At 50.6% G+C, this 40,623-nt stretch carries 26 protein-coding genes and 2 tRNA genes; 18 read left to right on the forward strand and 10 right to left on the reverse strand.

The window, feature by feature from the left end; genetic code table 11:
* Positions 1-237 precede the first annotated feature (237 nt).
* The 4 genes from KKH67_08510 to KKH67_08525 are packed head-to-tail and all read left to right on the forward strand — an operon-like array spanning position 238 to position 4,849.
* Positions 238-1,740, forward strand: a complete 1,503-nt coding sequence (locus KKH67_08510) for a cytidylate kinase-like family protein (GenBank protein ID MBU1319226.1) — start codon at positions 238-240, stop codon at positions 1,738-1,740.
* 18 nt (positions 1,741-1,758) lie between these two features.
* Positions 1,759-2,829 carry a sulfite exporter TauE/SafE family protein gene (locus KKH67_08515; protein ID MBU1319227.1) on the forward strand — a complete coding sequence of 357 codons (1,071 nt, stop codon included), beginning with the start codon at positions 1,759-1,761 and terminating at the stop codon, positions 2,827-2,829.
* A gap of 24 nt (positions 2,830-2,853) precedes the next feature.
* Entirely contained in the window at positions 2,854-3,231 is a 378-nt protein-coding gene (locus tag KKH67_08520) for a response regulator (protein MBU1319228.1), read from the forward strand.
* Position 3,232: 1 nt separating this feature from the next.
* Complete coding sequence (locus tag KKH67_08525; GenBank protein ID MBU1319229.1) at positions 3,233-4,849, forward strand: HAMP domain-containing protein; 1,617 nt, start codon at positions 3,233-3,235, stop codon at positions 4,847-4,849.
* Here the strand turns inward: KKH67_08525 and KKH67_08530 are convergent.
* Both KKH67_08530 and KKH67_08535 read right to left on the reverse strand, forming a co-directional pair.
* Positions 4,846-5,679: a cytidylate kinase family protein gene (locus KKH67_08530; GenBank protein ID MBU1319230.1), complete on the reverse strand. Its 834-nt coding sequence runs from the start codon at positions 5,677-5,679 to the stop codon at positions 4,846-4,848. The two genes, KKH67_08525 and KKH67_08530, sit on opposite strands and share 4 nt — an antisense overlap.
* Before the next feature lie 1,415 nt (positions 5,680-7,094).
* A tRNA-Arg gene (locus tag KKH67_08535) sits at positions 7,095-7,168 on the reverse strand.
* A 210-nt stretch (positions 7,169-7,378) separates the two neighbouring features.
* On the opposite strand from KKH67_08535, the gene KKH67_08540 reads away from it, so the two are divergent.
* Together KKH67_08540 and KKH67_08545 are read left to right on the forward strand one after the other, a co-directional pair.
* Positions 7,379-7,467: transfer RNA gene (locus tag KKH67_08540), tRNA-Ser, on the forward strand.
* Positions 7,468-7,572: 105 nt separating this feature from the next.
* Positions 7,573-7,986, forward strand: a complete 414-nt coding sequence (locus KKH67_08545; GenBank protein MBU1319231.1) for an ATP-binding cassette domain-containing protein — start codon at positions 7,573-7,575, stop codon at positions 7,984-7,986.
* Positions 7,987-8,402: 416 nt separating this feature from the next.
* Here the strand turns inward: KKH67_08545 and KKH67_08550 are convergent, their stop codons facing one another.
* Positions 8,403-9,683, reverse strand: coding sequence for a metallophosphoesterase (locus tag KKH67_08550; protein MBU1319232.1), 1,281 nt, complete (start codon positions 9,681-9,683; stop codon positions 8,403-8,405).
* A 483-nt stretch (positions 9,684-10,166) separates the two neighbouring features.
* Between KKH67_08550 and KKH67_08555 the strand changes: the two genes are divergently transcribed.
* From KKH67_08555 to yedF, 3 genes are read left to right on the forward strand one after another with little or no spacing between them, the layout of a single operon-like run.
* Positions 10,167-11,453 (forward strand): 2-hydroxyacyl-CoA dehydratase family protein, encoded by a 1,287-nt coding sequence (locus tag KKH67_08555; protein MBU1319233.1) that lies wholly within the window; start codon positions 10,167-10,169, stop codon positions 11,451-11,453.
* Positions 11,450-12,217 carry a 3-hydroxyacyl-ACP dehydratase gene (locus tag KKH67_08560; GenBank protein MBU1319234.1) on the forward strand — a complete coding sequence of 256 codons (768 nt, stop codon included), beginning with the start codon at positions 11,450-11,452 and terminating at the stop codon, positions 12,215-12,217. Before KKH67_08555 ends, KKH67_08560 begins: the two co-directional genes overlap by 4 nt.
* Before the next feature lie 15 nt (positions 12,218-12,232).
* On the forward strand, positions 12,233-12,580 hold the full coding sequence (gene yedF, locus KKH67_08565) for a sulfurtransferase-like selenium metabolism protein YedF (GenBank protein ID MBU1319235.1): 348 nt from the start codon (positions 12,233-12,235) through the stop codon (positions 12,578-12,580).
* 141 nt (positions 12,581-12,721) lie between these two features.
* Here yedF and KKH67_08570 read toward each other — a convergent pair whose 3' ends face one another.
* Together KKH67_08570 and KKH67_08575 are read right to left on the reverse strand one after the other, a co-directional pair.
* Positions 12,722-15,487, reverse strand: a complete 2,766-nt coding sequence (locus KKH67_08570) for an insulinase family protein (protein MBU1319236.1) — start codon at positions 15,485-15,487, stop codon at positions 12,722-12,724.
* 542 nt (positions 15,488-16,029) lie between these two features.
* Positions 16,030-16,419: an Rrf2 family transcriptional regulator gene (locus tag KKH67_08575; GenBank protein ID MBU1319237.1), complete on the reverse strand. Its 390-nt coding sequence runs from the start codon at positions 16,417-16,419 to the stop codon at positions 16,030-16,032.
* Positions 16,420-16,908: 489 nt separating this feature from the next.
* Between KKH67_08575 and KKH67_08580 the strand changes: the two genes are divergently transcribed.
* A complete protein-coding gene (locus KKH67_08580; protein MBU1319238.1) occupies positions 16,909-19,758 on the forward strand; it encodes a choice-of-anchor D domain-containing protein in 2,850 nt (949 codons plus the stop codon).
* Between the two features lie 184 nt (positions 19,759-19,942).
* A complete protein-coding gene (locus tag KKH67_08585; protein MBU1319239.1) occupies positions 19,943-21,172 on the forward strand; it encodes a DUF1028 domain-containing protein in 1,230 nt (409 codons plus the stop codon).
* 9 nt (positions 21,173-21,181) lie between these two features.
* Here KKH67_08585 and KKH67_08590 read toward each other — a convergent pair whose 3' ends face one another.
* Both KKH67_08590 and KKH67_08595 read right to left on the reverse strand, forming a co-directional pair.
* On the reverse strand, positions 21,182-22,399 hold the full coding sequence (locus KKH67_08590) for a hypothetical protein (protein MBU1319240.1): 1,218 nt from the start codon (positions 22,397-22,399) through the stop codon (positions 21,182-21,184).
* On the reverse strand, positions 22,396-23,442 hold the full coding sequence (locus KKH67_08595) for a class I SAM-dependent methyltransferase (GenBank protein MBU1319241.1): 1,047 nt from the start codon (positions 23,440-23,442) through the stop codon (positions 22,396-22,398). The genes KKH67_08590 and KKH67_08595 overlap by 4 nt, the downstream gene beginning before the upstream one ends.
* A gap of 303 nt (positions 23,443-23,745) precedes the next feature.
* On the opposite strand from KKH67_08595, the gene KKH67_08600 reads away from it, so the two are divergent.
* A complete protein-coding gene (locus tag KKH67_08600) occupies positions 23,746-24,855 on the forward strand; it encodes a GNAT family N-acetyltransferase (protein ID MBU1319242.1) in 1,110 nt (369 codons plus the stop codon).
* A 77-nt stretch (positions 24,856-24,932) separates the two neighbouring features.
* Here the strand turns inward: KKH67_08600 and KKH67_08605 are convergent, their stop codons facing one another.
* The 3 genes from KKH67_08605 to KKH67_08615 form a co-directional block, all read right to left on the reverse strand.
* A complete protein-coding gene (locus tag KKH67_08605) occupies positions 24,933-29,807 on the reverse strand; it encodes a hypothetical protein (GenBank protein MBU1319243.1) in 4,875 nt (1,624 codons plus the stop codon).
* Between the two features lie 561 nt (positions 29,808-30,368).
* Positions 30,369-30,971, reverse strand: a complete 603-nt coding sequence (locus KKH67_08610; protein MBU1319244.1) for a hypothetical protein — start codon at positions 30,969-30,971, stop codon at positions 30,369-30,371.
* A 112-nt stretch (positions 30,972-31,083) separates the two neighbouring features.
* Positions 31,084-32,202 (reverse strand): pyridoxal phosphate-dependent aminotransferase, encoded by a 1,119-nt coding sequence (locus KKH67_08615; GenBank protein MBU1319245.1) that lies wholly within the window; start codon positions 32,200-32,202, stop codon positions 31,084-31,086.
* 240 nt (positions 32,203-32,442) lie between these two features.
* Here KKH67_08615 and KKH67_08620 point away from each other — a divergent pair, with 240 nt between their 5' ends.
* From KKH67_08620 to KKH67_08645, 6 genes are all read left to right on the forward strand, one after another.
* Positions 32,443-32,907, forward strand: a complete 465-nt coding sequence (locus KKH67_08620; protein MBU1319246.1) for a hypothetical protein — start codon at positions 32,443-32,445, stop codon at positions 32,905-32,907.
* A gap of 60 nt (positions 32,908-32,967) precedes the next feature.
* On the forward strand, positions 32,968-34,080 hold the full coding sequence (locus KKH67_08625) for a hypothetical protein (protein MBU1319247.1): 1,113 nt from the start codon (positions 32,968-32,970) through the stop codon (positions 34,078-34,080).
* A gap of 208 nt (positions 34,081-34,288) precedes the next feature.
* Positions 34,289-35,680 (forward strand): PKD domain-containing protein, encoded by a 1,392-nt coding sequence (locus KKH67_08630; GenBank protein ID MBU1319248.1) that lies wholly within the window; start codon positions 34,289-34,291, stop codon positions 35,678-35,680.
* A 146-nt stretch (positions 35,681-35,826) separates the two neighbouring features.
* Positions 35,827-37,503 (forward strand): PKD domain-containing protein, encoded by a 1,677-nt coding sequence (locus KKH67_08635; protein MBU1319249.1) that lies wholly within the window; start codon positions 35,827-35,829, stop codon positions 37,501-37,503.
* Positions 37,504-37,926: 423 nt separating this feature from the next.
* The gene (locus tag KKH67_08640) at positions 37,927-39,204 is read left to right on the forward strand and encodes a CoB--CoM heterodisulfide reductase iron-sulfur subunit A family protein (GenBank protein MBU1319250.1); all 1,278 of its coding nucleotides are present in this window, start codon (positions 37,927-37,929) and stop codon (positions 39,202-39,204) included.
* A 4-nt stretch (positions 39,205-39,208) separates the two neighbouring features.
* Positions 39,209-40,623, forward strand: a 1,415-nt coding sequence (locus tag KKH67_08645; protein MBU1319251.1) for an FAD-dependent oxidoreductase, incomplete at its 3' end; no start/stop codon positions are given.

A 40,623-nucleotide genomic window follows, 5' to 3' on the forward strand; every position in this document is an offset into this window, starting at 1 on the left:
CGCTACGCTCACTCCGACTTACCTGCTCTTGAACCATTCCTTTATCAACCTTTTTCCATTCTTCCCCCAGATCAGAAGGGGGGTACCTTTTACGTTCCGAGTCCCACACGACCATCAAAATCGGTGTTGACTAATGAGAGGATTTATTGCTTCTTGCGAATCAACAAAGCTTCGGGACTGCTCGGAAAATCAGATCCTTTCCGAGTACATTTAGAACGGAGACCTGAGTGAGGCAAAATGCAGATCATCAGTATATCGCGGGGTAGCCAGTCCGGGGGAACAGAATTCGCCACAGATCTTGCTAACAAGCTTGGATACGAATGCATAAGTAGGGAAGATCTTCTGGAGGAGGCGACTCGGCAAAAGATCCCGGTGGGCAAGCTCGAGACTTCCATCGTCAAACCACACATATTCTCAGAACGTCTGGCAATCGAGTTAGAGCACTACAAGGCTCTGGCCACGTCCATTTTGTGCGAAAAAGCCCTCGATCACGATATCATATATCACGGCCGCACCGGCCATCTGCTTCTACCGGGCGTAGACAATGTCCTTAGAATAAGAGTGGTCACAAGTGACGAACAACGGATAGCGTCGGTCATGAGCCGACTAAATCTTTCGCGAAATAGGGCTAAGCAGTATATCGAGGCGGTCGAAGAGGACAGGAGAAAGTGGGTCAGGAAGTGTTACAATGTGGAATGGGACGTGTTCACGCTGTACGATGTTGTATTGAATCTGAGTCAGGTGCACCCAGCCAATGCCGCAGCTGCAATCTGTTCCATGGCACAACTGCCGGAATTTCAGTCTACCCCGGCATCAAGAAGCGCTCTCCGGGATTTGCTGCTAGCAGCTAGGGCACGGTTGGCACTGCTCCGGGATGACAAGACGAGACCGATGAACCTGAAGTTAATGGCGAATAAGGGCGTCCTGCATGTAACTTACAGCTTTCAGCACGTTGATGATACGGATGCAATCACAGGTGCACTGCACTCATTGACCGGCGCCACAGAGATCGTCTGCACAGAAGCACAGAGTAATATTCTCTGGATTCAGGAGAGTTTCGATCCTGATGACAGCGCGTACGGAGACGTGCTATCGCTCGCCAATTCATGGGACGCCGCAGTAGAAGTCATCAAGATGACACCGGGAGAAGATTTTGCTCGATATCCAGTCAGGAAGGAGATCGCCAAAGAGGCCCTTGGATACTGGCTCGAGACGGGCATTATCGATGAAGTCGAAGAGTTGAACGATGGGGATCCGACCGACATCTCCAGAGTCTACGAAAAACTGATAACAGACGGCAGAGCAGGAGGGAAACGGATCATTGAGGGATCGCGAAAGACTCTGCTCAATGCCATTGATCGCTCCAGAGACTACCGGCTGATCGTGTTAGATAACATGTTTCTCTCAAAGACAACGGATACACGGAAGCATATGACCCAGGAATGGGTTAATGCGCTGTCCGAATCACTGAAAACTCCTGTGGTATCAATGAAGGAAATTCAGCAATTCTATCGCTTTGGAGCTAAACAGGTTTTCAGAATGGCTTTTTTTGCAATACTAAGTGCGTTGATTCTCGCTGCGATATTTCATTTTGACGATCAGATTATGGCGCTGTTGATGCGCGAAGGAACATCTTCAAGAATTCTGGCGACAACATGCATCGTTATCTTCATTCCGATCTTTGCATATGTATATAGCTCCGCCGTCGGATTGTTCCTGCGGATGATACAACTTGATTAGCTACGTGGTGGAGGAACGATGGAAGATCTGTTAATACATATTACGACCGGGTCAGCAATCCAGATTATTATTCTTGGATTCATCGGAGGTGTGCTGAGTGGTTTTATCGGAAGTGGCGGAGCCTTCTTCATGACACCAGGGATGATGAATCTGGGCGTTCAGGGCATCATGGCGGTCGGATCGAATATCACTCATAAATTCGGCAAGGCTCTTGTGGGGTCACGGAAGCATGGCGAGCTGGGACACGTCGACAAGAAGCTCGGTATCTTCATGTTGATTACCGCAGTGATTGGGATCAGACTGGCAGTATGGGTATCGAGCGCGCTTTTTGGCATCAGCGACACCCACGGCGAGAAAGGTGCTGCTGCAAACTTGTACATAAGCACCGTATTCGTGGTAATTCTGTCCGGCGTGGCAATCTCGATGGTCCTGGATGTCTTGAGGTCAAGGAAGGAGAGCGACACTGGTCCCTCCAAGAAGATAAGCGGCTTTCTTTCGAAGCTGCGACTCTTCCCTATGATCTATTTTCCAGTTGCTGATGTCAGAGTCTCTTTGTGGGCACTGCTTTTGGTTGGATTGTTCACCGGATATCTTGCCGGAACGATTGGAGTCGGCGGATTTGTCGGTGTGCCGGCCATGATATATGTCTTCGGCGTTCCAGCTGCTGTCGCGGCGGGCACGGAGCTGTTCCTGGCAATGTTCATGGGTGCATTCGGTGCAATAAACTACGCCTTTCTCGGATTTGTCGATATACGTCTTGTGGTGCTGCTGTACATCGGATCTTTACTCGGAATCTTCGTCGGGGCGTACGGAACCAAGGTGGTCAATGAAGTAGTCATCAGGCTCGTGACCGGTATCATCATTCTCCTGTGTGTTATCAGTCGTGTCATCGCTATTCCCATTTATCTGGCACAGTTGAATATGATTGGTTTTGTGGAACCATCGCAGTTCCCACTCCTCAACGATATCAGCAAGTATTTCCTTTACATCAGCGGGATCGGCGGCGTCACTGTGATCCTGATACAAGTAATACGGGCGTACATACGCAAGAGACGGGTTTACGCTACGATCGTTACAAGAACCGAATAATGTCATTGCAGGGAGGTATGGCTTATGAGCAGCCGTGGCCTTGATATTTGCATCATTGATGATGAGATTGTGGTTTGCAAGAGGCTCCAGCAGTATCTGAGTAAGATAGGTTACTCGGTGGAGACGTTTGTTGACAGTCAGACCGCCATTGGCCGTATAAACGAGAAGCGATTCGACATTGTCGTAACTGACATCCGCATGGACAACATTGATGGGATGCAGGTCTTGAACCACATCATGGAAAAAGGAGAAAGCACAAAGGTCATTCTCATAACTGGCTACGCAACGATCGAAATCGCCAGGGAAGCTCAGGCCAAGGGAGCCTTCGACTTCATTTCAAAACCGTTCAGACCCCAGGACCTGAAAGAGGTTATCGACCGGGCCGCACAACTAGCAGGATGAGATGAACAAGAACAGATCTGGAAAGAACTCCCTTTCCGAGATACTGCAGAACAATCTGACGTCTGCTTCTTCCGAGGCCAGCTCTGACTCAGAGGAGACCAGGATAAAGCAGTCGCTTCTTGAACGCCCTCGTTTTACTGTCAAAGCAAGACTCACACTCATTTTTGTTATCTTCTTTATCATCAGCGCCGCAGTTTCCGTGGCTGCGATGCTTATGCTATCGATGATCAATGATCGCGTGCAATTCGTGTCGCTGGCTGACAAGTTCGCCAACGAGATTCAATCTGCAAGACGCAGCGAGAAGAACTACTTTCTTTATGATTCCGACCTGGAGGAGGTGAGGCAACACGTCGACAGCGCCAACCACATATTGCGGCTTGCCGCGCTGGAATTGGGACACGTTGTCGGACGTCAGGAGATAGACAGCTTGCAGGAATACTTGACAAATTATGAGGTTCTCGTTGATACAATTCTCTCTCATGGGAACGATCCAGCATTCAAGGAATCGGAGAGCTTCAAGAGTGTATCGCAGTCTCTGAGAAGTTTCGGTTCCCAGATGCTTCAATTGTCCCTGGACGTCTCCCGCCAGGAACGACTTCTCATCTCCGGGACGATCGCCAATGCGAAGCGAGTTCACATTGCTCTGCTTGCTGTACTCCTGGGTTTCTCGGTTTTCATGGCGTCGTATATATCACGGCACATAATCTCGCGTCTAAGCAGGCTCATGACAGCTACACAGCGGTTTGCCAGCGGTGATTTTCTGCCGATTACACCGAAGCGCAAGTATCAAGACGAATTCTCGTATGTAGCAATCGCGCTGAACCATATGATGTACGAGTTGAATCGGAGGCAGAACATACTCGTCGAATCACACAAGCTCCGCGCGATCGGTAACCTTACAGCCGGGATAGCTCACGAGTTGAACAACCCTTTGAACAATATCATCTTGACATCAGAAATGCTCAAGGAAGGTATTAAGGACCTCTCTGACGAAGAACTTGCGGATATGATCAATGACCTGGTTACGCAGGGTAGGCGCGCAGAACAGGTCGTAAAGAACTTGCTTGACTTCGCTCGCGAGAGTGAAACTAGCTCGGAGCACCTGCACATTGAGACTCTGATAGAAGATACAGTCCGTCTCGCGAAAAACCAGATTAAATTGAGCGGAATTGAAATCAGCGAGGAGATTCCGGAGAATCTGCCCCCGATATACGGCGATAGAAAGCTTCTTGTCCAAGTTCTTCTCAACTTACTGCTGAACGCGATCGATGCGATGCCGGATGGCGGATCGCTCAAGGTCAGGGTGGCTCCGGAAGCCAAGACAGGATTTGTTTCTATTCATGTTTCCGACACTGGATGCGGTATTCCTGGTCACATTCTCGGATCAATCTTCACTCCGTTCTTCACGACCAAACCGACCGGCAAAGGTACCGGTTTAGGTCTTGCAGTGTCAAAGGGCATAATTGAGAAGCATGGCGGCAGCATTGAGGCGGATAGTAAATTAAACGAGGGGACCACGGTTACCGTGCACCTGCCGATTGTGCCAATCCCGGCGGACATCACCGATGGGCATAGTCAATCGAAGGAACACAATTCATCGAAAGGAAACGACAATTAGTCGTGACCGAAGGTGCCTTTGCTCAGCCGATCGGTTGTGAGGCTGATATTGACTTGGCATGCAGTAACACCTTTTACCTGAGAGGCAATCGCTACAAACGCATCCCGCACTTTGCTGTCTTTGACCGTGCCGCGCAAGGTAACAACGCCATTATTCGCTGCAACTGTTATCGGGATGTTCCACATCTTGTCATCTGAAGCTAATGCCGCCTTGACTTCACAAACCAGCGAAAGGTCTTCAAGCCCGCGAGCGGCTTCAGCGCTTGTTCTGAATTCCGGACGACCCACAGTCAGTGCAACAATCTCGCATATCGTATCTATCGTCATGTTCTCAGTGCTGAACGAAATATCATAGAGAGAGGGATCGCGCCAGTTCTCACCGCAGACATACTTGACCCAGAGCATTCTCTGCTCATCGATCTTGGCGACGTAATAGCTTGCCTCGTCGTAGTTCTTACCAGATTCCTCCATAACTGCCCTTACTCGTTCTTCCAGAGGTGCATAGAGATGCACTTTCAGAACATGCCTGATTCCTCTCAGAAAGAGCTGACCAGCGAACCCGTGGTATATGATGTTATCTTGTTTCACGGCATCGATTAGTGAACACTGAAGGAAAATCTGATTTCGCTCGTGTTCACGCGTCAACTTCTGCCATAATCCGGGAGATTTTTCAAGTTGTCGAAAGAGATCCTCTGCCATGATGTTGTACTTCTTTGCCCCTTCAAGAACCACTTCCCGATTCTTGCAGGTGTACTCCAACCTTTCCGACAATTGCTTCGCCAGCTCTGCCCCACGACTTTTTATGCCTCTGGAAATAGTAATGATTGCCATCCTGATCTCCTCTGTAGACTTGCAGGTCTAAGTTCCTTCAAGTCTGGCCTGTCAGCAAGTAGTCTCGCGCTTAAACAACATATTGATAATAGCAAAATCGACTCGCTGCGTCAAGGGATTGTGAATCAGGGTAGTGCGACTATTTGTAGTGCGAACTCTGAGTGGCGATGTGAGGTGACGACTACCGGAACTTGCATCTGATTCTGTCGGAAGCGTTCTTCAGACAGGTTGAGCCATCTTTTCAAGAAGCTCAGGCTCAGGTCGACATCTTAGACCCATCGAACGGTCTCGACCCTAGTGATCCACAAACGTGGAATGGCTACCCGTCCCACGCTGCCGCTCTCTTGAAGATCAGATTGGCGCCGATATGCTTCTTTAGACAGGAGCAAGATCATTTCGAACCATACTCTGGCTCGGTGCAGGATTCTGTCCAGGATAACGGTTGCAGTCGACACTGTTGATATATCAGACCTCGTGAGACGAAGATATTTGCCTACAGACATGCAGTATGCAGTACAGGATGGCATGGAGTGGAGTTCCCTGAGCACTCGAACAGTCAGGTGTTTTCCGCTCTTCTTTCTAACAATTTTCTAACAGCCAAGTCCTCTAAACTCAACTCAACTCGCTTGTACTTGCACCAACTTGCACGAACTTAACATATGAAAGGGCATCAAATTACGCGTAGTTTCATGTGTAATAAAAAGTTACGCGAAATCCCTAGCGTCGAATCCCTGCCTCTCCGCTTGATTTGTCGTGGCTCCTGTAAGATTATCCTAGACATAGACTTATGATCTCGCACATTGGGACTATGAAGTTCGTGTGCCCAGTTGTGAGTAATCAACAATCCGGAAATTCGTCACCGTTCGGATCGCAGGGAGCGTTGCCGCCAAGAAATACATGTCCTACCAAGCAGATGATATCATCAATATCTATATCTCAGTCACAGGCCTACGCTCATCATCGTGTCGGTGCGCGGCACAGTGGTAAGCGGGAGCGTGATGGTTGTGTCAGCCTCTCCGCTTGATTCATCAAGCTACCATTAAGATCATCCTGACACAAAGACAATCTCCTCCCGGTCATGCCAAACCTGCAGAATCACCGCCTAACCCAATGCTCCACCTATCGACTTTGCGCTGGCAGGAGGCAGTCAGCTGAAGTGCTGATGGCGGAGCTATCTCTACGAGCATAGTTCTGAAAAAAGTCTGAGTGGTGTGGAGTTGGAGTAAGACTTCAGAAGCAATACAGCCAAGCGGAGTAGATGGATAAATCAGGACGGTGGGGGTTCAGAGTTATCAGTCTGCATGACCCTTGAGGAACTGGATATCAGTTCGAGTACATTCCACGAGTTGCGTTGGGAGTATCACGAATCTCTGAGCAATCTGACACCGACTGATGCCTGTGTGGGAAAATCAAAATACGCCCAGGAGGAGTCGAACCCCCAACCTTCTGATCCGTAGTCAGACGCTCTATCCAATTGAGCTATGGGCGCATTGCAATCGATCAATTTACCGCAGGAGAGAGTTATGTCAAGTTTTTTTTCTGAATGCCGTTGCTCTCGAGTGAGTGGTCTTGTGCATTTGGACATTGCCGTCATTACGATATATCATCACCTGATCGGAGCAGCAGATTGTGGTTGAATGTCTTTGCTCTATGCATATATTGATAAAACTTTTCCTAAGAAGCGGAGAAGTTGCTCATCGGAGAGGTGTCCGAGTTGGTCGAAGGAGCGCGCCTGGAAAGTGCGTAGGCCCCAAAAGGGTCTCCAGGGTTCGAATCCCTGCCTCTCCGCTTGAATTCTTTCTAACAAATTATTACCCCCTATCTTACAGAAAGTTATTGACACAAAGTTCTCCGCTAGTTGGAGTTTCTAACAGAATTCTCACAGGAGAACACGTGGCAAGCATTCAATCCAAGCGCTCAAAGTCCGGGAAAAAGACATTCTACGTCGTAGTTTCCCTCGGCACAAAGCACAAATGGATCAAGGCCGGTTCACTCCAGGACGCCAAGATTCTCAAGAAGACTATCGAGGGAATGGCTGAGTCAGAGCGCCTGGACAAGCTCGGGATTTCTCCGAGAGAGAAGCGTATTGACGATGTCTTTCAAGAATATCGGGACAGTGAGCGAGGTCTTGCGCTGTCTGGAGGAGAGAAACAGAGAGTTTGTCTTGTGCGAGCAATACTGAAGGAACCTCCGATCTTCATTCTTGACGAAGCGACTTCGGCCCTGAACTCGAAGTCTGAGTATCTCATACAAGATTCTCTGACAAATATACTGAGTGACAAGACTGCTATAATCATCGCCCATTGACTGTCCACCGTTCAGCATGCAGATAGAATCATAGCGATCGACAAGGGCAAGATCATTGATGATGGCATGCACTCGGAGTTGCTTGAAGGATCTTCGTTTTATCGGGAATTGGCTATGAATCAACTGACGTTGCAGTTGCCCGAATCTAACTAATGAGTGGACATGAGTGGCGATACGCGTCGATGTACTTCCCGACAGTGTTGATCAGTGTGCACAATCCGATCGTCCAACCGTGCAACAGAGTGACTACCGCCGGTTGTAGCGAGATTACACCGATGCCAGACGATATTCTATTTCTAAGCTTTCGGATCAGATTCTCCGAAAGGTCCTAGCGACATACATATTTGACTGTCGGCCCATGAGAATGAGGCATTATTCGTTGCAACCGCCATCGCACCAGGTACTGTTCTAATGGCTCATTGTACAGCCACCGAAGTGATGCCTTTGCCTGTCTCGTACAGAAACACTTCGGCGCCTCCGAACACTTTCTGTCCCGCATCGTTTCTTCTCCAGAGCCATCCACCGGTGTTGAACAGGTCGAGTCTCTTGTTGTCAGTCAGTTGCTCGTGACTCGCGTGTGGGGGATCGACAGTGTCCCACGAAATGGGAACATGTGTGTGACCAAAGATCAACTTCAATGGTGCCGGAATGTTTAACTTGGAATCTCTTTCGATGCTTTCAAGCTCTCGCTTGCAGCTCGCATAATAGCGCCAGAATCTATCGCGCACTTCCGGGTTGTATATAAACTCATCATCATATCTGGTGTCGTTGTATTTCCCAAGTGACTCCATGAGGTCTTTCTTCAGATTGTTTGAAATGGCGTCCGTCAACCACTCTTTCGGATTGAAGGCCGAGTAATCGAAGAGGTCGTCGATCTTATTGTCAATCCTGTCCATGTACTTCTTCACATTTCCAAGGTTGTGGTCCTTGACATCGCGTTGGATTTTGCGAATCGTATCGGTGAGCGGTCCCGCCTGCCCGATTCCTGAACAGGAAGCCTGGCAGAGTGGAAAATTGATACTCACCAGTTGCTTTATAGTCGGGACATCATCGATCTTGAGACCCTCCTGCAGAATCCCGATCGTCCATTCGCCAAGCAGCGTCCAGAAATACTCCAGGTAGTGTCCGTGAGTCAGGAGTACGGATTCTCCTTCGTCGGTAACGAGATACAAGTTCGGATATACAAAGATGAAGTTTCCGGGATCTTGATCAGGCTCCGATATGTGATCCAGGAACAACCCGCCGTACGGGTCGGGTCCGGACCGTATCGTAACTCCGGGCAGCATAGCGCCTCTTGTGACCGCGTCAGGTCTGTCGTCTACTACACCCGGCACTGCCATCTTAAACTTGCGAGGGACTTTTCCCGCACCTATCTGGTGAATGATGTTGACTTCATATTCCACAGCAGTCCAGATGTCGAAATCGTGATTGCCGGGAACATAGATGAACGTGGTCGTAAGACCGTCCTCCTGCATCTTTGTGAAAAGGACTTTTGCAGCGGCAAATGCCTTTTCATATCCGACTATAGAGCAATCGAGGACGTCACCGAGCAGGACAAGATAATCGAGTTTTCCGCCGACAGCTTTAACCAGATCTGAGTACATTGAGCCGAGTACTGGATTGCCGGCAGGATCGAAGCCGACAAGGCTTCCCATTGGATCGCCACAGTGTAAATCCGAGATGGCAGCAAGTCGCATCTCACACCTCCATGCGCATTAGCCCCCGTTGATGTTTGTTTACGATGTCGAATTGTTCTAGATCAACCGACTAAGTATAGCTCGCGGACATGTGATTGTCAATGCTTTCGGTAGCAATGTCTGATGTGAGTTCCGCGTGGAATCGGACGTGGGGTGAATCGTGGCAATTACCTTTACGAGACACATTCTGCACTGCCCTGCATCGAAATCTCTTGCGTTTTGGCTATCTCCAGACTATAGTCAGGCATGTTTGAGTCAGTCAGCAAAGTAGAATTCCGGGAGCCTGATAGTCCGGTGCTCCCCAGTCATTGTCAAGCAAATCCCCCGTACACCTGACGTTAATCTCCCGTTGTCCGTGAGACAATAGAGTCTCTGCCTCTAATAGCCAATAGAAGCATCAACTGAAAATCTATCGCTATTTTGGGCGAACGGATGTCTTCTCACGGTTGGATTTTGGTCAACTCATGATGAAGGAGATTTACAGTGTCAGACGATTATTATCAGATGTGGACGGATTTGGGGTTAGATTTGGAATCCCATGATGCCCTCCTCGGCATTCTTGGTCAGGCCTATCAGGACGTATACTTGTCGCAGAAAAACCGGCCGCGTGGAATGCAATATTTCGATTTTGTGATGTCTGAGGTGCACGGATTACGCATAAAGGAACTCCTGGATGCCAAACGACAGGGCAGACCGGTCGTTGGAGCTTTCTGCACCTTTGTTCCCGAGGAAATGGTCCTGGCGATTGATGGCGTCTGCGTCGGTCTCTGCGCAGGCGCGGAATTCGGTTTTGACGAGGCCGAGAGATATGTACCACGCAATACCTGCTCGCTCATAAAATCTATATTCGGCTTCAAGCTTGGCAAAGTTTGTCCTTACATCGAATCAGTCGACCTGCTGGTTGGCGAAAACACATGTGACGGCAAGAAAAAGGCCTATGAAATACTTGGCACGCTGGTCGATTGCCTCTATGTGATGGACTTGCCCCAGATGAAAAGCGATGCCGGTCGCGCATTACTGAAGTCAGAATATACGAAGTTCATGGCGAAGATCGAGGAAATCTCCGGCAAAGAGATCAGTCTGCAGAACCTGCGAAGAGGTGTCCAAATCGCAAATAATAAACGAAAGGCCGCACACCGTCTCAACCGGCTGCGTGCTGCGAATCCAGCTCCTATCTCCGGACTTGACGCACTGCTTGTCAATCAGGTCTACTTCTACGATGATCCCGTTCGATTCACCGATTCCGTGAATAAGATTTGTGATGAACTTGAGGATCGGATTGCTGAGAATGATGGTGTCTTCGCTCCGGATACACCACGGATTCTCATTTCCGGATGTCCCATGGCTGTCCCCAACTGGAAAGTGCCTGCGATAGTCGAAGATTCCGGCGCGGTGATTGTCGGAGAGGAATCCTGCGTTGGAGAGCGAGGAACGCAGAATCTTGTAGATGTCACTGCCGATTCGTTGGACGGGCTGCTCGATAGTATCGTCGACAGGTACTGCAGAATTGATTGCGCAATCTTCACTCCCAACGAATCCCGTCTGGATCATGTCAAGCAGTTGGTGCAGCAGTACAAAGCAGACGGCGTCATACATTACTGCCTCCAATTCTGTCAGCCGTACCAGATGGAGAGTGGCCCTGTGGAAACGGCTCTCGAAAACTCTGACATTCCTGTCCTCCGCATCGACACCGATTACAGCCAGGAAGATGTCGGTCAGATCAGAACCCGAGTGGAGGCGTTTATCGAGAGGATCAGCGCTCAGTCATGATTTCCGCAGGAATTGACATCGGATCTCGTACTGTCAAGGTTGTGGTTGTCTCTGAGAGACATACCGTCAAACGCATTGCCGAGAACACGTTTGATCCACTGTCTGTCTGCACATCCCTACTCGAGGGACTCGAATATGATACAATCACCGCTACGGGATACGGTCGTCATCTCTTTGGTCAGCATTTCGAGTGCAATATCATTAGCGAAATAAAGGCGTTCTCAATGGGAGTAAGAGCGGTCGCCGTCACAAGTAGAACGATTCTTGACATAGGTGGTCAGGACATTAAAGCAATTTCATTGGACCAAGGGGGCAACATGAGAAAGTTCGAGATGAACGACAAATGCTCCGCTGGGACGGGGCGGTTTCTGGAGATTATGGCATTGGCGCTGGGATGCAGCGTGCGGGGATTCGGGGAACTTGCGCTGACCGCCGACAATGCAGAGAATGTAAGCAGCATGTGCACTGTCTTTGCGGAGTCGGAAGTGATATCGATGTTGGCAAAAGGCGCTCCGAGAAACGAGATCGCCCTCGGAATTCACAAGTCGATCATCGGGCGAGCGAAGTCGATGTTACAGCGGGTATCTCTCGAGGAGAGCCTTGCATTTGTTGGAGGAGTATCACTTAACAGATGTATCGTTCGCCTGATAGAGGAGAGTCTTGGCGTTAGGGCTTATGTACCTGATGCGCCGCAATTGATGGGTGCATTGGGATGTGCCCTTCACGGTTTGGGTCAGAAGGAAGCCGCTTGGGAAAGCTTATAAGAGGAGAATCTGAAAATGTATGTTGACGAAGATCTGTTGTTGATTCTGAAGTCAGCCGGAATCGGCGATGGTGCACCCGATTTGGGATCAAAGCTCATTAACTCGTTCCTTAAGATGCTTCTTGAATCCGGGTCCATCCCTTCGAAGGTCATTTGCTTGAATACAGGTGTCTTCCTGACGACCAAAGGGTCCGATGTGGAAGATGAAATGAGACAACTATCGGAAGCCGGTGCGGTGGTCTTGTCTTGCGGAACCTGTCTCGATTACTTCGACAGAAAAGAAATGCTGATAGTCGGTGAAGCCACTAACATGAGAGACACTGTCGCAGCAATGTTGAGCGCCAAGAAGGTGATAACCCTGTAAGAAGACATATGGCTGAATCCTGATGTCTCGTCTGTGATCATTGAGCTTTCGAGAGCAAGTGCAAACGGTGTCGAAACTGCAGAGGCGGATGCGAGGAGCATCCGCCTTGAGGAAGTCAGACCAGTTTATCGGGACCCATTCTCATTCTGCGCTATTGAGTTTCTCGATCTTATCGAGACTGGCTCCCGTTCCGATACCCTCAACTCTTCCAATATTCAAGTTCTTGAGATCTTCCTCGATTCGGACTCTGTCACCTACCACTATTATCACCAGTGATTCGGGTCGAATAAACTTGCTGGCGACGCGAGATGCGGTAGCTTCGTCAACAGCCGCAACGCGGTCGACATATGTCGACCACCCATCAAGGGGAAGATCGTAGAGCACAAGAGTGTTGAGTCCACCGGCAATCCCACCGTAAGTTTGGAATCCCTGTGGGAATCCCTTGATGAGACTGCTCTTGGCAAACTCGAGTTCCTCCGCAGTCAGGGGATGGTCCTGCGACACTCCCCGCAGTTCGGAAACGATCTCGACGACCGACTCTTTTGTGAACTCCGTATGCACCGGAGCATACGTGATAAATGGAGCGTCATATCGCCCTGCCCTGACGAAAGAGCCTGCACCGTAGGTGTAACCCTTGTCTTCGCGCAAATTCATATTGATTCGGCTGACGAATTGACCACCAAGTGCCTGATTCATCACCTGAAACGCCAAATAGTCCGGATCAGTCCGGGCCATGGCTACGTTTCCGGCTATTATGGCCGACTGCTCCGCATTCTGTTTGTCGATCACATAAATGACGGGTTCTGTCGGCGTCGGAGGTGCAGTCAGCTCATGTACTATCACAGTGCCCTGCTCCCACTTGCCGAATACACGCTCGATCTTCTTTCTGGCCTCCGCGAGCGTTATATCGCCGGCAATGGTAATCGCAGCATTATTGGGGAAGTAGTTGGCCTTATAGTAATCAACGAGATCGGCACGGGTAAGCGCGTTGATGCTTTCTTCGTTCCCGTACCCAGTGTACGACTGGCTATATGCGTGATCCTTGCCGTACAATGCCTCAGCAAATGACTTGAGTGCAGCTGTAAACGGCTGCTTGCCTTCCTGAGCGATTTGACCAAGATATGTCTTGCGCAAGCGCTCTAATTCTTCTTCAGGAAACGTTGGATTCAAAGCGATATCAGCCATCAACTCCAGGGATGGATCGATGTTTTTTGTAAGTGAGTTGAGATTGACGTTGGATCCATCAAAATAACTTCCCGTAGTCAGGATGGCTCCCAGTTTTTTCGCCTCGTCGGCAATTTCGAGGGCGACACGGCTCTTTGTGCCTTCATTCAGCATGTCTGCTGTCAGTGCAGCGGTTCCGAACTTGCCGGCTGCATCGGCAGACCAACCACTCTTCAGCACCAGATTCATCTGAATCAGGGGTAATTTGTGGTCCTCAACCAGAAGAATCCTGAGTCCATTTGTAAGCGTTGCCTGCTGGATCTCCGGCGGTGAGAAAGAAGGTTCCGGCATTTCTGTTGGTTTCGTCGATCTGTCAATGACATTGTCGCTCGCGACAAGCATCCCCTGCGGCACGATGTGAATGATTCCGCGTTTGTCGAGATCAATGTATTCTCTTGCATATTTCATCACACTCTCGATCGTTGCCTTTGAGTATCTTTCCATATCCCATGCGAGATAACCGGGACCACCGAGAAATGTGTTATAGCGATTCAGGACATCTGCCCGTCCCCCAAAGCCGCCGACGTTTTCCAAACCTCTTACGTAGGTGGCCTCCCATGTTGTCTTTGCCTGTTCCAGCTCAGAAGGGGTAATGCCTTCTGTAAGAAGTCTGCGAAGTTCGGCATCCACGGCCTGCTCGATTTCTTCCAGAGTGTGTCCCTGGCGGGCCATAACCTGGATACGAAATGTGCTGCTCAACTCTGCTGAAGCCTGGTATGCAACGACATTCTGAGCTATCTCCTGCTCGTAGACGAGTGCTTTGTAAAGACGCGATGTTTTTCCCGTCGAAAGTATGTTCGCCAGCAGGTCAAACTCGGCATCGCCCGGATCGTAGAAAGCAGGAGTGTGCCAGATGTAATCGAGCCGAGCCAGTTCCACATCATCTTCGATGGTGGCACGTTTGATGTCATCAAGTTTCGGCACCCACCGGGTCATGCGCTGAATCTCGGGACCCGGCATCAGGTTCGCAAAGTACTTATTCACAAGCTGCTTTGCCTGTTCGGGCTTGAAGTCGCCTGCAATCACAAGTGAAGCATTGTTCGGAGTGTAGTACTGCTTGAAGAAGTTGCCGACATCGTCCAGAGAAGCTGCCGATAGATCTTCCATGCTACCGATCACAGGCCATGAATATGGATGATCGTCCGGATACATCAGCTTCAATTCTATCTCCCCTGATGTGCCGTACGGTTGGTTGTCGACACCCTGTCTGCGTTCGTTCTTCACCACATCACGCTGGTTGTCGAGCTTCTCTTGATCCATCGCGCCGAGGAGGTAACCCATCCTATCCGATTCGAGCCACAGAGCCAGTTCAAGATAGTTGCTGGGGACATTCTCCCAGAAATTGGTGCGATCTTCCGATGTCGAACCGTTTACCTGTCCTCCAATTTCCTCAAGGGGTGTGAAATACTCTCCCTGTATGTGCTCGCTGCCCTGGAACATCATATGTTCGAACAGATGAGCGAACCCGGTCCGTCCTTTTACCTCGTTCTTCGATCCTACGTGGTACCAAATATTCACTGCCACTATCGGGATCGAATGATCCTCGTGCAAGATCACGTCGAGGCCGTTCTCCAAAGTGTACTTCTCGAACTTGATCTCCGGCAAGTCAGTCGCTACGGCAGTAGAAAACGCAACCGCAATCAAACCGCAGGCAACTACAATAGCTTTCGACATCTGATACATAGTCAGATTCCTCCCATGTTAGTTCAGGATGTGTACTTACACATTTCTTTGGTAAATGTACGAACTGGACAGTCATTAGGTTACAATTATGGGAGATATTTCTTCATAAACATCTGCGGAGGACTGACATTGAGTTTGAAATCTGTAAATCTGTGCGAATGTCTCTGCACTGAGCGCTCCAATTGGGTAATTAATGCGTAGGTTGACATACGCCCTTTGTTGGCACTCTACACGCCTTGCTATTTTGGGATTATTCACGCAATTCATACAGCGAACATGATATGACATCGGACCGATCAACGGCTTGACACCATAGATTAGACATCGGTTTGACAACGTGGCAGATGGATTGAGGGAAAACTCCCCCGTTTCCCTGAGGAAGAAGCCGGCGAATTTATTCGCCGGCTTTATTTGTTCGTGCTGATTTGATAGCCGCGGACACGCATGGATCAGGAGAGCGGAATCACGGATGCGCCATGCTGACCTTGTTCGAGTAGTGAGCCGAGTGCATCATAATACACCAGGCATGTCAAGGTGCCCTGTTACTTTCTCAGAACATACCGGCTGTTGTCGAGGGTGACTCCCTGGAAAGTCTTGATCAGAGTGTCCTGCAGCTCTGACCAGAATAGCTGCAACGGAGCCCCTTTCTTATCGACATACAAACTCACTTTGATCTTGTCGTTCATCGCTTCGATGATCTGGAGAAAGGTAATCTCTGATTTCCTCTTTGCAAGCTGATAACCACCCGTTACCCCTTGATATGATTTCAAAAGTCCCTTGCCAGTAAGCTCCTTGAGTATCTTGGCCAGAAAGTCGCGCGGGATTGCCTCATTCTCCGCGATCTCCGATATGGAGCTTCGCTTTCCGTCCGGTTGATTTGCCATGTACGACATTGCTCGAAGAGCGTAATCTGCCTTGCGAGAAATCCTCATAATAATCCTCTCTTATCGTTCTCAGATACACCACTCTCATGAATGAGTTCGCGAAAGATGATTTCATGCGAATGATGCAGGACTCAATTAGTCTCCAAAGTAATGATCCTTTTTCAAAAAAGCAAGCATTTTATCCATTTACACCGATAACATGAAGTATTTGTTCCCGACAAAATATCGAAAAGCGAATTTATGGGTCTTATTCTGCATATGAAATCACACTTCTGTCCATCGAATATCATGTCGACATGAATACATCGCACAGAGAACGCACAGCTCTCACTTTGTCAAGATCAATGGCAATTGCGTGCTGCCGGCCTGATTCAGCACTTGACTTCGGGGACTTTTGCACTAAATTGAAGTGTAAACTTACATATCCTGGATTTATACATGCATGAGAATATGCCCGCTCGGCAAGAAACGGGACGCACGAAGGAGAATGTCCGAGTCGGCGCGAATCCCCAATAAATCAGTAGTCGGAGGTGACAAATGAGAGTGCGCACTTTACAACCTGTGGTGTCGGTGGCACTGATGCTTGCGCTTTGCGCGATCCTATCCATGCCTCTCTCCAATGCGGAAGCAGGCCAGCGCGACTGGTCCATTGTGGCGACGTACACCATACCAGAGGGGGCATCAGGGCTTGCCTGGGACGGTTCTTATCTTTATTGCGGCATCTATGGAGCCAACGGCAATCAGGTCTACCGGATAGACCCGTCGACCGGTGACTATACGCTTCTTACTACCGGACCTCAGGAGGATGCCTTCGGATTGACATTCGATGGAACGTATCTCTGGACAACAGATCATGCGGGCAGCAGTTCCGATCCGGCAGTCGCTCTGCAATTCAACATGAGCGGCGGACTGGTGTCACAGTTCAACCTGCCAGATCACTATATGTCCGGCATTGCTTACGACGGTGGCGATTTCTGGGTAGCCACATATTATCCTGACCCGGCGACTATCTACAAGGTCAATTCATCAGGCGTCGTACTCGATCAGTTCACTGCTCCCGACAATCAGCCGTGGGATTTCTGCATTGAGAATAGTAATCTATGGATGGCCGATTATTGGGGGGATGCACTCTACTTGATTGATCCATCAGATGGAAGTCTCATCGAATCGCACCCGAGTGATGGTGTCGATCCGGCTGGAATAGTGTGGGACGGACAGTATTTGTGGTACTGTGACAATGGTGCCGACTATGCCTTCGATTATCTCTACAAGGTCGATCTGTCCGGCAGCGGAACACCCGCGATCTCATTTCCCTACACACAGCATAACTATGGAATCGTGACGGTCGGATCGCCGGGGACCTGGAATGCGACGGTTGAAAATGTTGGCACCGACAACCTTGTCATCACCGGCGTCTCCTTCTCCGGCTCAGTGGATCTGTCTTGCACCTCCACGTTCCCATTAACTCTGCTGCCGACCGAACAGGCGCAGCTGCCGATTGTCTGGTCGCCTCTCGATTTTGGCGCACTTGACGCAATTGCAACCGTCGAATCGAACGATCCTATCAATCCGTCATCCGATCTTACTCTGACCGGCAATGCCGTATATCCCGGAGCTGATATCTATCTTGTGGAAACTCTGCACGACTATGGACAGGTGAGGCTCAACGCGAATACTCGATGGTTCATGGTCATCGAGAACCGTGGCGATGCTGTCCTGACGATTGACGATGTCTACTCTGATAACAGCCGCTTCATTGTAGACAAAGATCTTGAATTCCCGATTGATATTGCAGTGCTGTCGTCTGAGCAGATCGGTATCTGGTTTCGCCCCGATGCTGTGGGTGGATTCAGCGCGAGTTTGACGGTTAGCAGCAATGATCCCGATGAAAATCCGCAGGGCGTTTCAATCCAGGGAGAAGGCATCGACATACCGTATCCCTACGGCGCCGGCCTTTGGGAGTTCACAATCACAACCGACAACTATGATAACAGCGTCAAGGCGATTGCGCCGATTGAAGATATCAATGATGATGGCGTCCCAGATGTTATTATCTGCTCAGAAGATGACTACATCCGTTGTTTCAATGGCAACGCTCATGCCCATGGTGATGTTCTCTGGGAGCACTACATATATTCCGGATCAGTTTACTCGCAGGTAGGATTAGCGATAATGGATGATATCGACATGGATGGATTTGATGATGTTGTTGTCGGATCAGCCTGGGGTGGCAAGCTCATCCGAGCCTTGTCCGGTCTGACTGGTGAAGAAATCTGGACTCACTACACGAATGAGTACGGCGGCGGTGCATGGGTGTATCAGGTAGACTGCAGCTACGACTATAATGGCGATGACATAAGAGATGTGCTCGCATCGACAGGCGATGACGGTGACAACACCGGTCCCAGGCGTGTCTACTGTCTCGATGCACTAACGGGAGTTTCTATCTGGGAGTGCCCGACAAATGGTCCCGGATTCTCCGTGATCGGTGTGGAGGATTTCACGGGCGACGGTCAGCCGGATGTCGTCGCAGGCGCTTCAGTCAATTCCGAGACTGAAGCGAGAGTGTATGGAATCAATGGAGAGACCGGCGGTATAGAGTGGACATTTTCGCCGACTGGATCATCGGTCTGGGCGCTGGGGCAGGTCGATGACTTCACCGGCGATGGCAAGAAGGACATTGTGGCAGGCGATTTCAGCTTCACAACAGGCAATCTCTATGGGCTCGATGCTGCCGATGGCTCACAGGAATGGATTGAACCATCGGTCGGGTCTGTGATCAGGATCGAGATAATCGCTGACGCAAACGCTGACGGTCATCCTGACGTCATTCCGGCACATACTTCGCCAACAGCGAAGGTAGTCGACGGACAAACGGGCGAAGTGATCTGGAGCCATCCCATCGCAGACAAACCGTGGTGTCTGGATGTTTGTCCCGATATCAGCGGCGATGGCATCGAGGATCTGATGGTCGGCACTCTGTACTCGAGCAACTATTGCTATTTCCTCAACGGCAAAGATGGATCTGAGCTTGAGGCGGTGTATGTCGGCTCACCGGTTGATGGACTTGCAGCCATTCCGGACATTGTCGGCGACGGTTCTTGGGAAGTGGTCGTTGGCGACAGAGATGGTCATGTCTACTGCCTTTCGGGCGGAACTGAATCGCAAGTTGTTGTGTGTGGCGATGCTGATGGCTCGACCGCGATCGACATCGATGACGTTGTGTATCTGATAGCATACATTTTCGCGAGTGGTCCGGAACCGATCCCGCTTGTGTGCGTGGGTGATGCCGACGGTGCCGCAGGTGTTGATATTGATGACGTGGTCTACTTAATCACGTACATATTCGCCGGCGGTCCCGCACCGGTCTCGAATTGCTGCGGGTGAGCGGTTTCTTGGTGAAATCTCCGTCCTGACAGCGGCAGGATTCTGAGATTGATTGATGCCATCTTAAAGCTGGTTTTCGTCAGACTTGGCATGTCCTTGACGAAACGGGACGGATTTGCTACTAATATTTGGTATTCGCATCACTCAATTCGTGGAAACCAATATCAGATTGGGAGGACCAATCATGCCTCCGGTTAGAGCTGTATTCGCTGTGTCAGTTGCACTAGCGCTGTTTGTCCTGATGCCAGGATTGGCGCACGCTACGTTTTCGATAGTGGCAATCGATTCTGTAAGCGGCGCGGTCGGTGGAGCTGGGGCTTCATGCATAGACGGCTCGCATATCATCAACCGCATGGTCGAGGCCATCGGCTCGATACACACGCAGGCCTACTGGAACGGTGACAATCAGAGCAATGCCGATTCATTGCTGAGAGAAGGGTTGACTCCCGATTCGATTATAAGTTGGCTTGCCAATAATGACGCCCAGGGTAATCCGGCCATTCGCCAATACGGAGTTGTTACTCTCGCCGGTCCGGGAGCATCCGCCGGATATACCGGTTCCGGCTGCGCCGCCTATGCAGGTCATCGGATAGGACCAGGGTACGCAATTCAGGGGAATATCCTGCTCGGTCCGGAGATTCTCGATGACATGGAGACAGCGTTTCTGACGACACCGGGAGATATCGACGAAAGACTCATGGCTGCGCTCGCGGCTGCTGATGTTCCGGGCGCGGATACACGTTGCATGGATTGCGAGAAGCCCGCGATTTCAGCGTTCATAAGAGTGAAGCTGCCCGGCGATGGCATGACCTCATATCTGTACAAAGTCGTTTCCACTACGCCGTGCGAAGAAGACCCGATTCCGATTCTGCAAGCACAGTATGCCGAATGGCAGGCCGAACATGTTGCTGACGGCAATCTGTCCGGTGCGACTATCGCTCCGACACTCGTGCCGACAGAAGGTACACTGCTGCCGCAATTGACAATAAACGCACGCAACGATCTCGGTGATCCTATCGAAAAAGGTCTTTCCTTTGTGATCACAAACAGCGGCGGCGGTATTGTCGGCGAAGTCACGAATAGTGGTGGAGGAGAATATGCAGCCACAGTTGCTCCTCCTGCGATCGCGGGAAGTGACACATTCACGGTCTCAATCTATGGCGGTGGTGAACCGGTCGAATTGAGCGATCATCCAGTGATCGACTATTACTTGTGTGGTGATGCGGATTGGAGTGGTCAGCCGGACATCGATGACGTCGTTTATCTGATTCAGTTCATCTTTGCAGGAGGCGCACTGCCCGATCCGTATGAGGCGGGCGACGCAGACTGCACAGGTGAGATTGACATTGACGACGTTGTTTTTATGATTCAGTACATTTTTGGCGGCGGGCCAGCACCTTGCTCAGGGTGTTGAGTTTCTGAGTCACTTGACATGGAGCTTTGAGCGGATACTGCCGAACTTCTCACGCAGAATGGCGGCGGATTCGTCCACAGATGGACGAGGATCGTCCCATGCGAATACAGCCGCTTCCGTTTCCCCGAGTAGAGTTCTGATCCACGGTCGAAGAGAGAGGGAGCCTTCCTTGCGGTAATCCAGAAACGCATCGATATCTCTGCGCATGCTGACCCACTTCACTCCCGATCGATATTTGGGATTAAACTCATATGGAATACCTGTCTCGCGAGCATATGCAAGAAAAGCCAGATCGATCCCGCAGCGTGCCGCCAGGCCATCCCAGAGTCCCCAGCGGACGTTGACCTCAATGATTTTATAGATTCCATCGCGGGCGTCTTTCTTGAATTCGACACCGAAGAGTCCTCGGTAACCGAGAGGTGCAAGAAGATTATACGCCGCTTCGAACAACACCTCGTCATAAACGCTCTCAACGAAAGATGCACTGCCATAGTGAATCGGCGTCAAGCGCACTTTCCTGCCGGCGAATACGGCTTCCATCTCCGCGTTGGAATTGAAGTATCCGCAAACGTAATAAAGGCTGGCATCGTCACCCGGAATGAACTCCTGCAGAATGACCCTGGGGTCCACATCACTTACTTTGTCATACCACGACCTTAGCGCATCAGCATCTTCGGAGACAAATGCCTTGCGGATGCCGACTCGATCGACAATCTCCTGACGATACCATGAGGCTGAGTAGACCGGTTTCATGAGGGCAGGGGGGCCGACAAATTCGACTGCATCTCTAAATTCATCTCCGTTCTCGACGATCCTCGCGCGCGGTCCGGGAAGCTCGTATGTCGAGATGATGTCGGCGAGACCCGCCTTGCTTACGAGACTCTCGGCAATCCCGCACGATGGCATAAGACATTTGAAGTGTTGCTGCAGTGTTTCTCTGTTTCGAATCACCGGGAGTACTATCGCATCGCCGGTGCAATACAGAACTGCCGGTTCGCCGATGGTTTCAGAGAGTCTGAGCAAGGCATTGACCGTGTCGGTCTCGCTTCTGATGAAATGGGGAATGACAACCGGTGTAGCGTATCGAGATTTCATCCCTACTTCGTTACCGGAACCTGCGACGGCATGGACTTTGATTCCACGGCGTCCAAGGCTGCGAGCCACAGCTAATCCCGAGTATGACATAGTCGCTACTACCGCAGGTGGCAGCTTACTCGATGCAGTCATCGATCATCTCTCTTGCGAGCATATACGATGCAGATCTTACCTTCAAGAATCCGCGCTTTGACAAGCGCATGGTCCAGCCACCCGAGAAACAGCGTCGCCGGCATTCTCAGAAACCGTGGAAGAAAGAGGCTTCTGAGGATTTCCTCGGTGAATCCTCCGTAGTTCTCCATTCGCTCTATATCAAAGCGCTTTGTAACTTCATCGATTATCTCCTGACCGCAAGCATCCTCAAACGGGGAGCAGAAGCCATCGTCTTTAATCTGCCACGGCATCTGTGTGTGTTTCTTGCGCAGGATCTTGGTCTTAAAGAATAGGCTCAGCGTGCCGTAGAACTCCCTAAATTTCCGGCGGTATGTATACGGTGATGGCGTGGGGACAAGAGTCCAGAGAAACCGTTCGAGATACATTCCAATGCGGGCGCGCACAGAGGGATTCTCACTTCCCCAGACTCTTTCGCTCAGCAGGAAGTACCCGCCAGGTTTGAGACCCCTGTCAATCTGCTCGATCAGCCCCGAGATGTTCCTGATGTGATGGAGAGCATCCCATGCAGTCACGACATCATATTCAGCGATCTTCGTCTCAAAGCGATTGAGGTCAGCAACAACCCAGTTGATGCTGCCTGGTATAGTCTCTTCGAGTGTGCTCTGATATTCTCGCGCGACATTCTGTTCTTCGGCGCTTATGTCGACGGCATCGACGAGTTTGCCTGCCCGAGCTTCCTCGAGTGCCAGCCATCCCGCTCCGCAGCCGAGATCGAGAGCGCGATTACCGGAAGTGCTCTGTGTCTTGTTGATAAATCGAATTCGAGCGCGCCCGAATGGTGTCAGCGCATCCGCCTTTGGGTCCTGGAAATAATCACCCCAGCCGAGCTCAGCTCTCCTGACCCTGTATCGAGTGGCGCGCGTGAAGTCCATCGTCATTGGGATGCCGCCGTCCCAGCGGACTCGCGCCATCTTTCCCCAGAATTCGGCCTCTTTCCTGAGCTGCCAGTCGTAGCTGCTCTCCTGCTCAGGCGTCACCAGCTTGATATTGTTATCATTCACAGTTAGACTCCGGTTCGAATGGAAGGTCAATGGCTCGTTGGGCTGAGCCCTCTGATCACTCCGTAAGCTCTCGCCAGCAATGAGGCTTCGCGCGAGCTTGTCTCTGCATATCCGTTATGTGACGATCGGATAGCTTCCTGATACTTAATAATTTATCGGATAAAGCTTCATCCCATTACACCGATAAATAAAGTATACCGTCAAAATCCGGGCCGACTGCTCAGCATTTGAGCAAGTCCAACTAAGCGCATCAACTATCGAACGGCCATGATGGTGTATTTGACCTAACGGGGGATTGTGCGCGTGAGCCAACTCAAACTAATCGAGACTTTCAGCGATTTCATGAAGTTGGGAACTGCGTGGGACGAACTCCTCTGTCACTCGGAAGCCGACCACGCATTCATGAAGCATCGCTGGTTCGATCAGTGGATCAGAGCGTTTGAGGCTCAGGATTCTCTTACAATCGTAACTGCGTGGAGAGACGGGCAATTGGCCGGTGCATTGCCGCTTCACAGGAGGGACTTCAACTTCAGAGGCGTTCGAGCGCGCGGGTTGTCCTTTTTGTCGTCAGATTTTACCCCACGCTGCAACTTCATTTGTGTCGACAACGACTTAGTGATGGATCTGGGAGATGCGGCATTCTCGTTGCAGGACTGGGATATTATCTACATGGGGAATCTGGAAGAAGAGACCGCGGCTACGAACAAGTTTGTCAAGTTTCTCGGTGGCAAGGGGCAAAGATTCGATTCTCAGATTGTGGAAGGACTGCACTCGCCTTATCTGCTGACTGACGGGAGTTGGGATGATTACTGGAGCACGCTCCCGACAAAGACCAAGAGACATCTGGAAAGAATGTGCATAAGGAGACTCGACAAAGTTGATTCTTGCGAATTGGTGAAAATCGAGACCCCTCAGCAGTTCGAAGATTTCAAGCAGGCAATGTTTGACATTTCGGCAAAGAGCTGGAAAGCGGACAGTGGCGATCACCTGATCGCTGATACTCCTCAAGGAAGATTCTATTCAGAGTACACTCCGGTTGCGCTCGAAAGTGGTGATGTGTGTCTGTATGTTCTCAAGATAGAGGGTACTGCCGTTGGTTTCGAATATCATCTGAGCTGCAATGATAGACACTCGATGATTCGATGCGATTTTGACAGGGAATACAAATACTACACCCCCGGCAACGGTCTCAGAGTGCTCATTCTTAAGAGGATGTTCGAGCAGAAGAAAGCATGCGAATACGACATGGGCGGTGATGCCTATTCTTACAAACTGAAGTGGACGAGCAACATCAGAAAACACGTCAGCATCACGATCGGAAACAGCACGCCGCGTGGTGTGATCATAATGACCGCCAAGAACAAGATTCTTCCGAAATTGCGCTCCTATCGACGCCTTGTTCCATTCAACTAGAAGATTCTGTGGACATCTTCCGCGCACCGATTGAGATCGCCACGTCGCTTCGCTCCTCGCGATGACGATAATCCACTCTATCTAATCAGCTTGCTCATAGGCGGCGGACCGCCGGTGAACATGAAATCGTACAGATGCTGCGCGTCAGCCGTATTCACAGCGTCATCGCAATTGACATCGCCGAGATAGACAAACGGACACGGCGGACCGCAATTGTCGGCCGGGCTGTAGACATATCTCGCTAAGTGAGTCAGATCGAGCAGATCAATCAACCCGTCGTTGTTGATATCACCACGACCATAACCCGCCCATTGGTTTGCGAATCGCATCAGGTCGGTGATCTCGCCGACAGTTGCGCCTGTTGGGAATGCAAAAACAACGAATGCACCCTGTATAGTTTCATAACCGGCGAATGAGTGCTTATTCGCGGTCAGGATCATGCACATGTCATCGGGCGGCGAGCCTGGAGCAGCGTTTGGGCCATAGGCAATATTGTAAGGACCTGTTGCCTTCACGTACTCTATGAACAGGTGATGGAGGTAATCGGTAGGATACCACCAATCGAAATGGAACCCGTAGCCATTGTAAGCGCCTTTCGTGGCTGATCCAACTGGATAGACGAAACTGCCGCTCATCGGAAGGATGCCGTATCCTGCAATCTCGCCTGAGACTTCATTGTACTGCCACATCGCGCTGGCACTCAGGTCGCCGTAAACCTGTTCGTATCCTGCCGGGTCACCCGGCATATCCCAGTCAGCAAAGACTCCCCAATAGAGACTGTCCACAGGCGTTGAGTTCCGATTGCTGAAGTCGTAAGCAATTAACTTGAAGTTGTTGAAGTACTCCGTGCCGCTTTGAGAGAACGCTCCGTATTCCCTGTATACCATTCGCATTCCTATCGTAAGGGAATCGGAAGGATCGCCTGTAATATAGTCGTAGATTGAATCGATCACAGCAGCACTGAAGAAGTCACCATATATGTTGGTGCCATCGCAATACTCGTCAAGCATGATGTTGTCGTGGCTTGTGCACACTGTGTCTGGGAAGAGGTGGTTGTAACCCTCGCTGCACTCCTCAAGCCACGCCAGTCGGGTTGCGCTCAAACCCCACCAAAATGTTCCCAGATACAGCGGGTCAGCCATACCGTCAACTATGAAGGCATCGTCAATGTCGCCGTTGTCAAACCATCCGCCATTATTGGCATATTCCCAATCATCTCCGCCATATCCAAAATCGAGATAGAAGTCACAGAACGCATAGCCTACAATAGCTTCGATTACGATCCTTGCGTTAGCTTCGAGGCCACCGCATGACGGTAGAGACGAGGGGCATTCGTTGTAGTCTGGGTCATCTGTTGCAACAATGAGATAGAATAGACTCGAGCCGCGAAGCATATTCGGCACATCAAACTCGAGGATCGCGTCGTAGCATTCTGTCGCTGAAAGCATGCCTGTTGCCGAAGAGGCGAGTGTCACCCAGCTCGGTGGACCCGATAGGCTGAAGTCAGATTGCTTTACCTGCATTACGCGATCGGCATATTCAGATTTCAGAACTGAGTGATTCTGCATCCGCGCCTCTTTCCATCCCTGCATCGCATTGAAGTCATCAATTGTGTGCTGCACCATTTGATCGGTTGACTTATCGGCTCTCGCCTTAACTTGCGGGTCAATCGTTGTGACAAACGCAGTCGCCGGATAGTCAGCGTGAGCTTCGAGTAATAGACAGTATTCTAGCGGCGCGCATCCATAGTTGCAGAACACTTCCTCGACTGTTCGCTGCGTTCCAGCCGGATCGCTGAAGTCTAGCGGCGGATCGAGTACTACTCCGCCGGGGATGTCGAGCCTCGGGCGATCATCACCTATGGAATACATCGTCAGCCTTCCGCCGCCGGTGCCGCAGTCAGACCAGAGCTGTAGCTGTGCGATATACGGCGTGTCACCATACTTGGCGATAGCGGGGCCGAAACCGTAGCCAGTAAGTTCATATGTGAAGATGTGCGCTCCGGTGATAGCATTGTTACAGTTAAATGTTCCGTAAGGGGGTACACGCGTTCCCCAGAAGACTAACGGATCGCAGGTCAGCGCAGCGGCGTTGGTCATCTGTCCGCGGGTGACATCCCACCACGTGGCGTTGTTGTCCCAGTAGCTTCGACACCAGATACCGGCGTAGCGGCTGTCTTTGCTGGGTACTGCGCCGTGATACCAAAGCTCCGCTGCGTCAAAGACTGCCGCAGGGGCATAGAACGGCTGACCTGACAACCAGTATTGATCAGTTGCAGGCGTACCGTCGGCGGCGTCAATGGACATCGCATAGCTGTCAAATGAAGTATGATCTGCCATCGCCAGATTCGTGAATAGCCAATTCTTCGATTCGCTATAAGTTGCCCCGGCGGTTGTACCTTCATTCCAACCGAGAAGTCCTGAGAATCCGCCCTCGGGCCAGTCGGGATGCAATTCGAGGTCCGTGGCTCTCAATTTGTATACTGCTCCCACGGTCGCACCAGGGCCCGCATCGCCGCCATAGAGGCCTTCTGCACATCCAATGAACAGGTCGACACCGTCCGATGACGGTGAATTCCAGATCGGATTGCCGTGAGGGGTGTAGCGCCAGACGTCGGTGACACCGGTGAACTTGTCGAGCTTGTATATCGTGCCGCCATCTCCACCGAAGTAGATGAAGTCGCCAAGGATAACAGTCGGGCAGAAACGCATCTGACCAGCTGTACCTTCGAGGCCGGTGCCGAGAATCGGACTGCGATGCCAGATAACAGCTCCGGTAAACGCGTCAGCACACACCATCGATTCAAACGTACCGCCTCCGAAGTATATCAAGCCGTCTTGAACTGTCGGGCTGCTACGTACGGCACCGCCGATAATGCTCGAATACAGCGGATCAGCGGTCAACGTGCTCCATACCGAAACCGGACCGCCGGAGCCGTCCCCCTCAACCGTGAAACATTCGAGATGCACTCCGAATGAGGCATAGACGAGGCCATCTGCAATCGTCGGGTTCGCGAAATAGCAAAAATCATACGGCGACCAGTATTCCCAGATCTTCTGGAAACCGCAAAGATCACCGATTTCGATCTGACTATCACCAGTACGAGCGTAGTCGTGAGAGAGTGTCGGCCACTCACCCTCGTCTACACATGGATATGTTGGCGGGCATCCTACGAGGCAACATGTTCGAGCCTTCATAAGAAATGCGACGTCGAGGCTCCAATCCTCGATCATCGTATACCAGTTGCCATCCCACAGACCGCCTCTGCCGGTTTCAGTAGAGCCGTCGTCGGAAATGACAGCCAGAACGTCATCCGGATCATTTAGAATGGGATTGAACCCAAGATGGAATTCATCATAGATCCAAATGTGGTCGTCATAAATATCGATCATCTCATAATTCGGATACCAGTTCGTGATTTCCGGCACGGTGTAGACAGCGATTGTGTCCGTCGGGTAAGTCCCGTCGGTATTGAAGAGTATGAAGTCTGCGCCGGGATTACCGACCGATGCACCCCGATAGAATGCAATCCCGATCTCAGCTATTTCGCAGCAGTTCTGCCATAGCATTGTGAATCGCATATTGTAATAGGCATCGCCGTATTCGTCGGGTAGCACCCAGTAGTAGAAGGCGTCTCCGTTGTACTCCAATATGTAATTACATTCCGGCGGAGGAATGTCTTCCTCGCACACATACGCTTCGATAAGAAAGTCGTAATCGGTCCCCCAGTCATCGATCATCAGGCCCCAGTAACCGGACCAGAATTCAGAACTGCGATACTCGGCGTTGCCTGAACCATCGTCCGAAAGTACAGCCATTACGTTTCCAGCTGCCTGGTTGACCGTCGTATAGCCGACGTGGAAGTCCGTGTTCGGCGGGATGATAATGTCGTACGGCGTCAGGTCGACCTGAGTCTCGTCAGGATACCACAATATTTGAGAGGTGGGGATGTTTTCGGTAAGCAGAAGCTCTCCGGGAAATCCGTTTCCGTCATCCCACCAGATCATCAAGTCGATTCCTTCACCGGTGACATCGATCGAGCCTTCTTCATACAGACTAATTCCGGCAGTTCGGAGTTCGCGGGGCCAAATCATGTTGTTTGTAAATCTCTCGTTGAAGAAGTCATCGCTGTACTGATCGGGAATTGTCCAGTAATAAGCAGCGGCGTAATTACCGTACTTCAGCCATGAGCATGGTCCCGGGTCACCGAAACATAACTCAGCCTCAATTACGAAGTTGACATCGAGTCCCCAGTCATTCAGCATCGTCCCCCACACGCCGGTGTAGTGCTCCGATGACCTACCGGTCCCAGTTGTCCCTTCGTCAGACAGTAGGGCATAGACATCATCGGTTTGATTAACTGTTGTGAAGCCTATATGAAAATCTTCATCCATGAAAGTCAGATCGAAAGGAGTGAAGTCGACTGCAACTGCGTTAGGATACCAGGCCATTTCGGGGGCTGGGATATTGATCCGCGCAAGCTCGCCTCCGGGAAATCCGAAGCCGTCATCATGCCAGACTATGATATCAACACCATCCGGACTGACCACCGAACTGGCTGCGTCGTAGAAACCGAGGTAGACATTTGCCAGAGTTGCAATCTGACCACTCGGTGCCGTGAAACGCATGTTGAAGAAATCATCGTCGTACACATCGGGAATAGTCCAGAACCAGAACGGAGTACCGTCCCAGTACGAATAGGTGTCACAACCTGTGGGCGCGTGACTGAATGTGCCGCTGACAACCGCCTGCTGATCGGGCGTCGCTGTTTTGGTAAACTTCGGAGGCATCTCCGGAAGAGCTGAATTCAACTCGCCGGATGCCTTCGGAGCATCTGGTTGAGATTGTGGTATGCGTTTTGCATCGTTCGGATCTTTGACGGCAAATGATGCACTGCTCGATGCCAGAAAAAGCCCGACGAGCAGGACAGCCAGAGTTACATTCCTCGACATGACATGCCTCCCATGGATCAGTAGCTGTAAGTCAGCCGAGCAGGTGGCGGTTGGTCGCGACCGGAGATGTTGTTCTAGCCTTTTCTCGACCCTAAATTCCTATCTGCATTATGCAGATTATGTTTGAAAACAAATGCCTATAGACCAATATGTCGGTAGTCAGAGTACATAAACAATGTAGTCTCTGTTCTCCGGTTCGTCAAGGTAATTGTAGTCGGGAATTAGGACTCGGAAGTTAGAAGGTACCCCCTTCTCGGGGAATGTTGAAAAAGCCCAAGTTCTGTCATTACTAGCGGAGCATGGCAATCTCTATCATGACTGATTCCTATAGTTACCAATGAGATCACCACGTCACTTCGTTCCTCATGATGACGGAGAGCAGCCGATTTTTGTACAAGTGGACTTTTTCAACAAGCCCCTTGCTGGGGGTTCCTCTGGTGAATGAACTCACCCGACAGAATCCGTCAAAGGCGGATTCCGTCGGGTGGGGCACCATGCCTATTAGATAGTATTGGGTTGATTCTTTTCTGGAAGATTGGGACGTGCAATGGGCTGCTTGGGTTAGAAGTCAATCTGCGTACCTATCAAGAACGCATGTATTCCCACAGCAGAAGGAGAACCACACGCGACTTTCGCTCTGACCATTCTAATCTCTCCAACAACCCCGATTGCACTGGATAAGAATAAGACAAATCCGCCTGTGACAGCGAGGCCGAACTTGCCCTCACTTATCCAAATACTATTCCCGCGAGGAACGTCAAAAGCACCGGCTCCCACTCCAACATACAACACTGTGTTCTCTCTTGAATGCTGTATCATGCAAGACGCGACATAGTAGTTTCCTTTTCCAGCTGTTAAGCTTGGAAGCCATGTGGCTTCACGCACGAAGACACCTGAATGAGTCGCACAGTCGAGCTGAAATGCAAATAGGCCACCTGTTCGATAACCAATACCATAACCCCAGCCTCCTCTGCTTTTCATGTACGTTGTTGGTGCACGGTCGAACGCTACACAGTCTTGTGTCCAGTTCAAGCTGGAATAAAACCCATGGATGTATCCGCCCTTGTGCGTGCCTGCCCGCAAGTCGTCAGCCCCCACAGCTCCGAAGGTTGAAGCGAGTAGTAACGTAGCAAACACGTGCCTCCACAAACCGAAATTTATCATCACTCTCTCCCGCATAACGGTCGATTATTCGATGCCTGTATCCAAGGAAAGCCGAGAGGTATACTTTGTCAAGGAGTTTCAGGAGACTTGACTCAGATTGGATATTTGTCTGCTATGTCAGGAGCCTGCCCATGGCTTCTGCCAGCTTAGCCACACCGGCATCTAAACGTTCTGATTCACCGCCGAAACCGATCCTGATATGAGACGGTTCGCCGAAGAATCTTCCCGGTACTACATAGATGTTATGCCGGGATGCGAGCTCATCAACGAATGAATCAGTATTGTTGAGGGATCTGATTCGAGGGAAGTATATGCAGCCGAATTCAGGAATCGCTCCCGAGAGAAGCCCCTCATCAATCAGCGGACCGAGGTGAGTCGTGAGCAATTCGCGATTCTTCGCTACATGCCCGATTGACCGATCCCGATATTCGTCGAGATTGTCGACGACAACAGATGCGATGCCGTCGTTGACTTTCGATCCGGAGCCTTCAACGATGACCTGCAGATTCCTCACTTTCGAGGCGACTTCCGACTGGGCAACGATCCAACCGGTGTGGATCGATCCAAGTCCGTAGACTTTGGTCAGGCCATCGAGTGATACAAAGCAGTCGTTTAGTGACACAGCATGTTTGCACTCGCGAGGTCCGAGGTCGTGATAAATCTCATCGACAACAATTGTAATCTTCGGGCTGACGCTTTGAGCCAAAGAAGCGATGTCGCGCAGATCATCATCTGACATCAATGAGCCGCTTGGATTGTGAAGATTGCTTAGTATGAGCAATTTGCTGTTTGGCTTGAGGACACTCTCAAGATCATCTGCATCGATGCGAAATTCTGGAGGCCTTCGTCTAATCGAATCGATTTCACATCCGATGAAATCTGGCGCGGCAACGAGTGGCTCATACGCGGGTGATTCAATTACCACATGATCGCCGGCTAACAGCAGCGCGCCGCAGAGTATATAGATGGCATTTGAGACGCCATTCGTTGTCACAATCCTGTCAGCAGCGATCTCATATCTTGCGGCGATGCTCTCAATCAGAGGAACATGCCCCCATGCATTGGACATTCGAAGGTGATCGCTAATGTCATTCCGGCAGAACCTGTCGATATCTCTCCTCAACATCTCAGTCGGTTCATCGACAGAGCTCGACATTAGGAAGTGAATGCCCGGTTTGCAAAGCAATCTGACTTCGATGTCTTTGTACCATGTCAAATAGTCTATCAGCATAGTCGTGTAATAAAATGAAAACGTGCCTGCAATCAATAAAAGATTGCCCGGTGGATTGCACGACCCTTGCCGAAATCACTCCATCCACAGACCTAATATGGAAGTGTGAGCAAAGTCCGTAAGCTGCTACAGGAATATGGATTGTGATAGTCTATGACACCAGAATTCTATTGTGATACAGGATGCTTATACTTATACTTATTCTACCTGGGGCGTCAGAATCACTTCGGGAGGTGAGCCTTGAAGCTGTTCTTAACACTAATTGTTTTCTTGATTCTTGGTTCAGTGACGTCATTTGCTTCTGATGATGCGAGCAATTCCGATGCGATCAAGCCGTCCAAGGCTTGTTTTGTCGATCTTGATGGTGATGGAATAAATGACAACGCTCGCGATATGGACGATGACGGTATTCCTGATACATTCGGGGCTGAGGCCTCAGCGATTCCGTCAGAAACTGAAGGCATGTTCGCTCCCAGCATCAGCATAGACTGGAACGCGAGCGGTTTCGGGGCGGGGCAGGCAGAAGTCGAAACGAAGGAAGCAAATTCCGGGAAGTTCAGCGCGATAAGATTCTCTGCGCGTGATCTCGGTGCGTGCCGTGGTGGCCTGAAGGCTGGCGATGGCTTGGGGATTGGTGAAAGTGGCGGCGTAAATGCCGGAGGCGGTGGCATGGTTTGCGAAGGCGGAGTCTGCCGACCGCGATAGAGGAGAGAGTAGTTGCATCTGGTTTGTAGATCCCTCTTTGGACTGGCATTAGGTTGCGTCATGTCGGTGACCGCCCTCGCCGATGTCGGTTTTGATTTTAGCTGCACGCATATAGATGCAGGCAATCTCTTTAATGATTCCACCGACATAACCGATGCTTACACGACTGCCAGTTCCACAATATTCTACTATCCGCATCCGAAGACCGAAATTACGTTCAACAATAACTACGCATACTATCGAGATCGCCTGTATCTCGGCTATTTTTCAAGTGGTGGTGGAGTCACATATATTCCCACATCCGAAGGAGCGAAGTTTCAGCTTTATTCCTCTGGGAGCTTCACCGGCATGCTGTATCGCAAAGGCATGTCTGATTTTGATAATAACACCTTTGATCTCTCTGTATCAATAGGCTACAAGATTGATGAGTCGGTGCGAATACGGCAGGGGCTGTCGTACAAGTCGACCGCCTACACGAAGTCAGAATCGAGCGATCAGGAGAGCTTTGAGATGTCTTTTGGCGGTAACTTCCGGTTGCTCGGCTCCAACGTGGTGGATCTTGAATTGGGCTACGCTTTCGCGAACTTTGATTTCATTTACCCGACTGATGCGGTCTTCCCAAAACTCGGACTGCCTGCGAGAATTACACCCGATGGGCGATTCTATGGGTTTACTGACGGGCAAATGAAATCGGTGTACTTCTCGCCCCGGTATTCGCGGCCAATCGGGCCAAAGACTGGACTAGCGATCACATACACATATCGCGAGTTCTTCAACACAGAGGATGCGGTTTTGCTCGGCATAACATCGGGTGATATTTCTGCTGAGAATCTTTCCCCGTGGTCATCTGTATGGCAGGGGAGAGCAGTTACCCTCATGCTGAAGACTTATGTATTTCCGAAGATGATTGTCTCGGCCGGAGTCGGCTATTGGAATAAAGTCTTCTTAAGGACGTACTACGGCGAAGATGGCATCGACTACTTTTTCCAGGTTACCGATCGCCATGACGACAAGTCCAAGTTTTACATCAGCATTCAGGACCCGATCCTCATGGAATCGGGTGTTCTGGTGGAAACGACAATATCGGCCGATTACACCAATAATACGTCCTCGAAACCGCTCTACGATTACTCAGGATTGTCAGTATCGATTGGTTTCAGGGTTCACATGTAGGGCGTCACTTTTTCGTGACCCGAAACTGAGAGTTGATGCTGGCTGGATATCGCAGAAAATGCGACGGAATAACCGATTAGAATGCAATTGAAATTCGGCGGCTGAGCGCTCGGAAACCGATTTTGTTGTTGATTTATAACGGAAATTGTCTATATTATTACACCCTGCACGGATGTTTTATTGTACTTGTTATTGGAGGAACATCATCATGATTTTTGGCCGAGGTGGCGCCATGCTGCTTCTTGGGGCATTTGCGCTTGTGATGCTTTTCTCGATCTCTGCGGAAGCTGAGAATTACAGCCCCTCGGGCGAGCCGGAAAGGGCTCTTGAATTACCGATCAATCCGCCGTCTCTTTCGAGTTCATCTACAACCTATGATGGGCATTTGCGACTATATATCGTCGAACCATCTTCAAGATGGAGAAGCACCAGAGAGGAGTTCGGCCGGCCGTACTTTCATTATGGTCTTCTTGACTATGCATATAACGCAGATTTCTCCATCACTGAAAGCTCGACATTCGATCAGACTATTACGTGGGATGCCTCTGTCGCTGGATGGGGAGATGCACAGGAAGGCAACATAATGGTAATTGCCGTTGTCTTCAATCTCGTCTACACCATAGGCTACGCGAATCCGCCATCGGGAAATCCTTTCATTTGCTATCCCGCAGATGCCGCAGCGGGTGCCAGGCCGGGAGAGACTGGCGCTAACGTTGCTGTCGGCGATTTCACTCACACCGTCTTCGCTGAGGAGGCAACACAGACCCCATGTACTTATTGCCCATACGCATTGTTTGCATTGGACTCAATAGATAAGTCGCTGGATTACCCCTTTTTCTATGTCGCTTTGGTCGAAGACAAAACCTCTGTTGCTCACAACAGGTGTGTTAACGATTTCAATACTGTCGGTTACCCGTCTCTCTTCTTTGATGGGGGAGATAGCGTCGTGGTTGGCGCTCTCAACGGTTATCAGGCCATCTACCGCGAGAAGATTGAAGCCTGCGGGCAGCGAGAGGTAACAGGTTTACTGCTGAACATCGATGTTGAGTGGGTCGGTGACGATGTAGTATCGACTCATGTGACGATTGCTTTGGGCGATCCTACGAACCAGGCGCCGGTGTGTTCGTCGGCCCCAGTCGGGGCTGACACGGTTCTTAATGCGCTGAGTTACACTTACTCGGCCACCGCTACGGATCCCGAAGGGCAGCAGGTCTACTACAAGTGGGATTTTGGTGACGGTGTGACAGATTGGATCGGCCCCTTTGCATCTGGAGAGCCCGCGGAGCAGGAACATTCATGGTCTGTTGCGGGTGACTATATCGTAAAGGTGAAATCCAAAGACCAGTGGGGAGAAGAATCTGGCTGGTCTGGTGGTATTACTGTGTCAGCGTTTTACTGTGGCGACGCAGATGGTCAGAATCAAATCGACCTTGATGATGTTGTCTATCTGATTGCGTACATATTCACGGGCGGTCCGGCACCCGTTCCCCTTATCGCTGGGGACGCAGACTGTGTGAATGCAATCGATTTGGATGATGTGGTATATCTGATTGCCTACATCTTCACGGGCGGCCCTGCTCCGTGCATTTACTGTCCGTGACGGTTGGGTTTGTAGATTGACTTTTTCTTGCTGCATCGACAGTTATACGCAGCGTGACAATACAGGATGCACGTCGTACTTGCTCGTTTGGATATTAGAAGTATATGAATAACATGTTTCTTTCAGAAACCAGAGGAGGTAATCGCATGAAACGCCGCTACGGAGTCATCGGGATCTCTGTGGGAGCACTCCTAACCACAATGCTCTTGCTGTCATCGGCACTCGCTGCCGACAATTTCTGCCCTCGGCCCGGACCAGAGAGAGTAGTTGACATTACCGAAGAACCGGCCATGAAGTCGGGAGATCGGGCAGCATATAATGGTACCCTTCGGTTGGTCATTACCGAGCCGAATTCACGCTGGTACAATACGAAGTTTCACAGACCGCAGTACCATTTCGGTTTCATCGACTGGGCTCTCATCCAGAATGTCGATTTGCCTACCGAGGCAGACACATTTGAAACGACGATTCAATGGGACGCATCTGACAATGGATGGACCGGGATAAGGTTCGACAATGTCGCGGTAGTGGCCGGGCTCTATGATGCTGATTGGGTGTGGAGATACTCCTATCCGCCTTCCAGCAATCCATTCCAGGCGCACTTCGTTGAAGCCTCCACACATGCCATGCCGGGAGAAATGAAATCCAACTTCGCGACCTGCGACTACACACACAATGTTCTTGGCGAAGAAGGCACAGGCACCTGGTGCCCATATTGTGTCTATCAGATAGACGCCCTGCATGCTATCTCGCAAGCAGGCGATTTGCCGTTCCATTATGTCGCACTCATCCAGGATAAAGTGGCTGCTGCGGACAGCCGTTGCTCAAGCGATTACAATATTTACGGATACCCGACCTCTTGGTTCGACGGTGGTTATCAGGTTCTCGTTGGTGGATGGACCGGGATGGAGCCGGACCTAAGAGCAGATATTGCCACTTGTGGAAATCACATTGTACAGAATCTGAAACTTGAATTAGATGTTTCCTGGACTGACCCTGATCTCGTGACAGCCCATGTGATAGTCACTCAGGGTCTTAATATGAATCTGGAGCCTGCGGTTCCCGGCGCTCCCAGTTGCCCGGCGACGGGCGATCAGTACACGCCAGTGACTATCACTGTCACCACCACAGATCCTGAAGTCGATGATGTCTATTACCAATTTGACTGCAGCGGAGATATCTCCGGTTGGGAAGGGCCGTTCCATTCAGGGGAACCGGCTGACTTTGAGTATTCTTTCTCCACCGGTGGTGACAACACGGTCATGGTGAGAGCAAAAGACAATTGGGGTTGTGAAACTGCATGGTCTCCGGCAGCCGATATCTATATTAATCCCAATCTCGCACCGTCGACGCCCGACGCAGTCTCAGGCTCTGACTCTATAGTCGTTGACAGGAGCTTCACGTATTCCACCAGCACGACCGATCCTGAAGGTGATCAAGTATATTACATGTGGGATTGCGGTGATGGTGTGTCTGGCTGGCTTGGCCCATACGACTCGGGCGAGCAGATGAATTATGATCATAGTTGGGCGACCGCTGGCGATTACAGCGTGATTGTCAAATCCAAGGATGAATGGGACAACGAGTCCGCCTGGTCCGAAGCTGTCACAGTATCTGTCTTTGTCTGCGGTGACGCTGACCTGAACGGTTCGGTCGACATTGACGATGCCGTTGCATTGATATGTGTGATATTTTCGGGTTGTCCGCTCCCACCGACAGTAGTCGTTGATTCCGACTGTACGGGAGCTCCTGATATCGATGATGTCGTGTACCTGATAACGTACATCTTCGCTCAGGGACCTGCGCCTTGTGAAGGGTGCTGATTGAGCCTTGACAGTATTGATTTGAATATAGACTGAAATGAGTAAGCCGGGAATCGTCTGAGACGGTTCCCAGCTTACGTTTGTGGTGCGCCGTTCTCCGAATTCAATCACGATTATAGCATCATCCGCTCAAGAATCCCACTTCCCATATAGTGTCCTGTACATGATTTTGATCTGGACAATATGGATATAAGTGATCCGTCACAATATTCCCGGCAATGGCTTCTATAAACGCTTGACAAAGATGGCGTTTGGTAATTACTTAGTGCAAATCGTATTTGGGAGGTGACACGCATCTCTCTGAGCAAGATAGTGGGAACTTACTATGTATTTGATTGTGAAATTATTAACAATCTATGTCGATAGAAGAGAATAAGAGTGTTCGTTCGGTTACAGCCGAGCGCATAGAGCAAGGAGAAGGAAATGGCAGAATTCGAACCGGCTGAAAGCCAAATCGCGGCCGATACTCTGGTCGTTGGAGGCGGAATATCCGGAATGACTACCGCCATTGAGACGGCTGAAGTCGGCAAGCATGTTATTCTTGCCGAGAAGCTCCCGTCACTAGGCGGCAGAGTGGCATCGATGACTCAGTATTTTCCAAAGCTCTGCCCACCGACGTGTGGCGTGGAGATTAATCTGAAGAGGATCAGGCTGAATCCGTATATCCGTGTGCTTACACTTGCGGAGATAGAGAATGTGAGTGGTTCGCCCGGAGCTTATGAAGTCACCATCAAACTCAGCCCGCGTTTTGTGAACACAAAGTGCACGGCTTGCGGTGAGTGCGAGAAAGTCTGTGAGATTGAACGCGACAATGACTTCAACTACGGCATGGACAAAACCAAAGCCATCTACTTGCCTCACATGATGGCATATCCACAGCGCTATGTTGTTGACCCGCAGTTCGCGGCCGACGAGCGGATGAAGAAGTGCGTGGATGCGTGCGAATATGGCGCGATAGATTTTGACATGCAGCCGAAGACAATCACCGCGAAGGTTAAGGCTGTCGTATGGGCAACTGGCTGGAGACCATACGATGCTGCGAAGATAGAGAATCTTGGATTCGGCAAATTTCCGAATGTTATTACGAATGTGATGATGGAGAGAGTAGCCTCTGAAAGCGGGCCATATCAGGGCAAGATTCATCGTCCTTCGGACAAGAAGGAAGTCACGAGGATCGGGTTCGTTCAATGTGCCGGATCGCGCGATGAGAATCATCTGCCGTACTGCTCAGGCATTTGCTGTATGGCTTCAATGAAACAGGCCACGTACATAAGAGAACAGTATCCGGACGCTGAAATACACATGTTCTACATAGATGTCAGATCTCCCGGACGTCTTGAAGATTTCTATGTCGCACGGCAGGCAGACGAAAAGATTCACTTCCACCGAGGGAAGGTTGCTCGAATCACCGAAGCAGCCGGCTCCAACAATCTGATCCTTGAAGCGGAAAACACTCTGACCGGTGAGATAACCAAGACCGAAGTTGACATGGCTGTCCTGGCAACCGGCATGGTACCGAATACGGCCGACAGTCCTCCGCCTCTCGACACGCAGCTTGACGAGTTCGGCTTCATAGTGGAAGACTTGAAAAAGGGAGTTGTCGGCGCTGGATGCACGATGAGACCGTTTGACGTCTCGGCATCGATCCAGGACGCGACTGGAGCTGCCCTCAAGGCAATCAACATCGGACTGGGGAGGTAGAGCGATGGAAGCTAAAGTAGGTTGCTATATATGCAAAGGCTGCGATATCGGAAAATCGCTCGATATCGACAAGTTGATTGAGACTGCGGGAGAACTGAAGCCTGCTGTCTGTAAATCGCATGATCTCCTCTGCAGCGCCGAAGGCGTTGAGATGATCAGGAAAGATATCGAATCTGACGGGCTCAACAGAGTCTGCGTCTGCGCATGTTCGAATCGAGTATTTCCTGAGTTGTTCGATTTCGGGACGGATATCTTCACAGACAGAGCCAACCTGCGCGAATGGGTTGTCTGGACTCATCCAGCTAACGATGAAGATACTCAGATGCTCGCGGAAGACTATATTCGTATGAGCATCACGAAGGTGCAGAAAGGTGAACCGCCTGTTCCTTTCACCGAAGAGACAAGCAGAGACATCATGGTGATTGGCGGCGGAATGTCCGGGATGACCTCGGCGAAAGCAGCCGCTGATGCTGGCTATAAGGTGACTCTTGTCGAGAAGGAGGATCATCTCGGAGGCTGGGCGACCAAGTTCACCAAGGTGTTCCCGAAGCGACCACCCTACAAAGAGCTGGAGGGCACCGGCGTGGAGGATCTGATCGGTCAGGTCGAAAGCCACGAGAACATCACCATTCACAAATCGACCGTTGTCAAGAAGACAGATGGCCAACCCGGCAAATTCATGGTGACGTTGACAAGCAACGGTTCGACGAGTGAGTTGCAGGTTGGGTCGATAGTTCTTTCTGCAGGATGGAGACCGTACGACGCCTCGAAGCTGACTCATCTCGGATACGGATCGACCCCCGATGTCATAACGAACATTCAGATGGAAGAGATGGTCCTGAATGGCGAACTGAAACGGCCATCGAACGGCAGGCCGATCGAGAGCATTGCATTTATTCAGTGCGCTGGATCTCGGGATCAGGATCACCTTCCCTATTGCTCGGCAGTTTGTTGCCGCGTTTCGCTGAAGCAGGCTATGTACGTTAGAGAGAAGTATCCCGACGCCAAGATATATATCATCTATAAGGATGTGCGGACTCCGCAGCAATTCGAACTCTTCTACGCAAACGTTCAGAACGACAATGGTGTCTTCCTAACCAAGGGAGAAATTGCGAGTGTTTCGAACGGTTCCGGCGGACTGAAGATAGACGTCACAGATACGTTATTCGGTGAAGACATTCAAGTGCAGGCCGACATGGTCGTGCTCGCGACCGGCATGGTACCGGCCACGAAAGTCGAAGATATCCAGGCTCCGGCAGAAGGTGAGGTGTCTGGAGCTGACGCCGACGGCGAGAAGAAGGCTGCAGAAGCTGCCGAACCGGGAGCGAAGATCATAAACCTGACCTATCGCCAGGGTACGGACCTCCCGACACTGAAATACGGTTATACGGATTCGCACTTCATTTGCTTCCCGTATGA

It is taken from the genome of Candidatus Zixiibacteriota bacterium (assembly GCA_018820315.1).
Classification (GTDB): Bacteria; Zixibacteria; MSB-5A5; order JAABVY01; family JAHJOQ01; genus JAHJOQ01.

Excerpts from the sequence above, each read along its gene's own strand:
- KKH67_08625 (MBU1319247.1), top strand. The coding sequence starts at position 32,968 with ATGTCGGTGACCGCCCTCGCCGATGTCGGTTTTGATTTTAGCTGCACG.
- KKH67_08550 (MBU1319232.1), bottom strand. The coding sequence starts at position 9,683 with ATGCGACTTGCTGCCATCTCGGATTTACACTGTGGCGATCCAATGGGA.
- KKH67_08560 (MBU1319234.1), top strand. The coding sequence starts at position 11,450 with ATGATTTCCGCAGGAATTGACATCGGATCTCGTACTGTCAAGGTTGTG.
- KKH67_08640 (MBU1319250.1), top strand. The coding sequence starts at position 37,927 with ATGGCAGAATTCGAACCGGCTGAAAGCCAAATCGCGGCCGATACTCTG.
- KKH67_08515 (MBU1319227.1), top strand. The coding sequence starts at position 1,759 with ATGGAAGATCTGTTAATACATATTACGACCGGGTCAGCAATCCAGATT.
- KKH67_08585 (MBU1319239.1), top strand. The coding sequence starts at position 19,943 with ATGCCTCCGGTTAGAGCTGTATTCGCTGTGTCAGTTGCACTAGCGCTG.
- KKH67_08570 (MBU1319236.1), bottom strand. The coding sequence starts at position 15,487 with ATGTATCAGATGTCGAAAGCTATTGTAGTTGCCTGCGGTTTGATTGCG.
- KKH67_08525 (MBU1319229.1), top strand. The coding sequence starts at position 3,233 with ATGAACAAGAACAGATCTGGAAAGAACTCCCTTTCCGAGATACTGCAG.
- KKH67_08605 (MBU1319243.1), bottom strand. The coding sequence starts at position 29,807 with ATGTCGAGGAATGTAACTCTGGCTGTCCTGCTCGTCGGGCTTTTTCTG.
- KKH67_08510 (MBU1319226.1), top strand. The coding sequence starts at position 238 with ATGCAGATCATCAGTATATCGCGGGGTAGCCAGTCCGGGGGAACAGAA.
- KKH67_08575 (MBU1319237.1), bottom strand. The coding sequence starts at position 16,419 with ATGAGGATTTCTCGCAAGGCAGATTACGCTCTTCGAGCAATGTCGTAC.
- KKH67_08615 (MBU1319245.1), bottom strand. The coding sequence starts at position 32,202 with ATGCTGATAGACTATTTGACATGGTACAAAGACATCGAAGTCAGATTG.
- KKH67_08590 (MBU1319240.1), bottom strand. The coding sequence starts at position 22,399 with ATGACTGCATCGAGTAAGCTGCCACCTGCGGTAGTAGCGACTATGTCA.
- KKH67_08630 (MBU1319248.1), top strand. The coding sequence starts at position 34,289 with ATGATTTTTGGCCGAGGTGGCGCCATGCTGCTTCTTGGGGCATTTGCG.
- yedF (MBU1319235.1), top strand. The coding sequence starts at position 12,233 with ATGTATGTTGACGAAGATCTGTTGTTGATTCTGAAGTCAGCCGGAATC.
- KKH67_08530 (MBU1319230.1), bottom strand. The coding sequence starts at position 5,679 with ATGGCAATCATTACTATTTCCAGAGGCATAAAAAGTCGTGGGGCAGAG.
- KKH67_08610 (MBU1319244.1), bottom strand. The coding sequence starts at position 30,971 with ATGATAAATTTCGGTTTGTGGAGGCACGTGTTTGCTACGTTACTACTC.
- KKH67_08635 (MBU1319249.1), top strand. The coding sequence starts at position 35,827 with ATGAAACGCCGCTACGGAGTCATCGGGATCTCTGTGGGAGCACTCCTA.
- KKH67_08520 (MBU1319228.1), top strand. The coding sequence starts at position 2,854 with ATGAGCAGCCGTGGCCTTGATATTTGCATCATTGATGATGAGATTGTG.
- KKH67_08580 (MBU1319238.1), top strand. The coding sequence starts at position 16,909 with ATGAGAGTGCGCACTTTACAACCTGTGGTGTCGGTGGCACTGATGCTT.